General features: G+C 32.7%; 45 protein-coding genes. 43 read left to right on the forward strand and 2 right to left on the reverse strand.

From position 1 onward, the window contains the following. The coding region (locus N4A40_11475) for a hypothetical protein (GenBank protein MCT4662473.1) at positions 1–225 on the forward strand (225 nt) is incomplete at its 5' end. Positions 226–332: 107 nt separating this feature from the next. Here N4A40_11475 and rpmB read toward each other — a convergent pair. Then, on the reverse strand, positions 333–521 hold the full coding sequence (rpmB, locus tag N4A40_11480; GenBank protein ID MCT4662474.1) for a 50S ribosomal protein L28: 189 nt from the start codon (positions 519–521) through the stop codon (positions 333–335). A 186-nt stretch (positions 522–707) separates the two neighbouring features. Between rpmB and N4A40_11485 the strand changes: the two genes are divergently transcribed. Genes N4A40_11485 through coaD form a run of 5 tightly spaced genes read left to right on the forward strand, consistent with a single transcriptional unit; the run spans position 708 to position 5,899 of the window. Continuing rightward, complete coding sequence (locus N4A40_11485; GenBank protein MCT4662475.1) at positions 708–1,070, forward strand: Asp23/Gls24 family envelope stress response protein; 363 nt, start codon at positions 708–710, stop codon at positions 1,068–1,070. 15 nt (positions 1,071–1,085) lie between these two features. Next, entirely contained in the window at positions 1,086–2,708 is a 1,623-nt protein-coding gene (locus N4A40_11490) for a DAK2 domain-containing protein (GenBank protein MCT4662476.1), read from the forward strand. A 51-nt stretch (positions 2,709–2,759) separates the two neighbouring features. Continuing rightward, positions 2,760–4,811 carry an ATP-dependent DNA helicase RecG gene (gene recG / locus N4A40_11495; GenBank protein ID MCT4662477.1) on the forward strand — a complete coding sequence of 684 codons (2,052 nt, stop codon included), beginning with the start codon at positions 2,760–2,762 and terminating at the stop codon, positions 4,809–4,811. 51 nt (positions 4,812–4,862) lie between these two features. Continuing rightward, on the forward strand, positions 4,863–5,417 hold the full coding sequence (gene rsmD, locus N4A40_11500; protein MCT4662478.1) for a 16S rRNA (guanine(966)-N(2))-methyltransferase RsmD: 555 nt from the start codon (positions 4,863–4,865) through the stop codon (positions 5,415–5,417). Positions 5,418–5,419: 2 nt separating this feature from the next. After that, positions 5,420–5,899: a pantetheine-phosphate adenylyltransferase gene (gene coaD / locus N4A40_11505; protein ID MCT4662479.1), complete on the forward strand. Its 480-nt coding sequence runs from the start codon at positions 5,420–5,422 to the stop codon at positions 5,897–5,899. Positions 5,900–6,008: 109 nt separating this feature from the next. On the opposite strand, the gene N4A40_11510 is transcribed toward coaD, so the two are convergent. Beyond that, positions 6,009–7,238 carry a nucleotidyltransferase gene (locus N4A40_11510; protein MCT4662480.1) on the reverse strand — a complete coding sequence of 410 codons (1,230 nt, stop codon included), beginning with the start codon at positions 7,236–7,238 and terminating at the stop codon, positions 6,009–6,011. A gap of 202 nt (positions 7,239–7,440) precedes the next feature. Here N4A40_11510 and N4A40_11515 point away from each other — a divergent pair, with 202 nt between their 5' ends. The 37 genes from N4A40_11515 to N4A40_11695 all read left to right on the forward strand — a co-directional run. Beyond that, the gene (locus N4A40_11515; protein ID MCT4662481.1) at positions 7,441–8,631 is read left to right on the forward strand and encodes an acetate kinase; all 1,191 of its coding nucleotides are present in this window, start codon (positions 7,441–7,443) and stop codon (positions 8,629–8,631) included. Between the two features lie 71 nt (positions 8,632–8,702). After that, positions 8,703–9,209, forward strand: coding sequence for a DUF177 domain-containing protein (locus N4A40_11520; GenBank protein ID MCT4662482.1), 507 nt, complete (start codon positions 8,703–8,705; stop codon positions 9,207–9,209). Positions 9,210–9,222: 13 nt separating this feature from the next. After that, positions 9,223–9,402 carry a 50S ribosomal protein L32 gene (gene rpmF, locus N4A40_11525; protein MCT4662483.1) on the forward strand — a complete coding sequence of 60 codons (180 nt, stop codon included), beginning with the start codon at positions 9,223–9,225 and terminating at the stop codon, positions 9,400–9,402. Between the two features lie 163 nt (positions 9,403–9,565). After that, positions 9,566–10,573, forward strand: coding sequence for a phosphate acyltransferase PlsX (gene plsX, locus N4A40_11530; GenBank protein MCT4662484.1), 1,008 nt, complete (start codon positions 9,566–9,568; stop codon positions 10,571–10,573). 2 nt (positions 10,574–10,575) lie between these two features. Then, positions 10,576–10,800 carry an acyl carrier protein gene (locus N4A40_11535; protein ID MCT4662485.1) on the forward strand — a complete coding sequence of 75 codons (225 nt, stop codon included), beginning with the start codon at positions 10,576–10,578 and terminating at the stop codon, positions 10,798–10,800. Positions 10,801–10,872: 72 nt separating this feature from the next. Further along, a complete protein-coding gene (rnc, locus tag N4A40_11540) occupies positions 10,873–11,595 on the forward strand; it encodes a ribonuclease III (GenBank protein ID MCT4662486.1) in 723 nt (240 codons plus the stop codon). Further along, the gene (locus tag N4A40_11545) at positions 11,588–12,724 is read left to right on the forward strand and encodes a radical SAM protein (protein ID MCT4662487.1); all 1,137 of its coding nucleotides are present in this window, start codon (positions 11,588–11,590) and stop codon (positions 12,722–12,724) included. The genes rnc and N4A40_11545 overlap by 8 nt, the downstream gene beginning before the upstream one ends. Further along, the gene (smc, locus tag N4A40_11550) at positions 12,690–16,274 is read left to right on the forward strand and encodes a chromosome segregation protein SMC (GenBank protein ID MCT4662488.1); all 3,585 of its coding nucleotides are present in this window, start codon (positions 12,690–12,692) and stop codon (positions 16,272–16,274) included. The genes N4A40_11545 and smc overlap by 35 nt, the downstream gene beginning before the upstream one ends. Before the next feature lie 29 nt (positions 16,275–16,303). Further along, positions 16,304–17,524 (forward strand): signal recognition particle-docking protein FtsY, encoded by a 1,221-nt coding sequence (gene ftsY, locus N4A40_11555; protein ID MCT4662489.1) that lies wholly within the window; start codon positions 16,304–16,306, stop codon positions 17,522–17,524. 100 nt (positions 17,525–17,624) lie between these two features. Next, complete coding sequence (locus N4A40_11560; GenBank protein MCT4662490.1) at positions 17,625–17,999, forward strand: YlxM family DNA-binding protein; 375 nt, start codon at positions 17,625–17,627, stop codon at positions 17,997–17,999. After that, entirely contained in the window at positions 17,999–19,354 is a 1,356-nt protein-coding gene (ffh, locus tag N4A40_11565; GenBank protein MCT4662491.1) for a signal recognition particle protein, read from the forward strand. Before N4A40_11560 ends, ffh begins: the two co-directional genes overlap by 1 nt. Positions 19,355–19,382: 28 nt before the next feature. Continuing rightward, positions 19,383–19,628 carry a 30S ribosomal protein S16 gene (gene rpsP, locus N4A40_11570; GenBank protein ID MCT4662492.1) on the forward strand — a complete coding sequence of 82 codons (246 nt, stop codon included), beginning with the start codon at positions 19,383–19,385 and terminating at the stop codon, positions 19,626–19,628. 47 nt (positions 19,629–19,675) lie between these two features. Further along, positions 19,676–19,903 carry a KH domain-containing protein gene (locus N4A40_11575; GenBank protein MCT4662493.1) on the forward strand — a complete coding sequence of 76 codons (228 nt, stop codon included), beginning with the start codon at positions 19,676–19,678 and terminating at the stop codon, positions 19,901–19,903. A 39-nt stretch (positions 19,904–19,942) separates the two neighbouring features. Continuing rightward, positions 19,943–20,476: a ribosome maturation factor RimM gene (rimM, locus tag N4A40_11580; protein MCT4662494.1), complete on the forward strand. Its 534-nt coding sequence runs from the start codon at positions 19,943–19,945 to the stop codon at positions 20,474–20,476. Between the two features lie 2 nt (positions 20,477–20,478). Continuing rightward, positions 20,479–21,213, forward strand: coding sequence for a tRNA (guanosine(37)-N1)-methyltransferase TrmD (gene trmD, locus N4A40_11585; GenBank protein MCT4662495.1), 735 nt, complete (start codon positions 20,479–20,481; stop codon positions 21,211–21,213). A 103-nt stretch (positions 21,214–21,316) separates the two neighbouring features. Further along, entirely contained in the window at positions 21,317–21,661 is a 345-nt protein-coding gene (rplS, locus tag N4A40_11590) for a 50S ribosomal protein L19 (protein MCT4662496.1), read from the forward strand. 115 nt (positions 21,662–21,776) lie between these two features. Continuing rightward, entirely contained in the window at positions 21,777–22,625 is an 849-nt protein-coding gene (gene ylqF / locus N4A40_11595) for a ribosome biogenesis GTPase YlqF (protein MCT4662497.1), read from the forward strand. A gap of 8 nt (positions 22,626–22,633) precedes the next feature. Next, the gene (locus N4A40_11600) at positions 22,634–24,127 is read left to right on the forward strand and encodes a hypothetical protein (GenBank protein MCT4662498.1); all 1,494 of its coding nucleotides are present in this window, start codon (positions 22,634–22,636) and stop codon (positions 24,125–24,127) included. Then, the gene (locus N4A40_11605; protein ID MCT4662499.1) at positions 24,124–24,387 is read left to right on the forward strand and encodes an EscU/YscU/HrcU family type III secretion system export apparatus switch protein; all 264 of its coding nucleotides are present in this window, start codon (positions 24,124–24,126) and stop codon (positions 24,385–24,387) included. Before N4A40_11600 ends, N4A40_11605 begins: the two co-directional genes overlap by 4 nt. After that, the gene (locus N4A40_11610; protein ID MCT4662500.1) at positions 24,380–24,733 is read left to right on the forward strand and encodes a YraN family protein; all 354 of its coding nucleotides are present in this window, start codon (positions 24,380–24,382) and stop codon (positions 24,731–24,733) included. Before N4A40_11605 ends, N4A40_11610 begins: the two co-directional genes overlap by 8 nt. A gap of 25 nt (positions 24,734–24,758) precedes the next feature. Further along, positions 24,759–26,282, forward strand: a complete 1,524-nt coding sequence (locus N4A40_11615; GenBank protein ID MCT4662501.1) for a YifB family Mg chelatase-like AAA ATPase — start codon at positions 24,759–24,761, stop codon at positions 26,280–26,282. Positions 26,283–26,404: 122 nt separating this feature from the next. Continuing rightward, positions 26,405–27,490, forward strand: a complete 1,086-nt coding sequence (dprA, locus tag N4A40_11620) for a DNA-processing protein DprA (protein MCT4662502.1) — start codon at positions 26,405–26,407, stop codon at positions 27,488–27,490. Positions 27,491–27,604: 114 nt separating this feature from the next. After that, positions 27,605–29,686, forward strand: coding sequence for a type I DNA topoisomerase (gene topA, locus N4A40_11625; GenBank protein ID MCT4662503.1), 2,082 nt, complete (start codon positions 27,605–27,607; stop codon positions 29,684–29,686). Between the two features lie 20 nt (positions 29,687–29,706). Next, positions 29,707–30,471, forward strand: coding sequence for a GTP-sensing pleiotropic transcriptional regulator CodY (gene codY, locus N4A40_11630; GenBank protein MCT4662504.1), 765 nt, complete (start codon positions 29,707–29,709; stop codon positions 30,469–30,471). A gap of 172 nt (positions 30,472–30,643) precedes the next feature. Next, entirely contained in the window at positions 30,644–31,054 is a 411-nt protein-coding gene (gene flgB / locus N4A40_11635) for a flagellar basal body rod protein FlgB (GenBank protein MCT4662505.1), read from the forward strand. 2 nt (positions 31,055–31,056) lie between these two features. Then, positions 31,057–31,497: a flagellar basal body rod protein FlgC gene (flgC, locus tag N4A40_11640; GenBank protein MCT4662506.1), complete on the forward strand. Its 441-nt coding sequence runs from the start codon at positions 31,057–31,059 to the stop codon at positions 31,495–31,497. An 11-nt stretch (positions 31,498–31,508) separates the two neighbouring features. Next, on the forward strand, positions 31,509–31,808 hold the full coding sequence (gene fliE, locus N4A40_11645; GenBank protein MCT4662507.1) for a flagellar hook-basal body complex protein FliE: 300 nt from the start codon (positions 31,509–31,511) through the stop codon (positions 31,806–31,808). Between the two features lie 28 nt (positions 31,809–31,836). Continuing rightward, positions 31,837–33,366 carry a flagellar basal-body MS-ring/collar protein FliF gene (fliF, locus tag N4A40_11650; protein ID MCT4662508.1) on the forward strand — a complete coding sequence of 510 codons (1,530 nt, stop codon included), beginning with the start codon at positions 31,837–31,839 and terminating at the stop codon, positions 33,364–33,366. An 11-nt stretch (positions 33,367–33,377) separates the two neighbouring features. Further along, positions 33,378–34,385 carry a flagellar motor switch protein FliG gene (gene fliG, locus N4A40_11655; GenBank protein MCT4662509.1) on the forward strand — a complete coding sequence of 336 codons (1,008 nt, stop codon included), beginning with the start codon at positions 33,378–33,380 and terminating at the stop codon, positions 34,383–34,385. Continuing rightward, a complete protein-coding gene (locus tag N4A40_11660) occupies positions 34,378–35,163 on the forward strand; it encodes a FliH/SctL family protein (protein MCT4662510.1) in 786 nt (261 codons plus the stop codon). The genes fliG and N4A40_11660 overlap by 8 nt, the downstream gene beginning before the upstream one ends. Before the next feature lie 7 nt (positions 35,164–35,170). Then, a complete protein-coding gene (gene fliI, locus N4A40_11665) occupies positions 35,171–36,484 on the forward strand; it encodes a flagellar protein export ATPase FliI (protein ID MCT4662511.1) in 1,314 nt (437 codons plus the stop codon). After that, entirely contained in the window at positions 36,484–36,924 is a 441-nt protein-coding gene (gene fliJ, locus N4A40_11670; protein ID MCT4662512.1) for a flagellar export protein FliJ, read from the forward strand. Before fliI ends, fliJ begins: the two co-directional genes overlap by 1 nt. A 21-nt stretch (positions 36,925–36,945) precedes the next feature. After that, entirely contained in the window at positions 36,946–38,220 is a 1,275-nt protein-coding gene (locus tag N4A40_11675; protein MCT4662513.1) for a hypothetical protein, read from the forward strand. A 49-nt stretch (positions 38,221–38,269) separates the two neighbouring features. Continuing rightward, entirely contained in the window at positions 38,270–39,817 is a 1,548-nt protein-coding gene (locus N4A40_11680) for a flagellar hook-length control protein FliK (GenBank protein ID MCT4662514.1), read from the forward strand. Between the two features lie 10 nt (positions 39,818–39,827). Next, entirely contained in the window at positions 39,828–40,211 is a 384-nt protein-coding gene (locus N4A40_11685; protein MCT4662515.1) for a hypothetical protein, read from the forward strand. Between the two features lie 2 nt (positions 40,212–40,213). Then, positions 40,214–40,615, forward strand: a complete 402-nt coding sequence (locus N4A40_11690) for a flagellar protein (protein MCT4662516.1) — start codon at positions 40,214–40,216, stop codon at positions 40,613–40,615. An 89-nt stretch (positions 40,616–40,704) separates the two neighbouring features. After that, on the forward strand, positions 40,705–40,797 hold a 93-nt coding region (locus N4A40_11695), incomplete at its 3' end, for a flagellar basal body protein (protein MCT4662517.1).

Raw genomic sequence — 40,797 nt, forward strand, 5'->3', positions numbered from 1 at the left:
GGCGAAATTTCTATAGATTTTAAAGAGCAAATAGGAAATAATTTATCGATAATACCACTTAGAAATAGCGTCCGTATAACGAGTGAAGGACTAAGATATGAGGTAAATGATATAGTGTTTGAGTTTGGCGGATCTCTTGGAGTTAGCAATATAATAGATAAAGAAATTGTTAAATTGAATATATTAGATGGAGAAGTAGCTGTAATTTTGTCAAGAGATAGGTAGATTGCATATATAACGGAAAAATCCCACTAGATTCCAATCTAGTGGGATTTTTAAATGCATAAAATAAAGGAGAGCTTTTACTCTCCTTCAATCCGTAAAACTTTAAACTAAGCTCTCGCTACTTTGCCAGAACGTAAGCATCTAGTGCAAACATTCATTCTTCTTGGCGTACCATCCACAACAACTCTAACCTTCTGTATGTTTGGAGTCCAAGTTCTTCTAATATGACGCTTAGAGAAAGTTACGATATTTCCAGACATTTTACCTTTACCGCATACTTCACAAACTTTAGACATTGTTGAAACACCTCCTTCTCTTAGCAATTCGCAAATTGCCCTCGTGAACATATCTATTTTAACATAGTGTGCAAGGCTTTTGCAATAAAAAAGTTGCAATTTAGTGTAAAATTGTTTATAGTATGAGATAAGGGTATAAAATAAGATGAAACTAGACTCTTTTCTAACTTAAAGGAGGCAAATCGTATGAATACGACGTTGACAAATGAGTATGGGAATATAGTAATAGAAGAAAATGCTATTTCTTTTATAGCTGCAAATGCAGCAATGACTTGCTACGGATTGGTAGGAATGTCATCTAAAAGTGCAACAGATGGTTTTTTTGAATTATTAAAATTAGAAAATCAAACTAAAGGTGTTAAAGTGAAAATCGAAGAGGATAAATTATTTATTGATCTTTATGTGGTTATTCAATTTGGTACTAAAATTTCTGTTGTAGCTAACAATATAATTGATACAGTTAAATATAATGTAGAGAACTTCACTGGAATAGAAGTGGAAAAAGTAGCCGTACACGTACAGGATGTTCGCGTACAGAAGGATGCTTAGGGAGGTTTATTTTTTATGATAAATTATATAGACGGTGACTTATTAAAAAGAGCGTTGGTAGTCGCTGCAAAAACATTAGAAGAAAACAAAGAGGTTGTCAATGCTTTGAACGTCTTCCCGGTACCTGATGGAGACACAGGAACTAATATGGCTAGAACATTCAATGCGGCTGTAGATTCAGTTATCAGTGAGCAATCAAATGAGGTTGGAATTATAGCAGCTTCTCTTGCAAATGGAGCTTTAATGGGAGCGAGAGGTAATTCAGGCGTAATATTATCTCAGATATTTAGAGGTTTTGCAAAGGGATTGAAAGATTGTGAAACTATGGGTGTAAAAGAAGTGGCGATAGCTTGTGATATGGCAAGAGAAACTTCTTATAAAGCAGTTATGAAGCCTGTAGAGGGAACAGTATTGACAGTAACTCGAATGATAGCAGAAAAAGCGATGCGTTTAAAGGATGAAGACATTGAATTGGTTGATTTTTTAAGAGCTTTGCTTGAAGCTGGCGAAGATTCACTTATAAAAACTACAGATATGCTAGAACAATTGAGAACAGCTAATGTAGTGGATGCTGGTGGTAAAGGCTTGATGCTAATCTTAAAAGGTGCTTTTAACACGATTATTGGAAAAGAAACTGTTGAACTTGAGGAGATTAAGCCTGCTGGTTCAGTAACTTTAAACAAAGAATCTGCAAATGGTGATTTGAAATATAGATATTGTACAGGTTTTATGATTAAAAACAAAAAAGACAATGCTGATGTATTTAGAAGACTTATAGAGTCATTTGGAGATTCTATAGTTGTTGCTGAAACTGATGATGTGATTAAAGTTCATATACATTCTAATCATCCAGGCGAAATTCTGGAAAAAGCACTTAAATTTGGAGAAGAATTAATAGACATAAATATTGATAATATGCGATATCAACATGAAACTAATCATTCAGATGGAGAGAGAGATCAAGATGAAGTTGTTGTTGATAAGAAGTATAGCATAATTGCTGTCAGCTCTGGAGAAGGTATTTCAAAAGTATTTAAGGATATGGGGGCCGAAGCTATCATATCCGGAGGACAAACTATGAATCCTAGTACTGAAGATATAGTTAAAGCTATAGAGTCAGTTAGAGGTGAAAATGTTATAATACTTCCGAATAATAAAAATATCATAATGTCAGCAGAACAGTCGAAGGAATTGACTGAGAGAAATGTTTATGTAGTACCAAGTAAAACAATACCGCAAGGTGTTGCGTCTATGGTTGCATTTCAAGAGGACTTAGAGGCACAAGAAAATGTAGATTCTATGATTGAAGTGCTTAGTGAAGTGAAAACAGGACAGTTGACTTATGCGGTTCGAGAAACTGAAATAAATGATTTGTCAATCAAGGAAAATGATATAATGGGAATCAGCGATGGTGAAATCGTTAGAGTTGGTGAAGACTTGAGAGAGACAACACTAGAGTTAATTGATTACATGGCGGATGATTTCACTGATATCATAACTGTTTTTTATGGTGAAGATGTTGAAAGAGAATCGGCGGAAGAGTTGATAGAAGAAATTGAGAAACGCTATGAGGATATCGATATTGAATTAATCGAAGGCGGTCAATCTGTCTACTATTATTTGATTTCTGTAGAGTAGAGATTAGGGATGGTCAATTTATTTGACCATCTTTTTTAAAGGGTGAGAAATATGAGTTTGCTATATAGTTCAGTAGATCAATTAAAGGGAATAGGCGATAAAAAAAAGAAACTTTTAAAAAAGATTAACATAGAAACATTAGAAGACATGGCTACATATCTGCCTAGAGAGTATATTGATCGCAGGAAAAAAAATAAAATAATAGAAGTAATTGATGGTCAAAATGCAAATTTTGAAGTGGAAGTTATCAGATTGCCAGAAATACGACGTCCTAGGCGAAAGATGAGCATAATGAAGTTAGCAGTTAAGGACGATAGCGGAGTTATGTTTTTGACTTGGTTTAATCAAGATTATTTGAAGTCGAAATTCGAAATTGGTGATAAATTACGTGTATCTGGAAAAGTTAAGAGAGCATATGGAAGAGTTGAATTGCAGCAAGTAGTATTCGAACATTGCGATGAGGAAGAGCGAAATACAGGAAAAATAGTTCCGAGATATAGATTGACTAAAGGAATAAAGAACACAGATATGATTAATTGGAATCAAACGATATTTGAAAGATATTCGTTGGAATTTCAGTCGATTATACCTAAAAATATAAGAGATAAGTATAAATTAACTTCTTATCCTAATGCGCTTAAAGAACTTCATTTCCCAAGAGGAAGAGACGAGTATAAATTGGCAAGGAAGACATTGATATTTGAAGAACTTTTTGGAATAGAAATGGGACTTAAAATTATAAAAAATCAAAACAGAAAATTGGGAATACGATTTAAAGATAGTGTTGATATGGATGTTTATAAAAAAGCGTTGGGTTTTGAGCTTACTGATGCACAAAATCGGGTATGGGATGAAATAAAAACTGATATGGAATCTTCGTATACCATGAATCGATTGGTTCAAGGAGATGTAGGTTCTGGAAAAACGGCTATAGCTTTTTTAGCAATAGTAAAAGCTATATTAAATGGTTATCAAGTGGCTATGATGGCACCAACTGAAATTTTAGCGCGTCAACATTATGAGAAAATGCAAAAGTATTTGGAAGATTCATATCAAGTAGGTTTATTAGTTGGGTCAATGACAAGTAAAGAAAAAAGAAATTTAAATGAGAAACTTTTAGATGGCGATATAAAGATAGTGATAGGAACACATGCGTTACTTGAAGATTATGTGAAGTTTAGTAATCTAGGATTGGTTATTACTGATGAACAGCATCGTTTTGGTGTTAGACAGAGAGCTATGTTATCATCAAAAGCAGGGGATATTGATGTTCTTGTTATGACTGCAACACCTATACCTAGAACTCTTACACTAGTGCTGTATGGTGATTTGGAACTATCTGTAATTGATGAGCTTCCTCCAGGAAGACAAAAAATCAAAACATATACTATAAATTCTAAAAAAAGAAAAGATGCATATGGCTTTATTGAGAAAGAAATAGAACTTGGTAGACAAGCATACATAGTATGCCCTTTAGTTGAGGAATCAGAAGTTATAGAGGCACAATCTGCATCAGAGATATACAATGATGTAAAAAGGTATTTTATTGGAAGAAATATTGGATTGCTTCACGGGAAAATGAAGAAGGATGAGAAAAATCATATTATGAGTGAATTTTCTAATGGGAATATAGATATTATAGTATCGACTACTGTTATTGAAGTTGGGGTCGATGTGCCAAATGCGACTATAATGATGATTGAAAATGCAGAAAGATTTGGCTTAGCTCAGTTGCATCAATTGAGAGGTCGAATAGGTAGGGGTAAACATAAATCATATTGTATTCTTGTAAATGGGTCAGAGTCAGAAGAATCTGCTAAGCGTATGCAAATTATGGTTGATTCATCAAATGGATTTGAAATAGCAGAAAAAGATTTGGAAATTCGTGGTCCTGGACAGATAATAGGTACTAGGCAACATGGTTTGCCTGAATTTAAGATTGCAAATCTATGTAGGGACCAAAAAATAATGAAATGTGTTAAAGATGAAGTAGAAAATCTTTTAGATGGAAAAGTTGAGTTAAATAAAGACGAGGAAAGTATTATTTTGAAAAAAGTGAAGCATATGTTTGGCGAAAATTGTAGCAAAATAATACTTAATTGATGTCTTTGTTAGCATTTTGATTATTATTGAGTAGAGATGAGGAGTAGATATATGAGAGTCATATCAGGAATATGTGGTGGGAGAAAATTAAAAGCTCCAAAGGGGTTAAAGACCAGACCAACAACAGATAAAATAAAGCAGGCTATTTTCAACAAGTTACAACTTGATGAAATTGGTGAGGTTTTAGATTTGTTTGCAGGAAGTGGCGGAATGGGAATTGAATTTTTGAGCCGTGGAGCGGAAAAAGTTGTTTTTGTAGATGGAGATTTCAATAGTATAAAAATCATTAAAGAAAATTTAAGTGATATCGGTTTGGAAGAAAATGCAGAGGTTTATAAAAATGATGTATTTAGAGCTATATCTATTTTGGGTCAAAAAAGAAGAAAATTTGATTATATATTTTTAGATCCTCCATATGAAAATGGATTTGTGCCAAAAGCACTTGAAATGATTTATGAAAAAAACTTATTAAAGGATAGTGGGATGATTATTGCTGAACACGAGAAGTTTTTGGACCTAACTGAAATGGAATTGTCATTTGAAATAGAGACGGTAAAGAAATACGGTGATACAATTATAACATTTTTGAAAAATAAGGAGGATTAGGAATGGTAGTAGTATACCCAGGAAGTTTTGATCCAGTTACATATGGACACTTGGATATTATAAAAAGATGTAGCAGAAAGTTTGAAAAGGTAATAGTAGTTGTAATGAACAACTCATCTAAGAAATATCTATTTAGTTTAGAGGAAAGGCAAAATATGATTAGAGAATGTTTGAAGGACTATGATAACATAGAGGTAGATCATTCTTCGGGATTGCTAGTGGACTATTTGCATGATAGAAATGTTAACGTGTTAGTAAAAGGTCTCAGAGCTTTATCGGATTTTGAATTTGAATTTCAGATGGCACTTATGAATAATTGCTTAGATTCTGATATTGAGACGTTTTTTCTGATGACGAGTAATAGATATTCTTTTGTAAGCTCTAGTATGGTTAAGGAAATTGCTAAATATGAAGGTGATATTTCAAATTTGGTACCTGACAATATACGAGATTATGTAATGAACAGAATAGAAAAAGTTTAAATTAAAATAAAAAAATATTTTTGATATTTTAATTAATTGTAAGGTTAAAACTTAAGAATAAAAAAATAATATAAGAAAGCTACCCTAAATTTAGGGTAGCTTTCTTATATTATTTTTTTATGATAAATGATTGTGTAAATTCTATAGAGGTATTTGAGTTTTCAGAATTAGATAGTCCGAGATAATATAAATCACTTGCAATTTTATCTAAAGACAAAGACTCATGATATGGAGCTTCGGTATGAGTGATTGATGATGCAAATTTAGATATTATAGGAAGTTTTGATTTTTGTTTCATGTAGGATAAAAGTTCTAAACCTTTGGAATTTGTTGCTAATGGTCTTATATAGCTTGGACCAAAGTCAAATATGCTATCGTGTTTTTCTTTTGACAAATGCAAAAGAGAATGCAGTAAAAAACGTTGTATACGAGTATATGTATATCTTTTTGTCTTTACATTTTCTACAAGAGCGGATGTACTAGTTAAGTTTTGAGCAAATTTATACAATCTTTTATCCAAGCCTATTTCGAAATTTGGTAAATTTTTAAAAAAATCATGATTAAGCAAAATGTTGTACAAAACTATCTGGCTATAGTTATTTAAATCATTAAACTTACCAAATTTTTTATAAAATTGCTTAATAATTTCATAAGAAGTACTTGGAATAAGACTTAGTGAAGATTCGAGTCCATTATTTTTTATGGTGTTTCTTATAGCTGTAGCGCTTACTATAGAATGTTCAGTGGATGTGTCATTATAATCAGCACCTTTTCGTTCTAGTGTAAGAGGCTTGATATTTAAGTTGTATTTGAGTATACCTTTTAAATATTCTATACCGAGTATATTATTTGAGCTATTTAAAATATCGGCCCATTGAGTAGAGTTGCTTATATCTAATAGCGCTTTGCTTCTAGCAACAGGAAAAGACAAGCCTTGTTTAAGATAATATTTCAATTGATTAGAAAAGTCATTTGATGGATATACTAGCAGTTCAGCTATTTGCTGCAAGTCATCTAATGAACCTAGTTCACTTCCAAAACAAAAATTATCAACTATATTCAGAGAATCTAACAACCGAACAGCTCCAGAAGCAAAATATTCGGCACTTTGACAAGCAAATATTGTGGGAAGTTCTAAAACTAAATCAACACCTTGTTCTACTGCCATTTCTGCTCTATGCCATTTATCGACTAATGCTGGTTCTCCGCGCTGTACAAATTGACCGCTCATTACCGCTATAGTATGTGTAGCATTTCCAATTTCTTTACTTTTTTGCAAGTGTAATTTATGCCCAAAATGAAACGGGTTGTATTCTGTTATTAATCCTGTAACAATCATAAAATCTCCTCTAATTTCTTATTTAAATATAGTATTATTATAACAAAAAAATAGATAAATATAAAAAACAAAAGAAATTTTATTTAATGAAACCGATACCGCTATTGATTTTTTGCGCTAAATATAATAATATAGATATGTTATAGTCTATGAAAAAATATTAGACTATGTGATTAATCGCAGAGATTCTAGGAGGGAAAACATGAAAGTATTCGTAATTAACTGTGGTAGTTCTTCATTAAAGTATCAATTAATTGACATGTCAAATGAAGAGGTACTAGCAAAGGGCTTAGCAGAGAGAATTGGTATTGAGGGAGCAAGAGTAACTCATACTACAACAGGAAAAGAAAAAGTAGTTGTTGAAAAACCAATGGAAGATCACAAAGCAGCTATTGAAGTTGTTTTATCATGCATGTTAGATGCAGAAAATGGTGCAATTAAATCAATGGATGAGATAAATGCAGTTGGACACCGTGTAGTTCATGGTGGAGAAAAATTTGCTGATTCAGTATTGATTAACGACGAAGTTATGGCAGCTATTGAAGATTGTGTTGATTTAGCTCCATTACACAATCCAGCTAATATAATTGGTATCAAAGCTTGTCAAGAATTAATGCCATCAACACCAATGAGCGCAGTATTTGACACAGCATTCCATCAAACAATGCCACAAAGTGCATATATGTATGCATTACCATATGAGTATTACGAAAAGTATGGTGTTAGACGTTACGGAATGCACGGAACTTCTCATAGGTATGTTTCAGCAAAAGCGGCAGAAATGTTAGGTAAAGACTTAAAAGATATCAAACTTATAACTTGTCACTTAGGAAATGGTGCATCATTATCAGCAGTAGATCATGGTAAATCGGTAGATACTTCTATGGGATTCACTCCATTAGAGGGATTAATCATGGGAACTCGTTGTGGAGATGTTGACCCTGCAGTAATTACTTATGTAATGGATAAAGAGGGATTGGATATCGCTGGAATCAACAACGTGATGAATAAAAAATCTGGTGTTTTAGGATTATCAGGAATTAGTAGTGACTTCAGAGATATTGAAGAAGCTGCAGAAAAAGGAAATGACAGAGCTGCACTTGCGCTAGATGCATTCTACTATAGAGTTAAAAAATATATTGGAGCATATGCAGCTGCAATGGGCGGAGTTGATGCTATATTATTTACAGCAGGACTTGGCGAAAACTCTATTAGTGCTAGAGAAGAAATCTGTAAAGGTTTAGAGTTCTTAGGTGCAGAATTAGATGCAGAAGCAAATAACGTAAGAGGAAAAGATACTGTAATTAGTAAATCAGATTCAAAAGTTAAACTTTTAGTAGTTCCAACTAACGAAGAACTTATGATTGCTAAAGACACACTTGCTTTACTGTAAAAATATTTACTTGACAAAGTGAGTAACAATGTCTATAATACAGTAGTGACGGTATTCTAGGAGTGATAAAAATGACAATTGATATCAAGGACTTTTTGGAGGCGCAGGAATTAGCGCGACCAATATCTGAATTAGTAGAAATAAATGAGTTGAAGATAGGTGGAAAGATGCTGAAAATTGACCCAATTGAAGTATCAGGAGAACTTTATTTAGTAGATGAAGAGGTCTATTTGAACTTGGATTTTGAGTATACTTATACAGATGTATGTGATCGTTGCTTAGGAGAATTTGAGCAAAAAAATCATGCAAAGTGGTCTACTAGAGTACTGACCGAAGAATCGGAAGAGACAGGTGATGAGCTAGAGCAATTCATACTGCTTGCGGATGATTTTTTACTTGATTTGGAAACACAAGTCGAAGAAGCGATCGTTTTTTCCATGCCAATGAAGGCGATTTGTAAGTCGTCTTGTAAGGGGATTTGTCCGACTTGTGGTAAAAATCTAAATGAAGGACCTTGCTCTTGTGATAAAGAACAAGTGGATGAAAGATTTGCAAAATTGAAGGAACTATTTGAATAAGGAGGTGTTTTGGATGGCAGTACCAAAGCGTAAAACTTCTAAAGCTAGAAGAGATAAGAGAAGATCAGCTAACTCTAAATTGAGCATGCCTAACGTAGTAGAGTGCCCACAATGTCATGAAATGAAATTGGCGCACAGAGTATGCGGAGAATGTGGTTACTACGGCGAAAAAGAAGTTGTAAAAGTTGACTAGTAATAGATGAAAGATAGTAATGAAAATTACTATCTTTTATTTTATATTAAAAATATTATGGTAATAAAAATCAATTTATATTTGCAGTCTTAGGGTTCCTGCTGATATAATGAAATGAAGGTGTTTTTTACCATCAAAGATATAAAAGACCGAGGTGAATAGAATGAAAATAGCGGTTGATGTTATGGGTGGAGATCACGGGGTCTCAATAAACGTGAAGGCATGTGTAGATGCTATAAAGGAATACAATGTTACATTAGTATTAGTTGGAAGAGAAGAAGAAATTCGTGAGGAATTGAAAAATTATACTTATGAAGAAAAATATATAGAGATTGTTCATGCGCCAGATGTTATTTCAAATGATGAAAAGGCAGGAATGTCTATAAGAAAAAAGAAAGATTCTTCGATGGTTAAAGCTCTTTATCTTGTTAAGAATGGAGAAGCAGATGCTGTAATTTCTTCTGGAAGTACAGGAGCATTACTAAGTGGAGCAACTATAATTGTAGGAAGAATAAAAGGTATAAAGAGGCCGGCTTTAGCTCCAGTTATACCAACTCAAAAAAAAGGAGCTGTACTAATAGATGCTGGAGCAAATGTAGATTCTAAACCAATATATTTGCAGCAATTTGCAATTATGGGTTCTATTTATGCTGATAAGGTTCTAAACTATTCAAATCCAAAAGTTGGAATTGCAAATATAGGAGAAGAGCCTGGAAAAGGAAATGCTTTAGTTAAAGAAGCATACGGATTAGTAGAGAATGCACCAGTTAATTTTAGTGGTAATTTGGAGATGAGAGATGTATTTGATGGGGACGTTGATGTAATAGTTTGCGATGGCTTTGTTGGAAATACTATTTTAAAGGTTGGAGAAGGTTTAGCGAAAACAATCTTTAAAATATTGAAACATGAAATATATTCTTCAAGCAAGGCAAAATTAGGTGCGCTTCTTTTAAAAAGCAATTTGAAAAATATGAAAGCTCAATTGGATTACACAGAGTATGGTGGAGCACCATTTTTGGGAGTTAATGGATGTGTTATAAAGGCACACGGGAGTTCAGATTCTAATGCAATAAAAAACGCTATTAGACAGGCTAAACAATATTTAGATAATAATGTGACAGAAGCAATTAGTAATCAAATAAAAGCTATGGAGCAAAAGGAGGAAGTTTAGATATGGAACAAAAAATTATAGAAATAGTTGCGGATCAATTTGATAAAGAGTTTGAAGAATTAAGTCTAACAACTGATTTTAGAAAAGATTTGGATGCGGATTCTTTAGATGTAGTTCAAATCATAATGGAGATTGAAACAGAATTTGAAGTAGAAGTTGAGGAAACTCAAGTAGAGAAATTGACGGATATAAAGAGTGTAGTAGAATATATTAAAACATTGAAATAAAAATGGATGATATTGTAGATGCTTTAAAAAGATTGAAGCATTTACAATATCATCGATCTTGGAGGTGTACACATGTACCAATTGTCAGAAGAAAGATTAGAGCATTTAAAAGGATTAGAAAACAAGATCATGTATTGCTTTAATGAAAAAAGTGTTTTAAACACAGCATTTATGCATAGCTCATATGTTAATGAACAAAAGGATACAAAAATACAATCTAATGAGAGATTAGAATTTTTAGGAGATTCTGTACTAAGTCTTGTTATAAGTGATTATTTATTTAATAAATTTCACGATTTGCCTGAGGGAGAATTAACTAAATTGAGGGCTATTATAGTTTGTGAAGCATCGCTAGCATCGGTATCTAGGAGAATTAATTTAGGGGAATATTTGCTTTTAGGTAAAGGTGAAGAGTTTACTGGAGGTAGAGAAAGAACATCGATACTGGCTGATTTATTTGAAGCCTTACTTGCTGCGATTTATAGTGATGGTGGATTTCAAAATGCTAAAGAGTTTGCACTTGCGAACTTGACCTATGTAATAAATGATGCTTTAGAAGGAAAACTTTTTTGGGACTATAAAACACATTTACAAGAAGAACTTCAAAAAAATAGTATAGCTGAAATAGGATACAAGGTAGTTTCTTCAAAAGGACCAGATCACAATAAAACATTCGTAGTTGAAGTTTCAAATTTAGGCAAATTGTTAGGCGTAGGACAAGGTAAGAGCAAAAAAGATGCAGAGCAAGAAGCAGCTAAAAATGCACTTGTGGAGTTAGATAATAAAAATGAGTAAAAAGACGAAGATAATACCTATTTTTGTGCCACATCTGGGCTGTCCGAATGACTGTATATTTTGTAATCAGAAGAAGATAACGAATGTTAGTACTAGTATGACACCAGAAAAAGCGAAGGATATAATAGAAGAACATTTAGAAACATTAGATTCGAATAAGTATTCTATAGAAATTTCATTTTTCGGTGGAACTTTTACGGGAATTGATAAGGTAGATCAAAAGTTATTATTAAGGGTAGCTCTTGACTATAAAGAAAGTGGCAGAGTAGAAAAAATAAGATTATCAACTAGGCCTGATAGAGTAGATAGTAGCATTATAGATTTACTTAAAGCTTACAAAGTTGATATTGTAGAGTTAGGGGTACAGTCCCTTGATGATGAAGTTTTAAAAGCATCTAATCGTGGGCATAATGCCCGTGATGTTATAGGTGCAGTGGAAAGATTAAAAATAGCAGGTTTTGAAGTAGGCATACAAATTATGCCAGGACTATACAAAACGAATTATTTGAGTGATTTAAAAACACTCAATCAGGTGATTGATTTATCACCTGATTTTGTTCGTTTATATCCTACACTTGTTATAAAGGGAACTAGATTAAAAGAGCTGTATGAAAATGACGAGTATACTCCATTGTCTGTTGAAAAAGCTGTTGAATTTTGCAAAATAGCGTATATTTTATTTGAGTCAAGAGATATAAACATTATCAGAATGGGTCTACAGCCAACCGACGGAATATCTTGGGGAAATGATGTGGTTGCAGGGCCATTTCATCCGGCATTTAGGAGCTTGGTATTATCATCTCTATATGGGGATTATATAGAAAGTGTATTAGATGGAAACGAATATAAAAATGCTGAATTTAATGTTCCACAATCTTTGATATCATTTGTAGTTGGACAGAACAAAAGTAATGTAATTAGGTATAAAGAGTATATATGTGGATTTATGCGATTTGAGCCTAAAAGAAGTAATGAAGATTTTATAGAGTTAGTATTGGAAGATATGTATGGTGAAGTACAACGAAAAATACTAGATTTATCTAAATATTGTAAAAAAGTAGCAGAAAAATACAGAACCTTAGAGGGTGGCGTAGTTGAATTTAAAAAGATTAGAACTAAAAGGATTTAAATCCTTTGCAGATAAAACTAAAATAGATTTTGAAACAGGAATAACGGGAATAGTGGGTCCAAATGGAAGTGGAAAGAGTAATATATCTGATGCTATTAAATGGGTATTAGGTGAGCAAAGTGCGAAATCACTTCGCGGTAGTAAGATGGAAGATATAATATTTAATGGAACAGATAAGAGAAAACCACTTAATTATTCTGAAATTACTATGATTTTGGACAATAGTGATGGAAAATTTCCTTTAGAATACCGAGAAGTTATGGTTACTAGGCGAGTGTTTAGGTCTGGTGATAGTGAGTATTATTTAAACAAAACTGCATGCAGGCTTAAGGACATAAAAGAATTGTTTATGGATACCGGAATAGGTACAGATGGTTATTCTATAATTGGACAGGGCAAAATTGATGAAATACTAAGTACAAAACCTGAAGATCGAAGAAAATTGTTTGAAGAGGCTGCAGGTATAGTAAAGTACAAGAGTAGAAAAACCAATGCAGAGCGAAAATTAAATAGAACTGATGAGAATCTTTTGAGAGCTAGAGACATTATTTTTGAATTGGAAAAACAAGTAGAACCATTAGAAAAACAATCAATCAAAGCTGAAAAATATATCAAATATAAGGAACAGTTGAGAGATAAAGAATTATCACATTATAAGAAAAACTATATCAAAATAGAAAAAAATAAAGAAGAGATATTTGATAAATTAAACGATATAGAAAATATACGTAGAGAACTTCAAGAAAGAGAAAAAGAAAAGCATGAAATTTATGCAAATGATGATTTAGAAAAACAACAATTAGAGGTCGTTATAGAAGGCCTAAATGATCAAATAGCAGAAACAAAAGAGCAACTTCAAAAAAAAGAAGGTTTGATAGAGCTTATAAATGAGAAAATTGCAGTAGCCAATAGAGATTTGCAAAGATATAAAATTGAAAATGAAGATAGTGAAAAAAATAGTGAGGCAGATAAAGCAGATATATCCAACCTTGAAGTACAAATAGATTCATTTGAAGATGAGAAGAAACTATGTTATGAGGATATTTTAAGTAAAGAAGAGAAGCTAAAAGAAATAAAGGAAGATTTGGATTCAAAAACTACTCAAAAAAATGAAATGAGTACCCAGTATGTTAAATTTTTAAATGATTTAACGGCTATAGAAACTAGAGAAACTTCATATAGAAATTTTGAAGCTAATATACAATCGAGAATAGATGATTTAGAGAATAAGATGAAATCTGAAAAAGAGAATCAAAAACAATTAAGTGATGATTTCGATAAGATAGATGATGAATTCTCCATAGAAAAAAAGAACTTAGATGAAGTAGAAGAAAAGAGAGAACAAATAGTTTTTTCTAAAAACAAACTTGAGAATGAATTAATTAAAAAAAGTGATTCAATAAGAGAAACAGAACGAAAATTTGATTCGCTTAAGTCGAAATACAAAATACTTAATGAAATGAAAAATAGGCATGAAGGGTACTTTTTGAGTGTAAAAAAGACACTGGATTATTTAGATAATAATGAAAATTTAAAAGTAGGTTTTGAAGGTGTCGTTGCAGACCTTATTCAAGTGCCAGAAAAATATGAGACAGCAATAGAAATGTCTATCGGTGGTGCTCTCCAAAACTTAGTTACAGAGACTGAGAAATCAGCTAAAAGTATATTGGCTGAAATAAAAAAGAATAGACTTGGAAGAGTTACATTTATGCCACTTGATGCAATGAAAGGGAAAAAAGTTCAGTTAGAGGATAGACTTAAAAGAGCTAATGGATTTATGGGAATTGCCTCTGAATTAATTGATTATGATGATAAATACAAGAGTGTAATAGAATATATACTGGGACGAGTTATCGTTTTTGAAAAAATAGACGATGCTCTAAATTTTGCAAAACAAACTGGTTATAAGTTCAAACTAGTTACGCTTGAGGGAGATATTTTAAACCCTGGAGGGTCTATTACTGGTGGTAGTATAAATAACAAAAAACAAGCGGGTTTGCTTGGAAGAAATAGAGAACTTGATTTATTAAAAATTGACATAAAAAAAGCTAGAGACAGGTATGATTTACTAAGAGATGAATATCATTTGGCTGTAGAGCAACTTGAAGAACAGAAAATTATAGTTGATGATTTAAGTAAGTTAAAAAATGAAAAAGTACTTTTATTGCAGAAACTCGAAAATCATAAGAAACATATAGATGAGAAGTTAAAAGATCAGATTAACCGGATAAATCAGTTTTCAAGTGAACTCGGTGGAATTCATGATGAAAAAGATAATTCTTTGAGACAATTAGAATCTATGAAAAATGAGGCTGAAAGAATAAGAGTTCAAAAAGAAAAGATTGAAGAATCAATGACAGCTTTAGACATTCACATAGGCGAACTTTTAAAAAGTGAAAATTTATTGGAGCACGAAATTAGTGAGCTGAAGATTAGGGTAGCTTCATGTGCTGAAAAGGTAACTAGTAGAAAAAATGAATTAAATCAAATATACAGTAGAATAGAAAAGAGTAAATTACAAGAATTAGAGCGAGCAAAATTGATTCAAAAATGCGGGAACAATAGAAGTGAAAATGAGGAATTGCTAACAAAAATAAAATCTGAAAAAGAAGATCAAAGAAATAATTTAGATGCTCAAAATCAAAAGATAGTTGATGTAAAGAATATAAAAGATGATTTGAAAGATAAGTTAGCATTTATTGAAAAAGAAATTGAAAATATAAAATCAGAGTTAGAAAACAATCAGAACAAGAGACATAAGCTGCAAATAGAGCTTGAAAAGAAAGATTTAAAATTAAATGCTATGGAAGATAAGCTTTTTGAGGATTATGAAATCAGAATTGAAGATTTGAAAAAAATTGAACTGGAAGAATTTGATGATTTAAAATTAGATGATGAAGTGAAAAAACTCAAAAATAAAATAAAAGCATTAGGAAGCATAAACTTAGAATCGATAGAGAAGTATAAAGAAGTGAAGGAAAGGTATGATTTCCTCAAAGAGCAGGAACATGATTTGATAGAGGCAAAAAATTCACTTGAACAGGTTATTGAAGAAATGGAAGTTCAGATGAGAATTCAGTTTAAAGATAATCTAGAGGTTATACGAAAGAATTTTTCTGAGATTTTTTTACAATTATTTGGAGGAGGAAAAGCAGATATTGTAATTTCTGAGGAAGAAGACATATTGCTAAGTGGCATAGATATAATAGCACAGCCTCCAGGAAAGAAACTTCAAAGTATATTGTTGCTTTCAGGAGGAGAAAAAGCATTGACTGCAATAGCTTTGTTATTTGCTATATTGAAAATGAAGCCAAGTCCATTTTGTATACTTGACGAGATTGAGGCGGCATTAGATGATGCAAATGTATGTAGGTTTGCAGATTATTTGAATCATTATGCGGATCAAACACAATTTATAGTAATAACACATAGGAAGGGAACTATGGAAGCTGTTGATTCTTTATATGGTGTTACAATGGAAGAGAAAGGTGTAAGTAAAATAGTTTCTGTGAAATTGACAGAGGAGTCTATAAATCATTTTATACAATAATTAAAATAGGAGGAGAAAACTAAGTGGGGATTTTTTCGTGGTTTAAAAAGGGAAAAAAAAGAAAAGAAGAAGAAAATATAGAAGAGATAAATGTAGAAAAAACAAAAAGTGAAGATGATGTAGAAAACGAAGAGGAGCGTAAAGCCGAAGAAGAGCGTAAGGCTGAAGAAGCACGCGAAGCCGAGGAAAAGCGCAAGGCTGAGGAAGAGCGCAAGGCTGAAGAAGCACGCAAGGCCGAAGAAGAGCGCAAGGCTGAAGAAGAACGTAAGGCTGAAGAAGAACGTAAGGCTGAAGAAGAGCGTAGAGCTGAGGAAGAAAATAAACCTAAGAAAAAAATGGGATTTTTTGCGAAGCTTGTAAAAGGATTAGAGAAAACAAGAAAGAGCATAACATCACAAATTGATAATATACTTAGTGGTTATGGGAAAATTGATGAGGAGTTATTTGAGGAAATAGAAGAAATTTTGATAATGGCAGATGTTGGAGTACCTACAACTATGAGAATTATTGACGATTTGAGAGCTAAGGTTAAAGCGAGAAAGTTAACAGAAGCAACTGAAATTAGAGCAATTCTCAAAGAAGAAATTTCTGAAATATTAACTGAGTCAGAGTTAGGTAATAAGTTGAATTTAGAACCATCGCCAGCAATTATATTAGTGGTTGGTGTAAATGGTGTTGGAAAGACAACAACGATAGGAAAGGTAGCTGCTAGACTTAAGAATGAAGGGAAAAGTGTTTTACTTGCAGCAGGTGATACGTTTAGAGCAGCAGCAATTGAGCAATTAACAGAATGGGCAAATAGAGCAGAAGTAGATATAGTTGCCCATACGGAAGGTGCTGATCCAGCGGCTGTTATATTTGATGGTATTCAAGCTGCCAAGGCTAGAAAATCTGATGTTTTAATTTGTGATACAGCAGGTAGACTTCACAATAAGAAAAATTTGATGAATGAGCTTAATAAAATATTTAGAATAGTGGAAAGAGAGTATCCAAATGCAACTAGAGAAGTACTACTTGTAGTAGATGCGACTACGGGCCAAAATGCAGTAATACAAGCGAAAACGTTTAAAGAGGCATGCAATATATCTGGAATAGCTTTGACTAAACTTGATGGGACGGCTAAAGGTGGAGTTGTGCTAGCTGTACAGTCAGAATTATCTGTACCCGTAAAACTTGTTGGAGTAGGAGAGGGAATCGATGATTTGCAGGATTTCAATCCGAAAGATTTTGTAGATGCTATGTTTTCTTAAAAAATAGTGAAGATGTAAAGAAAAAGGCTTGACAAATTAGTAGAATTAATATAAAATCTATTGAGTCAAGTCAATTACTTTACAGTCGAGGCGATAAATTATGTATGAAAAATTCGTTGAAATAGCAATGTTATATGATTTCTATGGTAATCTTTTGAGTTCAAAGCAACAGAGAGTTATTGAACTATATTACTTAGAGGACTTATCGCTAAGTGAGATCGGTGAAAATTTACAGATCAGTAGACAAGCTGTTCATGATATGTTAAAGCGCTCTGAAAAAGGCCTTTATGAATATGAAACCAAACTAGGATTGATAGCTAAGTTTGAAGGAAATAAGAAACGAGCAGAACAGATTCTAGAATTGGCTAATAAGATTCATGTTGAAGGATTGGATTCGGGAATATATCATGAAACCTTAGAGCTGATTATTTCCCTAGCTAAGGGTATATTAGAGAATAATCAGGAGGATAAATAATGGTATTTGAGAATTTAGCAGAAAAGCTTCAAAATAGCTTGAATAAACTAAAAGGTAAAGGGAAGTTGACTGAGAAAGACGTTAGCGATGCAATGAGGGAAGTAAAACTTGCTTTGCTTGAGGCTGATGTTAACTTTAAGGTAGTTAAACAATTTATTAAAACAGTTAAAGAAAGATCAATAGGTTCAGAGGTTATGGAAAGTTTAACTCCTGGACAACAGGTTATAAAGATTGTTAATGAAGAACTAACAAAACTAATGGGAGAGACAGAGAGCAAGTTAGAGTTGTCTGGAAAACCGGCAGTTATAATGCTATGTGGTTTACAAGGAGCTGGTAAAACTACTGCTTCAGGTAAGCTTGCAAGTCTTTTGAAGAAAAAAGGAAAAAGACCGCTGTTAGTTGCGTGTGATGTTTATAGACCAGCTGCGATAAAACAATTGCAGGTAGTTGGTGAAAAAGTTGGAGTGCCTGTATTTTCAATGGGTGATAAAGAAAGCCCAGTAAAAATAGCAGCAGAAGGTATTGCTCAGGCAAAAGAAAACAATAATGATTTGGTTATTGTGGATACTGCTGGTCGATTGCATATAGATGATAATTTAATGGAAGAACTTGAAGAAATAAAAGCTTCGGTTAATCCATGTGAAATACTTCTGGTTGTAGATGCTATGACTGGTCAAGATGCCGTTTCGGTTGCTCAGACGTTTAATGATAGACTGTCTATAACCGGTACGATATTGTCGAAGCTAGATGGTGATGCACGTGGTGGTGCTGCACTTTCTATAAGGGAAGTTACAGGGAGCCCTATAAAATTTATTGGTGTTGGTGAGAAATTAGATGAGTCTGCTCTCGAAGTTTTTTATCCAGATAGAATGGCTTCTAGAATACTTGGTATGGGAGATATGCTAAGTCTTATAGAGAAAGCTCAGGCAAATTATGATGAGAAAAAGGCATTAGAACTAGAACAAAAGATAAAAGATCAGAGTTTTACATTTGATGATTTTCTAGATCAAATGCAACAAATGAAAAAAATGGGTTCGCTTACTGATATTATTGGAATGTTGCCAGGAGTAAACTCCAAGCAATTAAAGAATTTAAATGTTGATGATAAAGAGATTTCAAGAGTTGAGGCTATTATATTGTCAATGACAAAACAAGAACGAGCTAATCCAGAAATAATAGATGCTAGCAGAAGAAAGAGAATTGCACGAGGCAGTGGAATGAAGGTTCAAGATGTAAATAGATTACTTAAGCAATTTAAAGAGACAAAGAAGATGATGAAACAATTTGCTGGCATGGAAAAAATGATGAAGAAAAAAGGTAAAAAGGGTAAATTTGGATTAAATCCATTTAGATAAATAACAATAGTAAAGGAGGTGAAACAATATGGCAGTTAAAATCAGATTAAAAAGAATGGGTTCTAAAAAGAAACCTTTCTATAGAGTAGTTGTAGCTGACTCTAGAGCTCCTAGAGATGGTAAATTCATCGAAGAGATTGGATACTACAATCCAGTTTCAGAACCAAAAGTAGTTAAAATTGATGATGAAAAAGCTAAAAAATGGTTAGCTAACGGTGCAAAACCAACAGAAACAGTTAACAAGTTGTTCAAAGGCAACGGAATTACTGAGTAGGTTTTGATGTAAGTTCTACCACTATTGCTTTTGAGGAGTTGAATATGATGAAAGAATTAGTAGAAGTGATTGCAAAGTCTTTAGTAGACAATCCAGATGAAGTAGTTGTTAACGAAGTTCAAGGAACTAATACAACAATTATTGAGTTGAAAGTAGCTTCTGACGATATGGGAAAAGTCATTGGAAAACAAGGCAAAATAGCAAAAGCAATTAGAACTGTAGTTAAAGCAGCAGCGATTAAAGATAAAAAAAGAGTTGTTGTGGAAATTATATAGGGATTAGACTAATCTAGTCCCTTTTTTTGTAGTTATATTTTGATAAAGTACATAATGGTTGGAGTGATGATGATGAGAGAACTTGTTAAAATTGGTAGTATTTCAAGCGCAAAAGGGTTAAAAGGAGAATTTAAAGTATTTCCAGAGAATGACGAAATATTTTATTTAGAAATTGGTGATAAAATATTCATAGAGGGAGTATTTGAAGATCTTGTTATTGAAAAAATTTCGGAGTATAAGAATATGGTTACAATTAAACTCAAAAATTATAATCACATAGACCAAATAAAAAAACTAAAAAATCAAGGGATATTTATAGATAAGCAAGATTCAAAAGTAGAGGAAGAAGAAGGGCTATCTGCTAGAGAGGTAATTGGATTTGCAGTTATAAATAATAGTAATGATGAAAATTTAGGAGAAGTAATTAATAGTATAGGTTCTAGTTCGCAAGAAGTGTTGGTGGTAAATAAAGATGAAAAAGAATGGATGATACCATTTGTAGAAGCTTTTATTGAAGAAATTGATGAAGAAGAAAAGGTATTAAGAGTTAGCGTTATAGAGGGGATGATATAATAATGAAGATTGATATATTAACATTATTTCCCCGAATGTTTGATGGAGTATTACAGGAAAGTATAATAAAGAGAGCAATAGAGAAAGATTTGGTTGAAATAGAGGCAATTGATTTTAGAATATTTTCTGAAGATAAACACAATAGGGTTGATGATTATCCTTTTGGTGGAGGGGCAGGTATGGTTATAAAGCCAGAACCTATAGCTAGAGCACTGAAAAGTATAGAGGGGTATGAAGATGCTAGAGTGATATATATGAGTCCTAAAGGGAGTGTCTTGAACCAAAAAAAATCAAATGAACTAGCAGAGGATAATCACTTAATTATAATTTGTGGACATTACGAAGGGATAGATCAGAGATTTATTGATAATTATGTAGATGAAGAGATATCAATAGGTGATTACGTTCTTACTGGAGGTGAAATTCCTGCAATGGCTTTAGTTGATACAATTGTTAGACTATTGCCAGATGCGTTAGGAAAACAGGAATCGTATGAGGAAGATTCACATTACAAAGGATTGCTTGAATATCCACATTATACAAGACCTAGAGTGTTTGAGGGAGAAGAAGTACCAGAAGTGCTATTATCGGGTCATCATGCAAATGTTGATAAGTGGAGACATGAAAAATCTCTAGAAATAACGGCAAAGAATAGACCAGATATGATTGAAAAATATGATTTAACAAAAAACGATATTAAGTACTTGAAGGAAAAAGGCTATGGTATAAAAAAATAACTTGCAATATTTCTTTTTAAATGTTATAATTTTTGAGGTATTCATTCCGTGTGTTCCTCTGCCTGACGGGTAAGAACATCGAATCGAGAAGGAGGAAATATAAATGGATTTAATTAAAATGATTGAACAAGAGCAGTTAAGAGAGGTTATTGAATTTAATGTTGGAGATACAGTTCAAGTATACTACCACATCAAAGAAGGTAACAGAGAAAGAGTTCAGATGTTTGAAGGAACAGTAATCAAACGTCAAGGAACAGGAGCTAGAGAGACATTTACAGTAAGAAGAATTTCTTATGGCGTAGGTGTTGAAAGAGTATTCCCAGTTCATTCACCAAAAATCGAAAAGATGAAAGTAGTACGTGAAGGTAAAGTAAGAAGAGCTAGACTTCACTACTTACGTGAAAGAACAGGTAAGAGTGCTAGAGTTAAAGCTAAAACTAACTACTAAAGAGATGATGGGGCTGAAATCAGTCCCATTATTTTTTTAAAATGGATTTTACAATAAATTTGTGAAGGCAATAAGATGTCTTTAGATGTTTAATGTATTGAGAAGGAGTGAGCGTATGAATATTAACTGGTTTCCAGGTCATATGAAAAAAACAAGAGAATTGATCCAGAAAAACCTAAAATTGGTCGATATAGTTTATGAAGTAATTGATGCAAGAATACCTGTAAGTAGTAGAAATCCTGAAATAGATCAACTAGTTCAGAGCAAACCGCGTGTTATTATAATGAATAAGGCTGATTTAGCTTCTGAAACAGGAAATGCTGCTTGGAAAAGATACTTTGAGAAGCAAGGATACCCAACACTTTTTATGGAACAAAATAAAACCAAAAGTGTAAAAAAATTAATACAAGTTACTGAAAAAGCTATGGGTGATAAGAGAGCTAAGCAATTAGAAAAAGGAATAGTTAATCGTCCAATTAGGATAATGATAGTTGGTATTCCAAATGCAGGGAAATCTACGATAATCAATGCATTAGCAAAGCGTAAAAGTACTCAAACTGGAAATAGACCAGGAGTTACAAAGGGTAAACAATGGGTTAAACTAGCTAATAACTTAGAATTACTTGATACTCCAGGGATTTTGTGGCCTAAATTTGAAGACGAGGAGGTTGCAAAACATCTTGCGTTTACGGGTGCTATAAGAGATGAAATTATGGATACTGAAACGCTTGCACTAAGATTGATAGAGAGACTTATATTGATAGACCCAATGTATTTAGAAGAAAGATATAAAGTGGAAGTAAATGTAGATAATGGTTTAGATACTATGGAGATTATAGCAAGGAAACGTGGTTGTATAATGAAATCAAGAGAAATTGATTATACGAGAATAGCCCATATAATACTAGATGAGTTTAGGAGAGCTATTATAGGAAGGATAACATTAGAATTTCCAGAGAAATAGGTGATGATATGAAGCTTAGTATTGATAATGGAAATATAAAACCTGAAAATATTAAGACAAATTTGAAAAAATGGATTACAGGAATTTTACTAGACATAAAGTCAGATGAAATAATAGTAAAGACGGATGATGGTGATAAATCTTTTTATTTAAAGGGTAATTTAAGTGATGAAGAAAACTTAGAGATTGGTAATGAATTTAAATTTTTGGTTAGTGGGAAAAATGAATTAACTAAAATAGAAAAAATTGAAGTTGAAAATGTAGAAAATGGTAAATATAATAAAGCACCGGAAAATGATGCAAAAGTTTTGACAAAATCGCTATTAACAGACTTGAAAAAAATGAATTACGGTAGTATACTTGATTCGAAGGGTCGAGAGAATGAAATAATAGATTTAGCAAAGAATCTTGGGTTTGAATTTTCAAAAGATGAAATCATTCAAGTAAAAAATGCGACAAAGTTTATTTCTGATACTATAGATGATAATATTAGTATAGAATATGTTAAATTGCCTTCTAATCAAGTGGAATTAACTTTTAATACGAATAATAACGTTGAAATTAGTGAAATGAGTGAACTAAAAGAAAATGTGTTTAGCCAGTCTGCGGATAATTTAGAATTAGGTTCTACTAAAATTGCTGAAAGTGAAAAAATTGAGTTAGTAGAACTTGACAAAAATTTTAAATTAGAATTAGAAAGCATTAAGCAAGATTTAAGTAAACCACAGGAAAAATTAAATTTATATGGATTGATACTGAAAAAGCTGAAATTGCCTTTATCTTTGGAGAATTTTAGGGCTCTTATCCAACTTGATGAGAGCTCTTTTTTGCATGAGTTGTTATCAGAAAATTCTAAAGATAATGATTTTCAGCGAGTTGAACTAAAATCAATTATTGATATAATTACTAAAATTGGTATAGCAAAAGGAGAAAGTCAAAGTGTTATTCAGTTGCTGTTTGGGAACAAGATGAATAATTTGCAGTCATATACCGATTTAAAAGAAGAATTGAGCAAAGCCATAGTTGAACGGAAAGAGTCCTTAGAATCAAAAATAGAGGGGTTAGAAGACAAAGAAGAATCTCGAATTTCTGACAAATTTGATAAAATACTGAAGATCAAATCAACTTTGGAAGCTAATTTGAATATTTCAGTGATTCCCATAAATATAGAAGATAAAATATCAGGACAATTATATTATAGGAAAAATAAATTTAAGAATATTAGAGACCAGCATACAGTTTTACTTGACTTAAATACTGAAAATCTAGGGAAGATAAAAATTTTGTGTTATCAAAATGATTCGAGTTTAGCAATTAGATTTATCGGAGAAGAAAAAAAGATTATCAATTATATTAAATCAATGCAAAAAAAACTTATGAGCTTATTGAATGATACAATTTATGAAAATTTGAAAATTGAGTATGCAATTAGCAAAAATGAGTCTGCCCTTAAAAATTTATTGGAAGTTACTAAATTGGAAGGAGTTGATTTTAGAGTATGAGTAAGGAAAAAAAAGCCATAGCGCTTAGATATATACCGGATGAAGATTCTGCGCCAAAAGTGTTAGCTAAAGGTAAGGGGTATGTTGCAGAGCGAATAATAAAAACGGCTGAGGATGCAAAGGTAAATGTTGTTGAAAATAAGGAAGTTGCCGAGTCGCTATTTAATGTGGAGATAGCTAGTGAAATTCCATCTGATATGTTTGAAGCCGTTGCAGGGATATTGGCATTTGTTTATCAATTAGATCGTGAATTTGAATAATAGATCAAAGGGAGCTCATGGAGAAAGAATAGCTATCAAATATTTATCTGATAAGGGATATGAATTATTAGACATGAATTATTGGGTTAAGTTTGGAGAAGTTGATTTGATAATGTTACATGGCGAATTTATAGTTTTTGTTGAAGTGAAGATGAGATGGGACTGTGATAAAGGATGGCCAGTTGAAGCAGTAACACCAAAAAAGCAAAAGAATATTAGACAGGTTGCGAATATATATTGGCAAATGGGTCAATGGAAGAATAAGCAACCTAGATTCGATGTTATTGAAATAATAAAGTACGAACAGAATAAAACAGCCATACGACATATAGTAAATGCTTTTTAATTTGTAGAGAATCGAGGTAATAATCATGTTATCAAAAGTTAAATCATGTGTACTTCATGGACTAGAAGGGAATATAGTCGAAGTGGAGGTTGATTTGTCAAGAGGATTGCCAGGATTTATAGTGGTAGGATTGCCGGATATTTCTATTCGTGAATCTAAAGAAAGAGTTAGAACTGCGATTTCTAATTCAGGATATGATTTTCCAATAAAAAAGGTTACGGTAAATCTATCGCCAGCAAATCTTAGGAAGGAGGGGTCTCAATTGGATTTGCCTATAGCTATAGCGTTGCTAGCAGCTATGGGAGAAATAAAAAAAGCAGAAAATTTAAATGAAATATGTATTTTAGGAGAAATTTCATTAGATGGTGGGATAAATAGGATAGATGGTGCACTTCCTATGATTATAGCAATGAAACAATTGGGGTATAAGAAGTTTATTGTTCCTAGCTCAAATAAAGACGAGTGTTCGGCAATAAAGGATGTCTATGTTTATGAGTTTAATGAGCTAAGGCAGGTTGTAGAATGGTTTAATGGAGATTTGAATAAAAAGCCATATTTGAATGAAAAAATTGTATTTAATCAAGAAAAAACTGTGCTAGATTTTTCGGATGTGAAGGGACAAAAACAAGTTAAAAGAGCAGCTGAAATTGCAGCTGCTGGAGCACATAATATGCTTATGATCGGACCACCAGGCTCGGGAAAAAGTATGATAGCGCAAAGGTTTCCTTCAATATTACCAAGTTTAAGTTTTGAAGAGGCTTTAGAAGTTACTAAAATCCATAGCGTTGCAGGTTTGCTTAAGAATGGGTGTCTCATAAGGTCAAGGCAATTTAGGGCTCCACATCATACTATTTCAAAAACTGCACTAGTTGGAGGCGGTATAAAACCAATGCCTGGAGAAGTTTCTCTTGCACATCTTGGAGTATTGTTTTTGGATGAACTTCCAGAATTTAATAGAGCGACATTAGAGGCATTAAGACAACCATTAGAAGATGGAGTTGTCACCATAAGTAGAGTTCAGGGGAGTTATACTTATCCATGTTCTGAGATAATGCTAGCTGCAGCAAATCCTTGTAAATGTGGGTATTACGGGGATCCAAGACATGAATGCACATGTACTAGTGCGGAAATAGATAGATATATTAATAAGTTGAGTGGACCATTTTTAGATCGCATGGACATACAAGTTGATGTATCATGTGTAAATATATCGGATTTACAAAATCATGCGAAAGAGGAGAGCTCTAGTGAAATTAGATCTAGAGTAGAAGCTGCTAGAAACATTCAAAGAGAAAGGTACAAAGAAGATGGGATATATTCTAATTCGGAGCTTCAGGGCAAGAATATTGAAAAATATTGTGTTTTAGATAATAATGCGAAGAAGATGCTTGAGATGGCATTTGAAAGGATGAAGTTGAGCGCTAGGGGATACAATAATATACTTAAAATATCTAGAACGATAGCTGATTTGGAAAGAAGCAAAGAGATAAATGAAACGCATATAGCTGAGGCGTTACAGTATAGACAATTAGATAGAAAATATCATTGATTGAATTAAAATTTGAATGAATTTTATGAAAAAGGTTTACATAGAGCTAGTTTAGACTTATAATATAAATTGTCGTTGGCTCTAGAATATTATGAATATTCTCAAAAATGGAGATGAACGCTGTGAATGAGCGAGATATAATCATTTGGTTAACGAGTTTACGAGGAGTAGGTCCTCAAACTATATTGTTTTTGAAGCAGTATTTTGGTTCACTAGATGAATTTTGGCATTCTAGTGAAAAGGATATACCATTGAATGTTTTACCTAAGCGAAAGCGTGATATACTTAGGAAAATTTATTCTTATAAAAAGAACAGTATAAATTTCGATTATTTTGAGAAATTAGAACATGAAGGAGTTTCAGTGGTTGTTAATTGCGATGACAAATTTCCCAAAAAACTTAGAGATATTCCCCAATCACCATGTGTACTTTATTACAAGGGAAATATTCAAGAAGTAGATAAATCTCTTGCGATAGTAGGGCCTAGAAAGGCAAGTTACTATGGGCGTTGGGCTGCAGAGAAGTATTCGAGAGAAATTGCAAAAGCAGGAGTTTGTATAGTAAGTGGTTTGGCGAAGGGTATAGATGCTATAGCACATAAAGGAGCATTAGAAGCAAATCAAATAACTTATGCAGTATTGGGAAATGGGCTGGATAGAGTTTATCCAAAATGTAATGAAAAATTATATAGTCAAATTGAAGAATCTGGAGCGCTGATTTCAGAATATCCACTTGGAATGGAGCCAAAAGCATCGAATTTTCCGCAAAGAAATAGAATTATAAGTGGTTTGTCTGATGCGGTTTTTGTCGTAGAGGCAAAAAAGAAAAGTGGTACGTTGATTACAGTGGATTATGCTTTGAAACAAGGAAAAGACGTTTTAGTATTACCTGGAAATGTTAATAGTCTATATAGCCAAGGGACAAATCAACTTATTAAAGAAGGGGCTATAATGGTTACAGAGTGTAAAGATGTATTGGAAAATTTATACGGAGTATTTGATTCTAATCCTAAAGATTGTAAGCTACCAGTGCTATCAGAATCAGAAAAAATTGTTTACAATTTGCTTGAGAATGGACCAATTCACTTTGATGCAATAGGCTACGAGACTAATTTTGAAGCATCAAAATTAAATTCAATATTGACTCTTTTAGAAATAAAGGGTATTATAATGAGGTTGCCAAGAAATATATTTCAATTGAGGAATTAATGTATATTAGAAAACATTAGTGTTTTTACGATAGATTATAAGCCTTTGAAGAAAACAATTGAAAGAAAAAAACATTATAAGATGCCAAATACACAAAATTCGGAGGTGCAAATATTGGCTAAGAGTTTAGTAATAGTGGAGTCACCAGCAAAGGCTAAGACTATAGGAAAATTTTTAGGAAAAAATTATAAAGTAAAATCATCGGTAGGTCATATTAGAGATTTGCCTAAAAGCAAGATTGGTATAGATGTAGAGAATAATTTTGAACCAAGGTATATTACTATTAGAGGAAAAGGTCCTGTATTAGCTGAATTGAAGAAAGAAGCTAAAAAAGTAGACCGAGTATATCTTGCAACTGACCCCGACCGTGAAGGGGAAGCAATATCATGGCATTTAGCTGCTGCATTAGGACTGTCTTCTACAGAGGCTAATCGCATTGAATTCAATGAAATAACGAAAAATGCGGTCAAAAACGCAGTTAAAAATCCTAGGAAAATCAATCAGGATTTGGTTGATGCTCAGCAAGCTAGAAGGATACTAGATAGGTTAGTAGGTTATTCTATAAGTCCTTTACTTTGGAAGAAAGTTTCAAAGGGACTTAGTGCTGGTAGGGTTCAATCGGTTACGACAAAGTTGATTTGTGATAGAGAAAGAGAAATAGAAGATTTTATTCCAGATGAGTACTGGTCAATAGAAGGTAAATTTTCTAAAGCTAGAGTTAAGATTGAAGCGAAGTATTCTGGGAAAAAGATTGGCAAGAAGATAGAAAAAATTGAACTGAAAAACGAAGAAGAAACTAATAATTTATTAGCTGAGATTGATAGAGATGCTTTTTTTGTAGATCAAATAAAAACTACAACGAAACAGAAAAAACCTGTACCACCATATACTACGAGTTCATTACAACAGGACGCTGCAAAAAAGATTGGTTTTTCTACAAAGAAGACTATGAGAATTGCGCAGCAATTGTATGAAGGTATAGATATAAAGGGTGAGGGAACAATCGGTTTGATTACTTATATCAGAACGGATTCTGTTCGTATATCAGAAGAAGCATTAGATGCAGTTGCAGATTATATAGCACAAAATTTTGATGAAAAATATTATTGTGGAAAACAGAAGTATGGCAAGAAGAAAAAATCAGTTCAAGATGCTCATGAGGCTATAAGACCTTCAAAGGTTGAATTGGAGCCTGATAAAATAAAAGAGTCGCTTAGTAGAGAGCAATATAGACTTTATAGCCTTATTTGGCAAAGGTTTGTTGCATCTCAAATGGCACCAGCTGAGGTTGAGACTGTTACTATAGCTCTCAATTCGAATGATCATATATTTAAGACTAGTGGTTCAAGACTTTCATTTAAAGGTTTTATGGAAGTTTATGATAAAAAAAATACTGCATATAAATTTAAAATGCCTAAAGTTGGTGAAGGCGATAAAATGAAGTGTGACGAGCTTGAAGGCAAACAACATTTCACTAAGCCGCCGGCTCGTTATTCAGAGGCTTCTTTGGTAAAAACTATGGAGGAACTTGGTATAGGAAGACCGAGTACATATGCTCCTACAGTAGCTACTATTTTAGCTAGGCGTTATGTTTATCTTGAAACAAAGCAGTTCTATCCAACGGATTTAGGATTCATTGTAACTGAGATATTAGAGCAGTACTTTAAAAAAATTATGGATAAAGATTTTACAGCGCAAATGGAGGCTGATCTTGATAGAATAGAAGAAGGATCTTTTGCTTGGCAAGAAGTAATAGGTGCTTTCTATAAGGATTTTGAAAAAGATTTGAAAATTGCTGAAGAAGAAATTAGTCAAATTGAGATAAAAGATGAAGAAACAGATGAAATTTGTGAAAAGTGTGGGCGCAATATGGTTAAAAAAAGAGGCCGATTTGGTGAGTTTTTAGCTTGTCCAGGATATCCAGAATGTAGAAATACAAAACCAATTATAGTTAAGATTGGTGTAACATGCCCTAAATGTGAAAAGGGTGAAATTATTGAAAAAAGATCTAAGAAAGGAAGAACATTCTATGGTTGTGATCAATATCCAGAATGTGATTTTGTTTCATGGGATCGCCCACATACTGAAAAATGTCCAGTTTGTGGTGAGTTAACAGTGGTGAAAAGGCGAAAAGGAAAAAATTACTTGAGATGTACAGTGTGCGGTCATCAAGAAGAAATTAAGGAAATAGAGTAAAGAATTTTGGGAGGTAACATATGAGTGAATCATTATTGACTAAGACAAGAAGGCTGAATAAAATATTACAGGATAGCGGTAATAATCCTGTATCGTTTGAGGATTTGAGCCGTACGCTTGGAGAAATATTAGGGTCTGAAGTATATATTACTAGTAGAAGAGGTAAGATACTAGGAGCATCGGTTGATCAAGAACAATTAATAGTTGCGGTTACAGATGATGATATGCGATTGGATGCAGAGTATAATGAAAAATTATTAAAGATCAAAGAAACTAAAGAAAACTTAAGCAGTGAAAATGCGCCTGAATTGTTAGCTCTTTGCAATGATGAGTGTGCTACTATGACTATTATTCCAATCCACAGTGCTAAAGACAGATTAGGAACTTTAGTTCTTAATAGAAAAGATAAGAAGTTTACAGAAGATGATTTAGTGCTTTGTGAGTATAGTGCTACTATAGTTGGAATGGAAATTATTAGAGCTAAAAATGATGAATTAGAAGAAGAAGTTAGAAAAAAAGCAATAGTTCAAATCGCTATTGGTACATTATCGTATTCGGAATTAGAAGCTATTGAGCATATTTTGAAGGAACTTGAAGGCGAGGAAGGTTTGTTAGTTGCAAGTAAAATTGCGGACAGAGTAGGTATAACTCGTTCAGTTATAGTAAATGCACTTAGAAAGTTTGAAAGTGCAGGTGTTATAGAATCTAGGTCACTCGGAATGAAGGGTACGTATATTAGAATATTAAATGAGTATTTATTAGCAGAGCTAAATATCGTCAAGTAAAAATTTGAATAGAATTATTAATATTTAAAGAGGAAAGATTTATAAATCTTTCCTCTTTTTTTAAAGAAAGTGCAGAATTTTGCCGATTAATTTAGTGTAGAGTGTTATTAATACTTTTAAAATGAGTCGAAATCATATAAAATAGAATAAAGAGATTTAGGAGGCGATATGGATGGGCCGAAATCTATTAGGAATATCTTTTGATAGAGTAGAACTTATGAATCGTGCTTTAGATGGAGCGTGGAAGAGAAATAAAGTATTAAATCATAACTTATCTAACGTTAACACACCTGGATATAAGCGAAAAGATGTTGATTTTCAAAGTGTGTTAAAGAAAGAAATGGATGATAGTTCGGGATTTAAAATCAAAGATTCTGGAATGGTTAGTAAGGAAGATGCTAAGGATGAGTTTCAGGTAGAAGTAGAGGGTGGATATTCGACTAGAAGAGATGGAAATAATGTGAATGCAGATACTGAAATGGCAGAACTTACTAAAAATTATATTACGTATAATTCACTTATTGGACAAACTAGCAAGGAATTTAAAAAGTGGAAAATGATAATTGATGAAGGAGGACGTTAGTTATGGGAGCATTTGATGCTTTTAATATAAGCGCATCGGGATTAACAGCTGAAAGAACTAGGATGGATATTATTTCTAAGAATATTTCTAACGCAGATGTTACAAGAACAGCTAATGGCGGACCGTATAGAAGACAGATGGTTGCATTTGAAGAAAAAGTTAACTTTGAAGAAATGCTTGAAAAGGCAATTGATGGTGATACTAAATCGTTAGGTTCGGGAGTAAAGATAAGTAAGATTGTTGAGGATAAATCACCTTTTAATAGGGTATATGAACCAGGACATCCAGATGCAGACGAAGAAGGGTATGTGCTTAAACCAAATGTTAATACGATAAAAGAGATGGTTGATATGATTACAGCGTCTAGAAGTTACGAAGCAAATATAACAGCAATGAATACTTCGAAAAACATGTGCTTAAAGGCACTTGATATTATTCGCTAGTGGAGGAAATTATGATAAATTCAATTAATAAAATAATTGGAGGCACTGAAACTAAACCGTCGGAAACGATAAAAAAAGTGGCAGGTTCAAATGTCACTTTTTCTGATGTTTTAGATAAGGTTCTTTCGGAAGTTAACACATTACAGAAAGAAGATATAAAGGCAAAAGAAGCATTATCACTAGGAAATATAGACAATTTACATGATCCAATGATAGCTTCTGAAAAAGCTGATATAGCGTTACAATTTACTTTAAAAGTTCATGGTAAAATTATTGAGGCTTATAAGGAAATCATGAGGTTACAAGTATAGATCATAAAGACGTAAATGGGGTGATGATGTGGGCGAATTTTTGTCCAAACTACGAACTCAGTTAACCGAGTTTTGGGAGAACACAGAAAAATCTAAAAAAATAAAAATGGGTGTAGTTGCGGGGGTTATTGTCGCAATTATAACTATTGCAATAATAATGATGACTAGAGTAAATTATTCAATACTGTACCAAGGTTTGTCAATGAAGGATGCATCTGAAATTACAGAACAATTGACTTCATTGGGAGTGAACTGGACATATGAGGATAATAACACAACGACGATATTAGTACCTACAGAGCAGGTCAACAAAGTTAAAATTCAATTGGCTGGCTTAGGTTTACCAAAAGATGATTACGATATTTCATCGGTTTTTGACAATACAAACTGGGCAGAAACTGAATATGTTACCAAAAACAAGTTGCAAATAGCTAAAACAAATCAATTGCAGGGAATAATTGGTGATATTGAAGGTATTGACAAAGCTGTTGTAAATATTGACGTTCCAAATGACACTACGTTTTTGAATCAAGGAACAGGGACAGCATCAGTATTTGTAACATTAAGCGAAGAAGATGCATTAAAGCAAGAGAAGGTAACTGCGATACAGAATTTAGTTGCAGGGGCATTTCAGAATTTAGAGTCTGAAAATGTTGCAGTATCAGATCAATATGGTAGATATTATGACGAAATGCTTAGTGAAACGATAGATGCAAGTGATCAGCTTAAAATGCAAAGCGTTATTCAATTACAATTAAATCGAAGTTTAAAAACGTTCTTAGAAAATCTATATGGACGTGGAAATGTTGATGTATTGACACATGTTACGTTGGATTTTGATAGTAAAACGATAGATAGTAAGGTATTTCAGCCTCCAGTTGAAGGTTCTAATGAGGGACTTATTAGAAATATGGAAGATTTGCAAGAATCAACTGTGAATGCGACAAGTGCAAATGTAGTAGGAACAGAACCTAATACAGAAGACGTTACAGATTACGTAACGGGAGACGAGAATGCGTACAATAAAAGTAAAGCGCACAAACTTATTACTTATGAATTAAACGAGATTAATACTAGAATAATAGAAAATGCGGGAAATGTAAAAGACATTACTATTGCAGTGGTTATAAATGAAGATGCATTGATAGATGGTAGCATGACCGATGATAGGAAAAAAGAATTAGCAGGACTTGTTGGAAATACTGCAGGAGTTGCTGTTGAAAAAGTAAAGATAAGTACGGGTAAATTTGCAACAGATACAGAAACTACTACTGTAGAAACTACTAGCATTCCAGTATGGATATATGCAGTACTTGCTATTGCGGCATTACTTATAATTGTGCTTGTAATAGTTATAGTTAGAAGAAGAGGTGCTAAACAAGAAGAAGAAGAAAATATTACAGACTTTCTTGCTGAAGGGTTGGAAGAAACATCTGATGTTGAAGAGATTGACTATGAAGGCGAAAAATCTGAGTACAAGGTTCAGATTGATAATTTCATTGACAAAAAACCAGAAGCAGTTGCTGCATTGTTGCGTACTTGGATGAGTGAAGAATAGAAGGTGATTGAATGACAGAAAATATGGAATTTACCGGAAGACAAAAAGCTGCAGTTTTGATGATTTCATTAGGCCCTCAAAAATCGGCTGAGATATTTAAACATCTCAGCGATGATGAAATAGAGGAATTAACACTTGAAATTGCAAATATGAGAATGGTTTCACCAGAGGTAAAAGAATATATATTAGAAGAATTTTATCAAATGTGTATAGCTCAGGAATATATTTCTGAGGGTGGTATTAATTATGCGAAAGACGTACTCGAAAGAGCATTGGGATCACAAAAAGCTGTTGATATTATCAATAAATTGACAACTTCATTGCAAGTTAAGCCATTTGAATTTATTAGAAAAACTGATCCTAGTCAAATACTCAATTATATACAGAATGAGCATCCACAAACAATAGCGCTCATATTAGCTTATTTATCTCCATCTCAGGCTGGTCAAATATTATCAAGTTTATCAGCGGATAAACAGGGGGAAGTTGCTAAGAGAATTGCTACTATGGACAGAACCTCTCCTGAAATTATAAAAGAAGTAGAATCTGTATTAGAAAGCAAATTCTCTACAATGGTTTCGCAAGATTACACGAGCGCTGGTGGCCTAGATTCTATAGTAAACATATTAAATGCAGTTGATAGAGGAACAGAAAAACATATTATGGATGAATTAGAATCTAATGATGCTGAGCTTTCAGAAGAAATTAAACGTAGAATGTTCGTATTTGAGGATATCGTATCTCTTGATGGACGTTCTGTACAAAGATTTATTCGAGAAATTGACAATAGTCAGTGGTCTATTGCACTTAAAAGTGCTAGTGACGAAGTCAAAGATGTTATCTTTGGCAATATGTCTAAACGTTTAGTAGAGATGATCAAAGAAGATATGGAATTTATGGGACCAGTTAGGGTTAAAGATATTGAAGAAGCTCAACAAAATATAGTAAATACAATTAGAAAATTAGAGGATGAAGGCGAAATAATTATTTCTCGAGGAGGAGATGAGGTCGTTGTCTAAACTGATTAAATCAAACTATGTTCGAGAGATTGAAAGAAAAAAAGAAAATGATGATAAAAATTCGATAGATCATGTACAAGAGGCTAAAAGAAGAATTGATTATCTAAAAGAAGAAATTGAAGTGTTAGAAGAAGAAATTCGGCTGAAAAAAGAGAAGGCAGAGGAATATTGTGACAACAAAAAATCAGAGGCAGAGGATGAAAGCCAAGCAATTGTTCAAAAAGCAGAGGTTGAAAGGGATGAACTTTTAGAACAGGCTTACCAAAAGAGTCAAGAAGTGCTTGAAGAGAGTAGAAATAATGGATATGAAGAAGGATATCAATCAGGTTATGAAGAGGGGAAAAAAAACTCAGATGAGTTGATTGATGAAGCTAATGATTATAAAAAGCAATATTGGGAAATGCGTGAAAAAGCACTTAGAGATGCTGAGTCTGATTTTGTAAACTTGGCGATTGGTGTTATTGATAAAATCTTTAATAGACAATTGGAAGAAGAAGATATTATATTAGATATAGTTAAAAATGCTATAGAGAGTATAGGTTATTGTACGTCCATAACCATAAGAGTTTCAGAAGATGATTATGATGTTTTAGAGATATCGAGAAGCAGGATACTTGCTATGTTTCCATTAATAGATAATATGGATATTAAAACAGATTTTTCATTAACAAAAGGTGATTGTGTAATTGACAGTGAAAAAGGGAGTGTAGATGCATCTGTAAGAATGCAATTAGATCAGATTAAAGAATTGGTGATGAACTTGCTACAAAATGAGTGAGGTAATGATGGATAAAATTAATGTGGGAAAATATATTGATGGAATAAGAGAAGCAAGAACCCTAAAATATATGGGAAAGGTTTCAAAGATTACTGGGTTAACTATTGAATCTATTGGACCAATTGCAAAAGTAGGAGAGGTGTGCCAGATTTATCCGATAGCATCTAAAGAACCTATAGATGCTGAAGTTGTTGGATTTAGAGATGATAGAATATTGTTAATGCCACTTGGAGAGATGGAAGGAATTGGTCCAGGTAGTAGAGTTGTGGCACTAGGTCATGGTTTTTTGGTTGAAGTTGGAGAACAATTAAAAGGGCGTATACTTGACGGATTAGGGAACCCAATAGATGGCAAAGGTCCATTATTTACTGGTAATTTTTATAGTGTTTCCAATACGCCACCTAATCCTCTCGCTAGAAAAAGAATTGACGAGGTATTGCCACTAGGTGTTAGAGCTTTAGATGGATTACTAACTTGCGGTAAAGGTCAGAGGATGGGTATATTTGCAGGTAGTGGTGTTGGAAAAAGTACACTACTTGGAATGATTGCAAGAAATGCTCTTTCTAGCGTAAATGTAATAGGTCTTATTGGGGAGCGTGGGCGTGAAGTTAGAGAGTTTATAGAAAATGATTTGAAAGAAGAAGGACTTGCACAATCAGTTGTAGTTGTTGCTACATCAGATCAACCTGCTCTTGTTAGAAAAAAAGGCGCAGAGCTGGCTACCGCAATAGCCGAGTATTTTAGAGATCAGGGGGAGGATGTGTTGTTATTGATGGATTCTCTTACTAGATTTTCTATGGCACAGAGAGAGATAGGGCTAGCAATAGGTGAGCCGCCTGTAACTCGAGGGTTCACACCATCCGTATTTTCTGTATTGCCAAAATTGTTGGAGAGAACAGGAACATCGGATAAGGGCAGCATTACGGCTCTTTACACGGTATTGGTAGATGGAGATGATATGAATGAACCTATAACCGATACTGTTAGAGGTATATTAGATGGTCATATAGTATTGTCGCGTGACTTAGCCCATAAGAATCATTATCCAGCTATAGATATACTGGCTAGTATAAGTCGTGTAATGAATAATATATGTGAAAAAGAACATGTTAGTGCGGCTAATACAATGAAGGATTTGATGGCGACATATCGAGATGCGGAAGATTTAATTAATATCGGGGCTTATAAAAAGGGTTCTAATCCTAAGATTGACAAATCCATAGATCATATAGAGATGATAGAATCGTTTTTAAAACAGGGTATAATGGATAAGATTTCATTTGAAGAAACTCGGAAAATTTTGGAAAGTGTGATTAGATAATGAAGAAATTTGTCTTCAAACTTGAAAAAATATTGAATTATAGGCGACAAATAGTCAAAGAGAAGAAAATGGCTGTTCTTGAGGCGAATCGTGTTGTGCGAGAAAAAGAAGAGCTGTTAGAAAGTGCAAGAAATGAAAAACTTGAGCTGTTAAAAAAGAGAAATGAAGAGGCGAGAGCAAAATTAAATGTGAGATTGCTTCAGAACTTCTCTTCTTTTTTTAGTGTTTTGGATAGAAAAATAGACTATTATAAAAAAGAAATTGATAGGGCAAATGAAGAGTTAGAGAAATGCAAGATTGAGTATATAAAGGCAGTTCAAGAAGAGCGTGTATTGGAAAAGATAAAGGAAAAAGATAAGCTAAATTATGATTATGAATTAAAAAAAGAAGAAGAGAAGTTAATTGATTCTATTGTTAGTTTTTCGAATAAAGAAAATTGATATTAGGGAGTTGAATATTGTATGAGTCAAGCTGAACAAGAAAATCAAAATCCAGTTGAAGAAAAAGAGAAAAAAGAGAAAAAACCACTTAAAATTGGGAAATTAATTATTACTTTGCTTATGGTGACAATTATTATACCAATAGGAGTGTTTTTTGCGTTATATAATTTGAATGAAGATTTTAATAAAAGTGCTACTAAAATATTGAGACAAATGCCAGCACCATTTAACAATATTGGGAGAAATGATGTTGAAAAATTAGAGGAATTAAAAGAAAAGGTTATGGTAGTATCTGATTATTATCTCACATTAGACCCCGAACAAGCAGCTGAAAAGCTAGCGAATGTTAAAAATAGCGATGAAGAATTATATTACAATATAGTTCAGGCTATGAGAGAGAAGTCTTCAAGAAAAACAGATAATATAATAAGTAAAGTTCAAGTTATAGATCTTAGAAATGACACATTGGAGGAAATTTATAAAGAAATAGATCAGTCAAAAGCTGAGGAACTTAAAACGAGAGTTGAACAAGTAACTGCTCTTGATGACTATTATGCTATGAAGTTTATTAAAGAAAATTATCTTGATGCAGGTGCTATTGATGAATTGGTAACTCTTTTAAAGCAAATAGATAATCAAAAGGTTGCTTATTGGATGTATTTTATGAATCCGGCAGATCAGGTTGAAATAATGAATAAAATAGATAGACCATATAAGAATGCTTTAAGAACTATACTATACGATATGAAATCTAAAGATGATAACCTGATGAATAAGGCAAATGTTTTTGAAGTAAAGGATTTAGATACTACACTATCAGAAATTGGTTCTGCAGAATTTTATCCAGTTGAAGATTTGGCAGTTATTTATTCGAACTTATCATTGACAAAAAGCTCGGAAGTGCTCAAAAATGTTTCAGATGAGGAATTTAAGAAAAATTTACTTGAATCGATAAGCAAAAGGGAAAAATTGACAAGTGATTCTAATAAAATCGCAGAAAATCTGGAAAAAACTTTGGATTATTTACAAGAATATGATAAAAAAATACAGGAATTGGCCGATATATATAATAGGATGACTACTGCTGAGGTTGTTAAGATTGTTGAAAAGATGATGATTAATGACCAACGCTTAGAATATTTTGACATGAATGGCATAGAAGGAATAGAACTAACTGATGAAAAAATAATATTAGATATACTCGACAAATTGGGAAAAACAAAAGTTTCTGAAATTATAAATCAGTTAGATACTAGAAAAGCTACAGAGCTTACTCGAAAGTTAGCTATTCAATAGAAGTAGTCATTGAATAATAAATTACAGATTAAGGAGGTGATTAGTGAAAATGGAATTGATAAATCTAACAAGACAACAAGGTGTAGGTTTGCTAGAAAAGTCTTTTAAAGGAAATTCTAAACATTCTGATTCTCAAGTGAATTTTGATAATTATCTCAGAAAAACGATGAACAAAAATGCTGGAAATGAAGAAAAAGCTTCTAAATTTCAGCATGATAAAGCGGGTTTGCATAAAGATGTTTATGACAAAATGAATGCAATCAATAGTGGAGCTGTCAAAAAAATTAATTCTATGAAAGATGAAACTTCAGAAATAGTTAATTATAATGATAAAACATCTGAGACCAAAGAAGAAAGTGAAATTGAAAAACTTGGAGATGAAGCTTCAGAAATAGTTGATGAATTGAATGAAACGATTGATGAATTGGTTGTTTTAATTGAAAATATCGACATTGATGCTAATGAATTAAATCAAGGAAATACGAATCAAATGGTAGGAGATGTACTTGCGACAGAAGAGGTATTAAAAAATAGCGGAGAGCTTAGCAGTGAAGAAACAATATCTAGCCAGAGCGATAAAGCTATTTTTGATAATGTATCAAGAAATATCCAAAAATTAGAAGATTTAATTGGTAAATTGCAGGAATTAGTTGATAAAATTGTAAAGACTAATGATAATTCATCTGAGAAAATTAGTGAAAGTGTTTTGAAATTAAGTAACGAATTAGAAGAAGTTGTGAATATGAAGTCAGCACTTGAAGGTTTTGTAAAGGAAGTTATTGATGTCGATAAAAATAACATGAAAAATGAGATAAAAGATATGTTGATTGAATTGAAGGCAAGTGTTGAGGGCAAAGATAATATAAAAACTGGCGTTAAAACGATTGCTAAACAAATAGAGTTTTTATCTCAGAAGAACAATCAATTAGCTGAAAGCAAAGGAAATAGTGCACTTCAAAATAATGGAGATATTGATAGTCATAGCTTGCAGAATGAAGAAGGCATTTCTAGAGCATCAATGGAAAACAAAGATAATAATGATAATGAAAATGCTGGAAAAGAATCTAATGAAAAGCAAAGTGATTCATTTAAGACAGATGCAATAGGAACTAAATCAATGGCAAATGATTCGGAGTTTAGTTTAGAAAAAACATCATTTAAAGTTTCGGACAAGAAGATTGCGGATGAAGACTTGATAAAGCAGATTTCGGAACATATGAATAAAATGAGACTGAAAAGTGGAACTCAAACTGTTAGGATGAAGTTAAAACCAGAAGCATTAGGAGAGGTTAATTTAAAAATTTCTCTTGAAAAAGGAAGTTTATCTACGGAGTTATTGGCAGAAAATAATGAAGTAAAAGAAATTTTAGAGAAGCATCTTAGTGTATTGAAAAATCATTTAGAGCAGCAAGGATATGAAGTAAAGGAATTTAAGGTGGTTAGTCAAGAAGAGACTCAAAATGCAAATTATTTAGATCAAGAGAATGAGAATAACAAACAAGAAAGAGAACAAAAACGACAAAGTAAAGAAGAACATGATGAAAAAGACAATTCAGATTTTGGCGATTTGTTTTCTAAGATGAATACTATAGCGTAGGAGGTGCGATATGTCAGAATTAATACAAGATATAACGAAATATACACAGCCTCAAAGCCAAGATAAAAAAAAGACAGCATCTGAGCAAAGGCGAGAGGATGTTTCAAAAAACAAAGATGCATTTTTGCAAATGATGGTTGCACAGCTTAAGAATCAAGACCCTATGAGCCCTGTTGAGAATCAAGACTTCTTGGCACAAATGGCTCAATTTACTACAGTGGAAGAAATTCAAAGCTTGACGGCATCTTCAGCAGAAAACTCTGAGAAGATGAATGAAGGAATTACAAAGATAGCAGATGTATTGGCGAAAATGCAGGCTGATACAGCGAGTTTTCAAAAGACTGTTAAAGAAGGTTTAGAATCAATTCAAGAAAGCCTTAAAGAGGGTGAGTAATTGTGGATGATTTAAAAATGAAGCAAATAGCAGGTTCTTTAAATGCTGCGAGTATAGTTAGGAAAACGAAACAAATTAATATTAGAGACAAAAAAATATCGAGTGGTGAGAGTTTTGAATCCATATTAAATAAGGTTCAAACAAATGGAGGGAAAATAAAATTTTCTAAACATGCACAAGATAGGATTGAATCTAGAAACATTAATTTTTCAGATCAAGATGTCAAAAACATAGAAAATGCAGTAGATAGAGCAAGAGATAAGGGTGTTCAAACAGCTTTGATTTTAATGGATAAAGTAGCATTGATAACAAATATTAAAAATAATCTAGTTATAACGACTGTGAACAAAGAGCAACTAAAAGAAAATGTATTTACTAATATAGATGGTGCTGTGATAATTTAGCTGGACCGAAAGGGGGCTAACTCGGACTTGACTGATAGATGGTTCGAATACAGCATGACTAGAGGAGGTCATGTATTATGATGAGATCTATGTATTCTGGTGTTTCTGGTCTAAGAATTCACCAGTCTAAAATGGATGTAATTGGTAACAATATAGCAAATGTTAATACTGTTGGATTTAAA

The sequence above is a fragment of the Tissierellales bacterium genome (genome assembly GCA_025210965.1).
Classification (GTDB): Bacteria; Bacillota; Clostridia; order Tissierellales; family JAOAQY01; genus JAOAQY01.

What these genes read in the sequence shown, in the direction of transcription:
- fliI (MCT4662511.1), top strand. Translation starts at nt 35,171, where the DNA reads ATGGATAAAATTAATGTGGGAAAATATATTGATGGAATAAGAGAAGCA.
- N4A40_11600 (MCT4662498.1), top strand. Translation starts at nt 22,634, where the DNA reads ATGAAGCTTAGTATTGATAATGGAAATATAAAACCTGAAAATATTAAG.
- fliG (MCT4662509.1), top strand. Translation starts at nt 33,378, where the DNA reads ATGACAGAAAATATGGAATTTACCGGAAGACAAAAAGCTGCAGTTTTG.
- N4A40_11575 (MCT4662493.1), top strand. Translation starts at nt 19,676, where the DNA reads ATGAAAGAATTAGTAGAAGTGATTGCAAAGTCTTTAGTAGACAATCCA.
- N4A40_11490 (MCT4662476.1), top strand. Translation starts at nt 1,086, where the DNA reads ATGATAAATTATATAGACGGTGACTTATTAAAAAGAGCGTTGGTAGTC.
- N4A40_11680 (MCT4662514.1), top strand. Translation starts at nt 38,270, where the DNA reads ATGGAATTGATAAATCTAACAAGACAACAAGGTGTAGGTTTGCTAGAA.
- N4A40_11520 (MCT4662482.1), top strand. Translation starts at nt 8,703, where the DNA reads ATGACAATTGATATCAAGGACTTTTTGGAGGCGCAGGAATTAGCGCGA.
- fliE (MCT4662507.1), top strand. Translation starts at nt 31,509, where the DNA reads ATGATAAATTCAATTAATAAAATAATTGGAGGCACTGAAACTAAACCG.
- rpsP (MCT4662492.1), top strand. Translation starts at nt 19,383, where the DNA reads ATGGCAGTTAAAATCAGATTAAAAAGAATGGGTTCTAAAAAGAAACCT.
- N4A40_11605 (MCT4662499.1), top strand. Translation starts at nt 24,124, where the DNA reads ATGAGTAAGGAAAAAAAAGCCATAGCGCTTAGATATATACCGGATGAA.
- N4A40_11560 (MCT4662490.1), top strand. Translation starts at nt 17,625, where the DNA reads ATGTATGAAAAATTCGTTGAAATAGCAATGTTATATGATTTCTATGGT.
- trmD (MCT4662495.1), top strand. Translation starts at nt 20,479, where the DNA reads ATGAAGATTGATATATTAACATTATTTCCCCGAATGTTTGATGGAGTA.
- recG (MCT4662477.1), top strand. Translation starts at nt 2,760, where the DNA reads ATGAGTTTGCTATATAGTTCAGTAGATCAATTAAAGGGAATAGGCGAT.
- N4A40_11515 (MCT4662481.1), top strand. Translation starts at nt 7,441, where the DNA reads ATGAAAGTATTCGTAATTAACTGTGGTAGTTCTTCATTAAAGTATCAA.
- rsmD (MCT4662478.1), top strand. Translation starts at nt 4,863, where the DNA reads ATGAGAGTCATATCAGGAATATGTGGTGGGAGAAAATTAAAAGCTCCA.
- fliJ (MCT4662512.1), top strand. Translation starts at nt 36,484, where the DNA reads ATGAAGAAATTTGTCTTCAAACTTGAAAAAATATTGAATTATAGGCGA.
- plsX (MCT4662484.1), top strand. Translation starts at nt 9,566, where the DNA reads ATGAAAATAGCGGTTGATGTTATGGGTGGAGATCACGGGGTCTCAATA.
- N4A40_11615 (MCT4662501.1), top strand. Translation starts at nt 24,759, where the DNA reads ATGTTATCAAAAGTTAAATCATGTGTACTTCATGGACTAGAAGGGAAT.
- N4A40_11675 (MCT4662513.1), top strand. Translation starts at nt 36,946, where the DNA reads ATGAGTCAAGCTGAACAAGAAAATCAAAATCCAGTTGAAGAAAAAGAG.
- N4A40_11535 (MCT4662485.1), top strand. Translation starts at nt 10,576, where the DNA reads ATGGAACAAAAAATTATAGAAATAGTTGCGGATCAATTTGATAAAGAG.
- rpmB (MCT4662474.1), bottom strand. Translation starts at nt 521, where the DNA reads ATGTCTAAAGTTTGTGAAGTATGCGGTAAAGGTAAAATGTCTGGAAAT.
- rpmF (MCT4662483.1), top strand. Translation starts at nt 9,223, where the DNA reads ATGGCAGTACCAAAGCGTAAAACTTCTAAAGCTAGAAGAGATAAGAGA.
- flgC (MCT4662506.1), top strand. Translation starts at nt 31,057, where the DNA reads ATGGGAGCATTTGATGCTTTTAATATAAGCGCATCGGGATTAACAGCT.
- N4A40_11545 (MCT4662487.1), top strand. Translation starts at nt 11,588, where the DNA reads ATGAGTAAAAAGACGAAGATAATACCTATTTTTGTGCCACATCTGGGC.
- N4A40_11510 (MCT4662480.1), bottom strand. Translation starts at nt 7,238, where the DNA reads ATGATTGTTACAGGATTAATAACAGAATACAACCCGTTTCATTTTGGG.
- flgB (MCT4662505.1), top strand. Translation starts at nt 30,644, where the DNA reads ATGGGCCGAAATCTATTAGGAATATCTTTTGATAGAGTAGAACTTATG.
- rplS (MCT4662496.1), top strand. Translation starts at nt 21,317, where the DNA reads ATGGATTTAATTAAAATGATTGAACAAGAGCAGTTAAGAGAGGTTATT.
- ffh (MCT4662491.1), top strand. Translation starts at nt 17,999, where the DNA reads ATGGTATTTGAGAATTTAGCAGAAAAGCTTCAAAATAGCTTGAATAAA.
- codY (MCT4662504.1), top strand. Translation starts at nt 29,707, where the DNA reads ATGAGTGAATCATTATTGACTAAGACAAGAAGGCTGAATAAAATATTA.
- N4A40_11485 (MCT4662475.1), top strand. Translation starts at nt 708, where the DNA reads ATGAATACGACGTTGACAAATGAGTATGGGAATATAGTAATAGAAGAA.
- ylqF (MCT4662497.1), top strand. Translation starts at nt 21,777, where the DNA reads ATGAATATTAACTGGTTTCCAGGTCATATGAAAAAAACAAGAGAATTG.
- rnc (MCT4662486.1), top strand. Translation starts at nt 10,873, where the DNA reads ATGTACCAATTGTCAGAAGAAAGATTAGAGCATTTAAAAGGATTAGAA.
- N4A40_11685 (MCT4662515.1), top strand. Translation starts at nt 39,828, where the DNA reads ATGTCAGAATTAATACAAGATATAACGAAATATACACAGCCTCAAAGC.
- coaD (MCT4662479.1), top strand. Translation starts at nt 5,420, where the DNA reads ATGGTAGTAGTATACCCAGGAAGTTTTGATCCAGTTACATATGGACAC.